We start from the raw sequence: 56,585 nt of genomic DNA, 5'->3' as shown, positions 1-56,585 counted from the left end.
ACGAGCCGCGGGTGCGCCAGCAGGACCACCGGGCGCCCGACATTCGCCAAGCCTTCGATGATGCCGGCCAGGTGCGCCGGGTCGTCGGTGTTGTCGGGGCGGTGGATCGTCGCGACCAGGTACTCGCCCTGCTTGAAGGGCAGATCGAGCGGCTTGTCCTGGACGGCGTCGCGGACCCGGAAGCAGACGTCGGTCATGACGTCGCCGACGAGCCGCGACTTGTCCTTCAGGCCCTCGTTCGCCAGGTGGTCCATCGCCACCTGGGTCGGGGCCAGCAGGATGTCGGACGCGTGGTCGGTCAGCACGCGGTTGTGCTCCTCCGGCATCCGCCGGTTGAACGACCGCAGGCCGGCCTCCAGGTGCGCGACCGGGAGGTGCATCTTGACGGCCGACAGTGCGCCGGCCAGCGTCGAGTTCGTGTCGCCGTAGACGAGCACCCAGTCGGGCCGGTGCTCGTCCAGTACGGCGTCCATCGCGGACAGCATGGCGCCGGTCTGCACCCCGTGGCTCCCGGAGCCGATGCCCAGGTGGACATCCGGCGCCGGGATCTTCAGGTCGGCGAAGAACACGTCGGACATGTTCTTGTCGTAGTGCTGACCGGTGTGCACGATGATGTGCTCGTGGTCGGTCGCGGCGAAAGCCTCCGCGATCGGCGCGAGCTTCACGAACTGGGGGCGGGCCCCCACGACGCTCAGAACCTTCACGGCGTGGCGACCCTGATGGTGCGGTCCTCGGCGGCCGACTGGATCACTGCCTCGGCCACCGCGACGGTGGTCAGGCCCTGCTGCAGCGTGACGATATCGGCGTCCTTGCCCAGTACGGCGTCGCGGAACGCTTCGTGCTCGGTGCGCAGCGGCTCGGGCTTGCTGATCGCGTAGCGGATCATGTCGCCCTCGCTGACACCGCGGAAGTGCGCGACGTCGTCCCACGCGGTGGCGACCGTGCCGTTGGCGTGGAAGGTCAGGTCCGCGGTCAGGGTGTCGGCGATGAAGGCGCCCTTCTCACCGGTGACGACGGTGAGCCGCTCCTTCATCGGGGACAGCCAGTTGACCAGGTGGCTGGTGACGGTGCCGTCGGCCAGCTTGCCGGTGACGGCGATCAGGTCCTCGTAGTCACGGCCGGACTTGTGCGCGCTCTGCGCGGCCACCGTGACGAACGGGGACTGGGTCACCCACGCGGTCAGGTCGATGTCGTGCGTGGCCAGGTCCAGCACCACGCCGACGTCGGCGATCCGGGCCGGGAACGGGCCCTGCCGACGGGTGGTGATCTGGTAGATGTCGCCCAGGTCGCCGGCCTCGAGGCGGAACCGCAGCGCCTGCAGCGCCGGGTTGTACCGCTCGATGTGACCGACCGCGCCGACCAGGCCGGCGGTCTCGAAGGCCTTGGCGATCTCGGTCGCCTCGGCCGACGAACCGGCCAGCGGCTTCTCGATCATCGCGTGCACGCCGGCCTCGGCCAGCGCCTTCGCGATCTCGGCGTGGTACTGGGTCGGCACCGCGACCATGCAGTAGTCGATGCCTTCGGCAATCAACTGCTCGATGGTGGAGTGCACCGGACGACCGCCGGCGACACCGAACTTGTCACCGCCCGGGTCCGCGACGGCGACCAGGTCGACGCCGTCCAGGGAGGCCAGCACGCGGGCGTGGTGACGACCCATCATGCCGAGGCCGATCAGGCCCGCCTTCAGGTTCGCCATCTCACGCACCAGCCTTCGCCACGGTGTTCACCGCGGCCACGATCCGGTTCAGGTCGTCCTCGGACAGCGAGGGGTGGACCGGCAGCGAGAGCACCTCGGCCGCGGCCTTCTCGGTCTCCGGCAGCTCCAGCTCGCGCCGGAACGACGGGAGCCGGTGGTTCGGGATCGGGTAGTACACGCCGCAGCCGACGCCGTACTCGGTGCGCAGCGCGTTCGCGAAACCGTCGCGGTCCTCGGTGACGCGGATCGTGTACTGGTGGTAGACGTGGCTGGCCTCGTCGGCCACGGCCGGGACGCCGACACCGGCCAGGTTCGCGTCCAGGAAGGCCGCGTTCTCCTGCCGCTGCTTGGTCCAGCCGCCGACCTTGGTCAGCTGCACGCGACCGATGGCGGCGTGCAGGTCGGTCATCCGGTTGTTCAGGCCGACGACCTCGTTCTCGTACTGCTTGAGCATGCCCTGGTTGCGGTAGAGCCGCATCTGGCGCTCGAGCTGCTCGTTCGCGACCGAGTTCATGCCGCCCTCACCGGACGTCATGTTCTTGGTCGGGTAGAGGCTGAACATGGCGAAGTCGCCGAAGGTGCCGACCGGGGCGCCGTTCCAGGTCGCGCCGTGGGCCTGGGCCGCGTCCTCGTAGATCGCGATGCCGTGCTTGTCGGCGATCGCCTGCAGCGCGGTCATGTTGGCCGGGTGGCCGAACAGGTGCACCGGCATGACGGCCTTGGTCTTCTCGGTGATCGCGGCCTCGACCGCGGCCGGGTCGAGGCAGAAGTACGTCGGCTCGATGTCGACGAAGACCGGGGTCGCACCGGTCAGCGCGACGCTGTTCGCGGTCGCGGCGAAGGTGAAGGACGGGACGATGACCTCGTCACCCGGTCCCACGCCCGCGGCCAGCAGGCCGAGGTGGAGACCCGACGTACCCGAGTTCGTCGCGACGCACGCCCGGCCGGAGACCAGCGCTGCGCCGAACTCCTGCTCGAACGCCGCCACCTCAGGACCCTGGGCGAGCATGCCGGACTGCATGACACGGTCGACAGCCTCGCGCTCCTCCTTCCCGATGATCGGCTTCGCGGCCGGAATCGGCTGCACCATCAGTTCTCCTCCTGTGCTTCATCGGCCGGCCGCAGCCGTCCGTCGGTTTCGATGTAGATCTCGCCCGTGTTCGGGCATTTCCACTCGCCGTCCCCGACAGCGAGCAGCGGTACGCCAGCCTTGCCGACCCACTTGAGGTGGCGCGCCGGGACCCCGGCGACCAGCGAGAAGTCCGGCACGTCCTTGACCACCACGGCACCGGCGGCGACAGTCGCCCAGCGGCCCACGGTGACCGGCGCCACACAGGTGCTGCGCGCACCCAGCGAGCAGCCTTCCTTCAGCGTCACGCCGACCGGCTCCCAGTCGTGCCCGGACTTCGGCGTACCGTCCGGGTTCACCGCGCGCGGGAAGTAGTCGTTGGTCAGCACCACGGCCGGGCCGATGAACACGCCGTCCTCGAGGGAGGCGGGCTCGTAGACCAGGGCGTAGTTCTGGATCTTGCAGTTGTCGCCCATCCGGACCCCGGTCCCGACATAGGCGCCGCGGCCGACGATGCAGTTCTTCCCCAGTACCGCGTTCTCGCGGACCTGGGCCAGGTGCCAGACCGACGATCCGTCGCCGATCTGGGCGCGCTCGTCGACGTCGGCCGACGGGGCGATGCGGGTGGTCACAGGGTCTCCTTAACAGTCAGCCACTGGCTGAGGACTTCGGCTGCGCGACGACCGTCGTGCAGCTCCGCCACGAACCCGGGCCCGGCCGCCGCCTGTGCGGCCGCGGACTCCCGGTCGGCGACGAGATCGCCGACGACGTCACCCAGCGTGTCGTCGTCCGCCTCCACGATCGGTACCTCTCGCCCAGCCAGACTACGCACCCGCGAGCGCAGCTCCGAACCGACGTACGAGACGACGATCCGGCCCGCCGCGAGGGCCTCGGCCGCGGCGACGCCGTACAGGCCGATTCCGAGCTGGTCTACAACGATGTCAGCGGCACCGATCACGCTCGGCATCTCCGCATGCGCCACGTCGGTGATCCGCCGGTACTCGATCAGGCCGCGCTCGTGCAGACCGCCCAGCACCTCGTCGATCCGGGCCGTGCCCTTGAGCTTGGCGCTGGACGGGACGTGCACGACGACCGGGCGCTCACCGCTGAAGAGCGGGCGAGCAGCCGCGGCCCACGGCGCCGGGTCGATGACTACCGGTAGCCAAGTCGCCTGCGGTACGTCGATCAGCAGGTCGGGCGTGGAGACGAAGACGGGCAGGCCGAGGCTCTCGACCAGCTCGGCATGCCGCCGGGCCTGGACCTCGAGCTTGTCGGTGAGGTCATCACCTGGGGTGAACGGTGAGAACCGCTCGCGGGCCGCATGGCGGCTGGGCAGCCGGATGTCGGAGCCGTGGAACAGCAGGGCGACGTCGAGGCCGGCCTGCCGCAGCACGGCGATGTCCGCTGCCGCATCCGGGTGGCCGCCGTACCCGAGGAGTGGCCGCAGGGACTCCACCATGACGTGGGTGTAACTGCTCAGCACGTGCTCACGCTGGGCACGTGCCCAACGTGACTGGCTCCACCACGCCTGCGGTACGTCGTAGTCGTCGGCGAACCGGAACGCCGCCGACCGGCGCAGCGCGAACGAAACAGCCGCGACTCCGGGCAGCGTCTCGGCCGCACGGGCCCAGGCATAGCCCTGACCGGCGGAGTTGGTCGGTCCGACCAGCAGTCGCACCGGAGTGGTGGCAGCCGGTGGGAAGACCGGCAGCGTCGCGTACGAGTAGCGCAGACCACGCAGACGCGCCCGGACCGCCTTCGCGGTCCGGGCAACTGGCGCCGGGAGGCTGTCACGAATCGAACGCGACACCGTCATGGACATGACCTCAATGACCTGCCGGGACCTTGAGCTGGTCGAGCTCGCGGCGAGCGGCCGGCAGACCGAGCACGACCGGCCGATCCGGCCGCTCCTGCCCGAGGTTCCAACCGGCCCAGACCGCGTTCCCGTCCAGCGCGATGACCACGTCGGCCTGGGCGAGGAAGTCGCGCACGTCGGGACGGGCCTGGACCCGCTTCCAGTAGGCGTTGCTGATCTTCTTGCTCATCCGCGAGACCCGGACGATCCGCACCGGACCGATCTTCATCGCGACGCGCACAGCCGACTGTTGAACCCGCCGGACCCGCCAACCAGCGGCCTTCTTGACCCGGACAGCGGACGGCGGCGTCGGCTGCGGCTTCTGCTTCGGGCGCGGACCCGAGACCGCCTCCGGCGCGAGCACCGCGTCCGGCGCCTCGTCGAACTCCTCGCCGTCGTCGTGGTTCTCCACCCGGTCGGCGATGGTGGGCATCTGGCCCGGGCCGATCAGCGTGAACGTGTTGACCTTGTCGTCGACGAGGTCCTCCGGCGGCAGCCAGCCGATGACGTCGAGGACGAGGTCGTCCCCGCCACCGAGGTCAGCGCGGACAGTGTCGAAGTACTCCGGCGTCAACCGCTTGGTGCTCATCAGCACAACCTTCTGGTTCATGCGTGCACCTCGCTCTTCTTCTTGACGGCCTCGGCGAGCGCCTCGATCCGGGGGTCCATCACCAGGTCGCGCCGGTAGCCGGTGCCGAACTCACGCGCCTTCTTGCGGATTCCCTCGTCGGCCGTCCGGGCCGCGTGCGCGGCCTCGATCAGGGCCGCCGCGATGGCCTCCGGCGTCACCTCGGTGACCGGGAACCAGAGCGGGTGACCGCGCAGTACGTCGGAGGCCGCGTTCTCCGGGTCGTGCACCGAGACGACCGGCAGACCCGTCGCCAGATACTCGAAGACCTTGCCGCTCGTCACGTACTTGCCCTTGCCCAGCATCAGCAGCTGGACGTCGAACTCGTCGTACGCCTTGGCGATCTCGGCCTTGCCGACCGGGCCCTCGTAGCTCACGCCTTCATCGGCACCCGAGTTGATCACGGCCAGCATGTCCGGTCGCGGGACGGCGTAGTACCCGAGGTAGCCGTGGATCTTGGCCTTGGCACCGGCCAGCTCCTCGGACTGCTCGACGGCGAGCTTCCAGCCGTCGACGAAGTCCTGCAGCGGCACCTTCGGCGACACCGTGCCGACGTACCCGAAGGTCAGCGGGCGGTCGGTGACCGGACCGCGGTCGTTGGTGTCCGGGACCAGCTCCGGGTCGAAGCCGTTGGCCACGACGTGCATCTTGCTCGCCTGCGCCGGGTAGAGCTCGACGTGCCACGCCTTGATCGGTTCGTTGACGAACCAGACCTCCTGCGCGCCCTCGACCAGCTTCCTCTCCCACTTCGCGGCGCGGCTGTTCGGCTCGTGCAGCCGGTTGCCGCTGAAGACATCGAGCAGCCAGGCGTCGCGGTAGTCCATCACGTAAGGCACGTTGGCCTTCTCGTGCAGGTGGTACGCCGCCGTGAACGCGACATGCGGGTTCGCCGTGGCAACCGTCAGGTCGACCGGGTTCTCGGCATGGATGCGCTCCGCCGCCGCCTCGATCACCGAGCGCCAGGGGCCGTAGCCGTGCTCCGGGAACGGGATCAGGTCCTGCTTGTTCCGCCACTTGCTCCACAGCCGCGGATTCCGGGCCCGGGCCTTCGGCCAGCGGCGCAGATCGGTCTCCATGACCGGCCAGTCGAACGGCACCCGGACCACCTCGACGGAGGGGTCGACCCTGTCCTCAAGGGTCGCGTCGGCACCGGTGAAGCGGTAGAAGGTCTCGCGTTCGGCCGTCAGCACCGTCACCTTCCAGCCGAGTGCGGCGAACCGGTTCGCGGTTGCCAGCGCCCGGTACACACCGCCTCCTCGACAGGGGGGAAACCCCCAGGCGACGTACAACATGTGTGGGCGGTCCGTCATGCCCGTCCTTTCAGGAGTCATGCCTTCAGCAGGTTGACAATTGCGTCGGCCAGGTCGTCGTACGGCGTCGTGGCGGGCAGGTTGGCGGCCGCCCACCGCAGCGCGTGGTCACGCAGTTTTTCCAGCTCACCCGGATCAGCGGACCAGCGTCGCAACGTCTCCGACGCCTCGGCCACCGAATCCACCAGGACTCCGCCACCGGACTCCTCGATCACCCGGGTCTGCCGTGGCAGCCGGGTGGACAGCACTGGGAGACCGCTGGCCAGGTACTCGTAGATCTTCGACGGCATCGCTTCGACGAAGGCCGGGGTCGGCTGCAGCATGGCCAGACTGGCCCAGGCGCCCTGGGTCAACTGCCACGCGTCTGCCGGTGGCTGCCGGCCATGCAGGCGGACCCGTCCGGCCAGATCGGCCCGGTTGATCCGGACCTCCAGCTCGTCACGGTCGCTCGGGGCCACCGGGCCGACCAGGTCCAGCGACCACTCCGGTGCAGCGGCGACCGTCTCGACCATGTCGAACAGTCCGCGGCTGGCCCGCAGGTCGCCGACGTACACCGCGCGGGGCGCGCCCGTAGGCGGCGTCAGCGCGAGGAACGGGAGATACGGGAAGTTCTGGACGACGAGGCGTTGTTTCGCCTCGTGCGGGGCAAGATGGGAATCGGCGACAACCGTCAGGTCGGCGCCGGCGGCCAGCTTGGAGCTGGCCCGGACGATCATCCGGGCCGGCAGTCCGGCCGGGCCCTTCGCCCACGCGCGGTCCGCGAGCAGCCGGGTGTAGTCCTCGTGCACGTCGGCGACCATCTTGCGCCGCCGCAGCGTAGTGACGAGCCGGGTGACCGGGATCATGTCCGGGTCGACCGTCATCACCACCTTGGCCTTGGTGCGCCACGGCAGCACCGCCGTCCGGGCCAGGCGCTGGACCAGGTTGCCCCGGGGGCCTGCGTGCACGACAGCGCCCGCCGGTCCGCCCTCGGGCTCACCGAGGCCCCACAGCTCGACACTGAGGTCGCGGTGCTGCAGGGCCGCGGTGATCTTGTGCAGACGCGCATCGGCGACATCGTGGCCGGTCGTGATGATTCCCACGTCCGGCGCTGGCCCGCGAGACATCGTCAGAGGTCCTCGCGCGAAACAGCTTGTCCGGCGTCGACCTTGAGGAACCGGGTGTACTCGTCGATGACGTCCTCGGGCGTGCCGCGCATCATGAGCTTGCCCTTGTCGATCCAGATGCAGTCGTTGCAGAGCTCGCGCACACTGCTCATCCCGTGACTGACCAGGAACATCGTCCGGCTGTTGGTGGCCAGTTCCTTCATCTTGTCGGCGGCCTTGGTCTTGAACTTGGCGTCACCGGCCGACAGCGCCTCGTCGATCATCAGGATGTCGGGATCCATGTGCACGGCCACCGCGAAGGCGACCCGCGCGAACATGCCGGACGAGTACGTCCGCATCGGCATCTCCATGAACCCTTTTTCGAGCTCGGCGAAGTCCTCGATCTCCTCGTACCGCTCCTGGACCTGCTTGCGGGTCAGACCCGCGGCCAGACCACCGAGGACGACGTTCTCCTTGCCCGACAGCTGGGCGTTGAAGCCCACGCCCAGCGACAGCAGCGTGCTGACCCGGCCGTGCACCTCGATCCGGCCCGAGGTCGGCGGCAGGATGCCGGCGATCGCCCGCAGCAGCGTCGACTTGCCGGCGCCGTTGGCCCCGATGATGCCGATCGCGGTGCCGTGCGGAACGTCGAAGGAGACGTTCTGGACCGCCTTGACCTCGCGGACCGCACGCTCGCCGCGGCCGAACCGGACGATCGCGGTCTTGAAGGTCGGCACCCGCTCGAACGTGGTCCGATAGGTGATGGAGACGTCCTGGACCTTGACGGCCGGACTGGCATCGACGTTTGACATGGTCTTCTTCTCGGCTTCAGAGACGGACAGCGAACTCACGCTCCCTCGACATGAAGAACAACGAACCGACGGCGAACGACACCACGGCACAGACCACCGCCCCGATCCACAGCTCGTGGTCCGGCATCTTGGCGCGGACCAGCAGATCGGTCCAGCCGCCGAGGAGGGAGTAGAGGGGGTTGTACTGGATGAAGTCGCGGAACTTCGCCGGCGCCTTCTCGGCGAACCACAGCACCGGGGAGAGGTACAGCCAGATCCGCATCAGGTACGGCAGGAAGCTGGAGGTGTCGCGGAAGTACACCTGCGCGGCGGCGAAGATCATGCTGATCCCGGCCGCGAACATCGTCAGCAGGATCAGGAAGACCGGCGCCAGCAGCATCACCCAGTGCAACGGCTGCTTGGTGATCAGGTGGATCGCCGCGTAGACGACCATCGTCGGCAGGAAGCGGAAGAACGCCGTCCGCAGTGCCGACAACGGCAGCAGCATCCGCGGGAAGGCCATGTTCATCAGCAGCTTGCCGCCGCCGACCACACTGCCGGCCCCGGTCGTGACCGCGCCCTGGAAGTAGTAGAAGGCGAACAGGCCGCCACACATGTGCGCGAAGATCGCGCCCGAGTCCTTCCGGGCCGCACCGCCCGCGAGGATGTCGGTGAGCAGGTAGTAGACCCCCGCGAGCAGCAGCGGGTTGATGACCAACCAGATCTGCCCGAAGAAGGTGTTGGTGTTGGCCGCCCGGATTCCGCTCCGCGACATCTCGGCCGCGAACACGCGGCGCTCCCAGAGGGCTTTGAAGTACGGGCGCAAGGGCGGCAAACCGGCCTTGTGTGGTTCATACACATGCACCGACGGGTTGAATGCCTCGTCGACGCTAGTCGCGTTCATTCAGGCGACGCCTCTCTCTGCCATGAAGTCCTGTCCACGTTCAGCCGCTGGTGTGTTCTGTGACCGAACTCTCCGCCGTTCCCTGGTACGACGACGGGCCACGCAGACCGGGAAGAGAGTAGCGGATCGGCGCTGGGGCCGATGACACAGCAGTCCTCCAGTGTGAGCAACGACGTACGCACGGCTACCGACGTCGCGCCCGATCGAGGAGGGCCACCGGGGCTCCGGTCGTCTCCGATCGTTATCCGGAATATACATTTGACAGCTCCTAGGAGCCAAAACGCCTTGCCTGAGCATCAAATAGCGCAGTCAGAGCATCAAATCCGGGTCAATTCACCGGTACGACGTCCGGGGTGGCCACGAAGTTGGGCCGAGCACGTCACAGAGCCCGTCAGAGGGCCGTCGTACCGGCGGGTCCCAGGGGTGCCTTGTGGCCGGGGCGAGCCGCGCGGTGGACGTCTTGTCCCCGCTTCCCCATGGACAGCCTCACCATCCACGGAGCACCGCTCGGCACCTCCTGGGACCGCGCACTGGATCCGGTGGCCCGGCCGCACTGGGCGGAGTCGGGCCGGGCGAGCACCGGATCGGCAGGCACGATGACCAGGGCGGCGGTCATCGCGCCAGAGGCCGCGCAGGAAGGCGGTACCGTCGAACGACGGGCACCGGGGACGGTAGAACCGAGGTGAACGGCAGCGCGGGCTTGGCGGCGCGGTACCGGTCGCATCGGACTCTCCTTCTCATCGGCCTCACGATGGAGATGCACAGTTTGTACACCCTCCAGCACAGCCGGTGATGGCACGGGAGTGCGAGGGCACCGATACGCCGGGATCGAGACCCAACCGAAACGGGCTCCGCTGACGGAAGAGCGAACACACGCCAGAATTGGAACAGCAGCCCGGCGGCGCTCAGGTGGTCCGTCGCCGGGCTGCTGGACCTCAATTCTCGCTCACAACTGCGCGGAAATGGTGGCCGGATGGTGACACGGCACAAGAATGCTGACAGGACAACAATTATCGCTGCCTGCATTCAACAGGACACGGACAGTGCGGATCGCTCTGAGGTGTCCGATCTAGGCTGGAAAGGCGGTAGCGGACGGTGACGGCTTTCGGACGGGAGGGACGAGTCGTGAGCAGCTCGGCCACGGAGCGTGCCGACCACTTGCGGGTGCTCGGACTCAAGGACGACGAGATCAGGGTCTACCAGCACCTGCTGCGGAACGGGCCCTCGTCGGTGACCGAGCTGGACGACGGCGTACCGGACCGCTCGGCGCCAATCGACAGCATCCTCGGCGCACTGGTCCAGGCGGGCCTGGCGCGGCGGTCCGGGTCCGACCACTCACGCTTCCTGCCGGTGCCTCCGGACGCTGGCCTGGAGGCGATGACGCTGCGCCGGGAGTCCGAGCTGAAGCAGGCCCGGATCGAGGTCCTGAACGCGTACGACGAGTTCCGGCGGACCGTGCACAACGAGTCCACGACGCACCTGATCGAGGTCGTCACCGGCAGCGCGATCGTCGAGCGGATCCACCAGATCAAGGGCAGCGCCCAGCGCGAGATCCTGGCCATCGACTCCCCGCCGTACTACATCGGCGGCCCGAACCAGGAGGAGATCGACCAGCTCAGCCGCGGCGTCGCCTACCGGGTCGTGTACTCACCGGAGTCGGTCGAGGTGCCCGGCTACCTGACCGAGAACATCCTGCCGTGTGTGGAGGCCGGCGAGCAGGCCCGCGTGCTGCCCGACGTACCGGCCAAGCTGACCATCATCGACGGCTCGATGGCGTTCGTATCGATGTCGGTGCGCGACACCGATGTGAACAGGTCGCTGCTCATCATCCGGCCGAGCAGTCTGCTGACCGCACTGATCGGCATGTTCGAGCTGTGCTGGCGCAATGCCCTGCCGCTGCACGCGTCGGTGGGCGCCGAGGACGACAGACTGGAGCCGATCGAGCGCCGGCTGCTCGCCCTGCTCGCGACCGGTGCCGCCGACGACACCATCGCGCGCACCCTCGGGATCAGTCGCCGGACGTTCTTCCGCTACCTGGAGAGGCTGATGAACCGTACCGGCGCCAGCACCCGCTTCCAGCTCGCCCTGCACGCCGCGAGGGAGAACTGGCTCTGATCACCGCGCTCGGGCCGAGATGGCCCGAGCGAGCTCGAGCCGCGCGTGCTCGAAAGCGTTGCCCTGCTGGGGAAACGAGACGCGCGGTCCGGCATCGTCGAAGACCGCCGGGACGATCTGCTCGACCGTCCGATCGACGAGGTGGTCCAGGCCGAGCTCGCGGGCCATCGTCAGGTACAGGTGGTCCTGCAGACCGCGGCGGAAGTTGGCGAGCTGGATCGTGGAGATCGGTCCGGCGATGCCCCGGTCCTGGTCCGGGTAGATCAGGTCCTCACCCGGATACATCAGGACGCCGTCACCGTTGGCCCACCAGCCGCGCTTGTTGTAGAACGTGACCGGGTCGACCCAGACGTTCTGGTTGCGCTCGCGGCCCGGCAGGACCTGCTTGTTGTGCCGCCAATGGTCAGTGTGCCAATAGAAGTACGTCGAGACGTCGTGCTTGTACGCCGCCCACAGATTGGCGCGCGGATCCGTGGCCGGCGATTCGATCACCACCGAGCCGACGTTCGGTCGCTGGCCGTTGTAGAACCACATGTCCCGGCCCTGCTTGCGGAGCATCCGCGCGGCCGCGGAGTCGTACAGATCGGCAACCGTCGCCCAGATGTCGATCGCCTTGTCCGGTCCGTCGAGCACAGCGTCGTACGAATGGGTGGTGAAGATCGGCAGCGGCGCGCCGGACGCCCGCACGGCCGCGGACAGCGAGCGGATGTACTCGTACTCCTCGGTCCCGGGCTCGTCCGGCATGTAGAGGAATGTCTTCTTGCCTGGCAGGTTCCGCGACAGCCAGTCGGTCCACAGCGGAGCGTTGGCCTTCGCCTTCTCGGGGGTGTCGAAGTCGGGCTCGGGGCCGTAGAAAGTCCGTGGGACAAGGGTGTTTCCGACACCCTCTCCCGGACCTTCGTAGCCGTTCGCTCGGGTGAAATCCGTGCCGGTGAAGCGATTCCGGGCCGCGGTGGCCTTCGTGATGTCGTAGGCGTCCACGAACTCGACGCGGTGCCGGTGCGCGAAGCGGTGGAACACCGGGTCGAGGTTGCGGCCGTACCGCAGCTCTACCTGGGAGCTCTCGTAGTAGAACATCGCGGTGATGCTGTTCTGGTCGGGCAGCGTGAACGGAAACACCGTCAGCTCGACCGGCACGACCCTGTGCAGGTCATCGGCCCGGACCTCAACCTGTCCGCGGTAAACACCCGCCGGCGCCCGCCGCGGAATGTAGATGTCGAACCAGAAAGCCTGGTTGGTGGCGGCCGGCACGGTGAGCGGGAAACCACCCTGTACGGCGTTCTCCGGCACGAGCTGGACCGGCTTGACCCCCAATGGATCCGGCGGCTCGGCCGGGGAGTCACGCAGGTAGATCCAGTCCGCGTTGGACTTCTCGGAGATGCGCATATAGCGCTCGGAGAAGACCTGGATCTGACGACCTACTGTGTACGTCGGATCCGCGGCGGGCGGCGCGTAGCGGATCACGCCAGGCCCACCCACCTGCCGTAGAACGGGCAGCCGAACCGACAGCGCGCCGATACCGGCCGCGCCGGCCTCCGCGACGAGCTGGAACGCGACCACCTCGTTGCGCGCGCCGAAGACCCGGGCGGTGTGACCGTCCCAGGCAGTGTTGTGCTGCTTGTTCGGATTCGCGAGGTCGTCGGCGTCGACCTTCTCGCCGTCGTTCACCGCCCACAGGGCAGCAAGCGGGCCGGCTGTCGCCTTCGCGCTGAGCGGCGCGGCCGCCAACAGCGTCCCTGCGAGCAGCGTTCGACGGGAGAACGTCACCTTGTCAGCCCTTCGTTGGGGTGAACTCCTTCGCGACGACCTCGGCGATCTGGGCCGTGTTCAACGCGGCGCCCTTGCGCAGGTTGTCACCGCAGACGAACAGCTCGAGCGCGTTCGGGTCGTCGAGCGACTTGCGCACCCGGCCGACCCAGGTCGGGTCGGTACCGACGACATCGGCCGGCGTCGGGAACTCGCCCTCGGCCGGGTTGTCGAACAGCAGCACGCCCGGAGCGTCCCGCAGCACCTCGCGAGCGCCTTCGGCGTCGACCTCGTGGGCGAACCGCGCGTGCACCGACAACGAGTGCGTGGTCACCACCGGCACCCGGACACAGGTCGCGGAGACCTTCAGGTCGGGCAGACCGAGGATCTTGCGGGACTCGTTGCGGACCTTGAGCTCCTCCGAGCTCCAGCCGCCTTCCTTGAGCGACCCCGCCCACGGCACCACGTTCAGCGCCAACGGCGCCGGGAATGGGCCGAGGCCGTTGCCGACAACCCGCCGTACGTCGCCTGGCGTCTTGCCCAGCTCACGATTGCCGGCCACCTTGGTCAGCTGGTCGTAGAGGGTGTCGATGCCCTCCTGACCGGCCCCGGAGGCCGCCTGGTACGACGCCACGACCAGCTGCTCGAGCTCGTAGCGGTGGTGCAGCGCGCCCATCGCCACGATCATCGACAGGGTCGTGCAGTTCGGGTTCGAGATGATGCCCTTGGGACGGTTGCGGGCCGCCTCGGCGTTCACCTCGGGGACCACCAGCGGGACGTCCGGATCCATCCGGAACGCACCGGAGTTGTCGACCACGACGGCACCCGCCGCGGCCGCGATCGGCGCCCAGTGCGCGGAGACCTCGTCCGGTACGTCGAACATGGCCACGTCGATGCCGTCGAACGCGGCCGCGCTGATCGCGACCACCTCGACCTCCTCGCCGCGGACCTTCAGCCGCTTGCCCGCGGAGCGCTCGGAGGCGATCAGCCGGATCTCACCCCAGACGTTCTCCCGGGTCGAGAGCAGGGTCAGCATCACCGAGCCGACAGCGCCGGTCGCACCGACCACCGCCAGCGAAGGCAGACCCGTCCGGTCCTCGATCGTGTTCTCCACAGCGCTCACAGGGGTCACCGTCCAGTTCCTCCGTACACGACCGCGCCGGTGTGCTGGTCGTCCAGGTCGAATGCAGTGTGCGCCGCGGTCACGGCCGCGTCCACCAGGTTCTCGTCCACGACCACCGAGATCCGGATCTCCGAGGTGGAGATCATCTCGATGTTCACGCCGGCGTCGGCCAGCGCGGAGAAGAACTTCGCGGAGACGCCCGGGTGCGAGCGCATCCCGACCCCGACCACCGAGACCTTTCCGATCTGGTCGTCGTACAGGAGCTGCTCGTAGCCGACCTCGTCCTTCATCCGGGCCAGCGCGGACATCGCGCGGGAGCCGTCGGCACGGGGCAGCGTGAACGAGATGTCGGTGCGGTTGGTGGCCACCGCGGACACGTTCTGCACGATCATGTCGATGTTGGTCTCGGCCCCCGCGACCGTCTCGAAGATCCGGGCGGCCTCGCCGGGCTTGTCCGGGACCCCGACCACGGTGATCTTGGCCTCCTTGGTGTCCTGGGCCACGCCGGTGATGATCGCCTGTTCCATCTGATCCAGTTCCTTCGCATCGACAACCCAGGTGCCTTCCTTCTGCGAGAAGGAGGAACGCACGTGAACGGGGACGTTGTAGCGCCGCGCGTACTCCACGCAGCGCAGGTGCAGCACCTTCGCGCCGCAGGCGGCCATCTCGAGCATCTCCTCGTAGGAGATCTTCGGGATCTGCCGGGCGGCGGGCACGATCCGCGGGTCCGCGGTGAAGATGCCGTCCACGTCGGTGTAGATCTCGCAGTAGTCGGCCTCGAGCGCGGCGGCCAGCGCGACCGCGGTCGTGTCGGAGGCGCCGCGGCCCATCGTGGTGATGTCCTTGGTGTCCTGCGCCACGCCCTGGAAGCCGGCCACGATCGCGACGTGGCCCTCCGCCAGCGCCTCCTCCAGACGGCCCGGCGTGATGTCGATGATCCGGGCGTTGCCGTGCGCGGACGTGGTGATCACGCCGGCCTGCGAGCCGGTGAAGCTGCGTGCCTCGTAGCCGAGGTTCGCGATCGCCATCGCCAGCAGGGCGGCCGAGATCCGCTCACCCGAGGTGAGCAGCATGTCCAGCTCGCGCGGTGGCGGCAGCGGAGAGACCTGCTTGGCCAGGTCCATCAGCTCGTCGGTGGTGTCCCCCATCGCCGAGACGACGACGACGACATCGTTCCCGGCCTTCTTGCTAGCGACGATTCGTTGGGCGACGCGCTTGATGCCATCGGCGTCTGCGACCGAAGAACCGCCGTACTTGTGCACGACGCGTCCCACAGCTGTGTCTCCTCAAAACCACTTGGTTGCCACTGGTTGCGGTACGCCGTGCGGCACTGCACCAGGCGTAGTCTCAGCGCTCATTCTAGCCGTGACCTCGCCGTTGCCTACCGGCTGACCAGGCCTCGGCCGTCACGTGCGGTAAATAGCTGGTCCGTCCGGAGGTTCGGCGGCACCGGGCCGCGCCCGCCGGAAACCGTCCGGTGGACTGGACCACTTGTTCATATAAGTCATCACTGAAACAATGCGGGCGTGCACGCCTTCGACATCCTCGGCGATCCGGTCCGGCGCCGGATCATCGAGTTGCTGGCCGACGGCGAGCTGCCGGCCGGCAGCATCGCGGCGACGATCCACGCGGAGTTCGGGATCAGCCAGCCGGCCGTCTCCCAGCATCTGCGGGTGCTGCGCGAGAACGGGTTCGCCACCGTCACCGTGGCCGGCACCCGCCGCCTGTACGCCGTCGCCCCGGAACCGCTGCGCGAGATCGACGGCTGGCTGGACCGGTACCGCAAGTTCTGGGACAACCGGCTGGACGCGCTCGAGACCGAGATCCGTCGCGGCCGCCGCTGAAATTTCGAAACCTTCCGCCCACTCCCTGCATCGAGCATGTAGACGACGATGGAGGGGGCGGCGCGGATGCGAGCGATCATTGCGAATCTGTGTATGTCGGAAGACGGGATCGTGGACCGGCCGGAGCGGTGGCTACCAGCGCCGGCACTGGGCGGTGTGATCGACGAACTGTCCGCGGGCACGGACACAGTGCTGCTGGGACGCCGCACCTATGAGCAGTACGCCGGATCGGTCGCGGGACTGCGTTCGGTCCGCAAGCTCGTGCTTGCGTCGACTCCGGTGGCCTACCAGCCGCACAGCGAGGTTCTGAAAGGCGATCCGCGCCGAGTGCTCGCGGCCTTGAAGCAGGTGCCAGGTCCCGACCTGCATGTGATCGGCAGCCTGGCTCTGATCCGGTCCCTGCTGCGGTGGCGGCTCCTGGACGACGTCACCCTGCAGATCCACCCGGTCCGCGCCGGTCAGGGCACTGCGCTGGACCGACGGTCCTTCAAGCTCATCTCTTTGTGTGCTGGTGCTGCCGGCACCCTGGAGGCGGGCTACAAGGTGCACTACGCCGCGACCGGAGCACTCTCGAGTGTGGAGTCGACCGGCCGATGGGGTGGCACCCGCAAGACCGCCACCGTGCCGAGTACGCCGAGGACCGCCATCAGCGCCCACGCGTAGCGGACTCCGAAGCTCTCCACGACCGCACCACCGACAGCCGACCCAGCCGCCGAGCCGATCATCCCGCCGCTCAAGACCCAACCGAACATCTCGGTCCGCGCCGCGGCCGGGGTGATCGCGCCGAGCCGCTCGTACAGTGCACCGACCGTCGGCGCGATCAGACAACCGGCCGCGAACAGGGCGATCGCCAGCGCGACCACTGAGGCGGTCGCGAACACGCAGCCGGCCGCGAGCACGGTGAAGACCAGCATCCGCCGCCAGACATAGGAAGCGCGGCCGCCTGGCAGCGCACCGCCGACCAGTCCACCGATCAGACTGCCCAGTGCGGCGACCGTCTCGAGGATTCCGGCGATCAGTCGATTGCCGTGCTCGTCCGCGAACGCGACGATGCCGAGCGACATGGACGCGAACCCCATCACCATGAAGCCGAAGGCGATCACCAGCGGCAGCCGATGACGATGCCAGAGCAGCTCGCGCGCGGTGATTCGCTTGGCCTCGATCGTCTCCCGGATCGCTGTGGACTGCTGCTTCAGCCCGAACCACCAGATCGCTGCGGCTGCCAGAACCGCGCAGACCAGCAGACCGGCGCGCGGACTGGCGATGCTGACGATGACTGCGCCGAGCATGGGGCCGATGACGAACAGCAGCTCGGTGGCTGACGCGTCGAGGGCGTAGAGCACGCGTAGCCGTCCGCCCTGCACCAGGCGCGGCCAGGCGGCGCGTGACGTCGAGGCGACCGGAGCTACGCAGAGACCTGCCAGGGCAGCGGCCACCGGCAGCACTCGGTACCAGCCGTAGGGCAGGAGAGCGGTCACGGCCATCATCAGGGCCCATGCCGTGCCGGTCACGATGACGACCCGGCGAGCACCCCTACGGTCGGCGAAACGGGCCCAGACGACGCTGGCGACCGCCGTACCGATGGAGTAGGCACCGGCGACCACTCCGGCCCAGCCGAAGTTGCCGGAGGCGTCCTTGGCCAGGAACGCGAGCGGGACCATCGTCGCCATCACCGGCATCCGCGCGGTCAGCGCCGCGGCGAGCAGCGTCATCACACCAGGGGTCCGCCACAGGTCGCGATACGCGGTCAGGTCCATGGGGATGATTCTGTCCTGACAAACTCGCGCGGCGCCTCGGGATTTCTCCCTATCTTGTTCTCCTGAGAGTATGCGAACATGTGTTCGTGACGGCCCTCGGATCGGCGACTGCGGCGACTGCGGCGACGATCCTGCATGCCGACCTGGACGCGTTCTACGCGTCGGTCGAGCAGCGGGACGATCCGCGGCTGCGCGGCCGCCCGGTGATCGTCGGGGCCGGCGTCGTGCTCGCCTGCAGCTACGAGGCCAAGGCCATGGGTGTGCGCACCGCGATGAACGGCGGCCAGGCGCTCCAGCGCTGCCCCGGCGCGATCATCGTCGAGCCGCGGATGTCGGCGTACTCGGAGGCCAGCAAGGCAGTCTTCAAGGTCTTCGAGGACACCACGCCACTGGTCGAGGGGCTATCGATCGACGAGGCGTTCCTGGACGTCGGCGGGCTCGGGAAGATCTCCGGTACGCCGGTGGCGATCGCTCGGCAGTTGCGGGCCGATGTACTGGCACGGGTCGGGTTGCCGATCACCGTCGGGGTGGCGCGGACGAAGTTCCTCGCGAAGGTGGCGAGTGGGATCGCCAAACCGGACGGCCTGCTCGAGGTGCCACCGGCGTACGAGCTGGAGTTCCTGCATCCACTGGACGTCTCGCGGTTGTGGGGAGTCGGCGAGGTGACCGCCGAGAAGCTGCGGACCCGCGGGCTGACGAAGGTCGGGGACGTCGCGCAGTTACCCGAGGCCGCGTTGGTCGCGATGCTCGGCCGGGCTTCGGGGCGGCATCTGCATGCCCTGGCGCACAACCGCGATCCACGACCGATCGAGGTCGGGCGTCGACGGCGGTCGATCGGTTCGCAGCGGGCACTCGGGCGGTCGCGGAAGTCACCGGCGACGCTGGACGCCGTACTGGCGGGGCTGGTCGATCGGGTCACCCGCCGGATGCGATCCGCTGGCCGGTCCGGGCGGACGGTGACGTTGCGGCTGCGCTTCGACGACTTCACTCGCGCGACGCGGTCCCATACGTTGCCTCAGGCAACTGATCAGACGCGGGCCGTGCTGATCACCGCCCGGGCGCTGTTCGCTGCCGCGCAACCGTTGATCAGCTCCCAGGGCCTCACGATGATCGGCATCTCCGTCGGCAACCTGGAGAACGAGGCCGCTGTGCAGCTGGCCCTCCCCTTCGACAAGGCCGCCAACAACGAACTCGACGCAGCCCTCGACGACGTCAAGGACAAGTTCGGCGCCAACGCGATCACCCGCGGCGTCCTCCTCGGCCACGACCAAGGCCTGGTGATGCCGATGCTGCCCGATTAGGCAGCATCTAAAGGCGTCGTCAACGCCCACTAGCACCCCGCGCGGACCGGCCCCCACTCACCAACCCCGGCGGCATCTACTCGCGACGCTCAGCCGACCCCGGTCACACCCACTTGGTGAGCGGCGCAGCTCCGCCCTCTGACAGAGTTGACCTCGTGATCTCGAAGGCGCAGTTGACGGTTCGGTCAGTGATGTGGGCGATCGTGCTGCCGGTGGCGATGTTCGCGGCCACCACGGTGACGCTGTGGTCGTTGTGGATCGGCGTGGTCTGCAACCTGGCGGTTCTTGCGGTGACGGCGACTCTCATTGGATACAAGTGGGGCCGCGCCGGCGCAGCGACGCTGGCCGCGGTACTGATCGGCGCACTGATGCTGTTCGCGGGGCCGGCCGTCTACGACCTCTATCTGAAGAGCGTGGGCAAACCGGTCGCCGTGGAGGTGACCAAGGTGGTCGACGAGGACAACCGGCGCGGTAATGACTTGGTCTGCACCGTCAAGGAGCTCGGCGGTCAGCAGCGGGAACACGTGCTGACGCAGCGCGAGAACTGTTGGGAGCAGTTCCGGGCCGGCGACCGGACCGAGATCCTGGTGGATCCGCTGGGAATCCTAAAGCCCCGCTTGGCGGACGCCCCCGGAAAGGACCCCGACCCCACCCTCGCTATCACCGCCGGCCTCACCGGCCTGACCGCACTCACCATCTTCTACGGCAGCAGACGCCGCCGCACCCGACCTGCGCACTGACTACGAGCGTGGGTAGCCGATTTCGGCGATGCCTTCGGCGAGGTCGGCAAGGCGGCGTTCGGGGTTGAGCGAGGTGACCACGTACTCGGTCAGGGGCATCAGGGCGTAGACGTGCCGGATCGGTTCGATGTCGAGCTTCACGTCGAAGTAGTCCTCGGCGAAGGTCAGGTACGCCTCCGGCCGGCCGTCGGCGAGTAGCTTGAACAGGTACTCCGCACCGTCCAGCGCACCATCGACCGGGCCGGTCCGCCACGCGTCGTCGGCTGTGGTCCGCCAGAAGCAGACTGTCGCGCGCGGAACACCTTGATCCGCGAACGCCGGCTCGTCGCGGGCCGCATGGAAGACCTCGGGGACACCATCGAGCAGGCCGGGCCAGAGCTTGTTGTTGTGCAGCCACGGCGAGATCGGCGAATCGTGGTCGAAGCCGTAGGCGAAGGCGCCTTCGGGGGAGAACACGATCGAATACTCGTTACCCGAGCCGTCGCGCATCAGCGCGGCTTCCTCGGTCTCCGACCAGCGGGAGTCGAACGCGAAGAAGGGCAGCATGTCGTCGCCGCCGTCCAGCACGAGATCGAGAACGGCGAGCGCGCGGCTGACCCGGCGGACCGCGCCGATATCGGGCAGTCGCCGGATCACTTCATGAACGGACATCTGGACATTGTTCCCGATGTCATGCGGGTTATCGCCGCTGAACGGCTTCCTCGGCCACCTCAACCAGTTCACGGTCGGTGGCTTCGGTCTCCGGGTCGTGGGCCGGCTCCAGCCGATCGTGCGCGATCAGCGACTGGATCGCCCGCAGTACGGCGCTCGCGGCCGCGCCCCAGGTGGACACGTACGAGAACTGCCACCACCACAGCGCCTCGACGATCCGGCCCTCTTCGTAGTGGGCCAGACCGTGCACGAGGTCGGTCGCGATCGCGGTCAGGTCGTCGGAGAGCCGGTTGACGGTGATCTCCGGGGGTGCGGCGTACGGGTCGAAGACCTCGGCGTACTCGTCGAGGCCCTCGAAGAGCACGGCCAGCCGGTCGCGCATCGCGTCCAGATCCGGGTCGGGGCCCGCGTCGGACTCGAAGCGCTCCTCCGGCACGAAGTCCTCGAACGCGCCCAGACGGCCGCCGGCCAGCAGCAGCTGGCTGACCTCGAGGAGCAGGTACGGCAACGAGGCGAGTCCCTCGTCGATCCCCTCCTCGTCCGGCTGCGCGGCGATGTCGCGCACCGAGATCAGGAAGCTCTGCACCTGGTCGGCGATCTGCTCCGCGAACTCGGCGAGGTCGCCGGAGTCGGCGCTCAGCGCGCGCTCTGCAATATCGGTTGATTCAGTCATCGATCGATCGTCGCCCTTCAAACGCCCGTCCGAGTGTGACCTCGTCGGCGTACTCGAGGTCACCGCCTACTGGAAGTCCACTAGCCAATCGAGTCACGCGCAAGCCCATGGGCCGCAGCAAGCGGCTCAGGTACGTCGCCGTCGCCTCGCCCTCGAGGTTCGGATCGGTGGCGAGGATGATCTCCATCACCTCTCCACCGGCCAGCCGCTGGAGCAGCTCCTTGATCCGCAGCTCGTCCGGCCCGATCCCCTCGATCGGCGAGATCGCCCCGCCGAGCACGTGGTACCGGCCACGGAACTCGCGGGTGCGCTCGATCGCGACCACGTCCTTGGCCTCTTCGACCACGCAGATCAGGCTCAGGTCCCGGCGCGGGTCACGGCAGATCCGGCACTGCGGCTCCTCCGCGACATTGCCGCAGATCTCGCAGAACTTGACCTTCTCCTTGACCTGGATCAGCACATGCGCCAGCCGCCGTACGTCGGTCTCGTCGGACGCCAGCAGGTGGAACGCGATCCGCTGGGCGGACTTCGGACCGACTCCCGGCAACCGGCCGAGCTCGTCGATCAGGTCCTGGACGGCGCCTTCGTACACGTCAGACCGGGTTCTGGCCGGGCGGACCGGACGGCTTGGTGAAACCGATCCCGCCACCCGGCAGCTCCGGGCTCGCCGGGGCGTCACCGAACGGCGACTCGCCGCCGAACCCGGGGATGCCACCGGCCAGCGGGCCCATCGCCTGCGCGGCGGCGGCCTTCGCGTTCTCCGAGGCGTCCCGGACCGCGGCGACGACCAGATCGGCCAGCGTCTCGGTGTCCTCCGGGTCGACCGCATCCTTCTTGATGTCCAGGCTGAGCAGCTCGCCCGTGCCGGACACCACCGCGGTCACCAGCCCGCCACCTGCCGAGCCCGAGACCTCCTGGGTCTCCAGATCGGCCTGCGCCTTCATCAGCTGGTCCTGCATGGCCTGGGCCTGCGCAAGCAGGTTGGACATGTCGAAACCGCCGGAACCGCCACCGTCGAACACGCGATCTCCTCGTCGAGCCGCCACCGAATTCTTCGACCAACCCTAGCCGGTCGCCTCGACATCCCTTCGATCCCCCGGAAACCGACCAGTCTCCCCAAGTTTTCCACAGGCCTGTGAACATCTCCGTGCACAGGCCTGTGGAACTTGTGGGAACCCGCTCCACTTGTCCACAGCTCCCGTGCACAACCGGTGGAAATCAGCCGATCATCGCTGCAGCGCCAGGCGGGCCCCCAGGCCGATGAACAGCCCGCCCGTCGTCGCGTCGATCCCGCGCCGGACCCGCTCCCGGCTCCGCAGCCAGCCGCCGATCCGGCCTGCCGTCACCCCGACCGCGCCGTCCACCAGGAACTCGAGCACAACCAGCACCGCCCCGAGTACGGCGAACTGGACCCACAGCGGTCCCCGCGCCGGATCGACGAACTGCGGCAGGAACGCCAGCGTGAACGTCACCATCTTGGGGTTCACCAGGTTGGTCAGCAGCCCCATCGAGTACGCGCGCCGGCCCGACACCGCACCGGTTTCCGCGCCGTCGAAACCCTGACCCCGCTTGCGAATCAGCTGGATCCCCATGAACACCAGATAGGCGCCGCCGACAATCCGCGTCACCGCGAAGGCAGCCGGCACCGCCGCGAACAACGCCACCAACCCGGCCGCCGCCAGGGCCACGTGAATCACCTCGCTGGTAGCAACACCCGCCGTTGCCAGAATCCCGGCCCGGGCACCGCCCCGAATCCCACAGCCCAGCACGAACAACATGTCCGGACCCGGAACCACCATGGCCAGCAACGTGGTCAGTACGAATGCGACAAAGACCTGCTCATCGATAGGCACCCCACGATGCTCACACGACCAGGACTTGCCTGACGCGGTATTTCACGGCTCGGTACTACTTGGCTCCGTTGGTCTCTTCCAGGATGATCTCGGCGCCGAGGGTGTCCCGCAGGAGGTCCGTGTGCGACCGGGAATCTTCCTCGAGCACGACGTCGTCCTCGCCAATGGAGTCGGCCTCCTCCTCCGGCGTCAGGGGTGCCGCTTCCACCGCCGGCGCCGCCGCGCTCCGCCGCGCCTGCTCAGCCGCGACTGCTGCCTCAGCCGCTCGCCGCTTGCTGGCGGCCTGCTGCTTCCGGTCCACCTCGGTCGCTGCCGGTGCTTGGGCTGGGGCCGGAGTGCTTTGCTCCCACGCCTCCGGCTCCGGCGGTACGTCGTACGGATCAGGCGGCTCCTGCAAGGCCACCGCGGTGTCTGCCTCGGCACCCCAGGCGCCAGTCTTTGCTGCTTCGCCCACCGGCGCGGCCTGCGCCACCGGAGGCGGCGGAGCCTGGACCGGTACGTCGGCCCTCGCACTTGGTTGAGCCGCCGACGGCTGGCTCGCCGGGCCGCTGGGAGCGTTGCTCGGCGCTGCCGGAGCGCCACCACTGGGAGCGTTGCTCGGCGCTGCCGGAGCGCCACCACTGGGAGCGTTGCTCGGCGCTGCCGGAGCGCCACCACCGCCGGGACCACCCGCAGGCCCGGGCGAACCCGACCCAGCCGACGGTCCGCCGGCCCGAGGCCCGCCAGCACCAGCAGGCGCACCACCCGCACCCGGATCGGCCGACGGGTCAATCACGGCCTCGATCCGCCGGTTCAGCCCGATCGTGTCGATCATGGCCTGCCGCAGGATGTCCTCACTCCCGGACCGCGCAAAACTCTCTCGCGCGCCGGCATTCAGCAAACCCAACGTCAATGTCTGATCGTCGACCGCGATGACCTGCGAGTTCTGGCTCAGCATGATCCAGGCGAACCGCCGCTTGGCCTTCACGGCCTCCAACACCTGCGGCCACAACCGCCGCACATCCGCCAGCCCCACAGCCCCCACCGAAGGCGATCCCACCGGCGCACTAGGCGCAGCCGGCGCACTCACCGCCGGCACGCCACCACCCACCGGCTGCCCACTCCCAGCCGCGGGCTCATCCCCCCAAGCCCCCTGCCGCCCACCACCAGACGCAGAGCCAGCAGCACGCGTCGAAGCAGCAGCTCCAGTAGCCGGAGGCGCAGAGCTGACAGCACCAGTCGCGCTCCCGGAACCGGCATCTGCAATCGGTGCGTCCGTGCCAGCGGGAACCTCGGCCGGCGAGCCCGCTCCACCACCGGGCCCAGCCTGCTCAGCAGCACCTCTCGAGTTGTTCTCGGCGGCAGCGACGGGAGGCGGCACCGCATCATCCGCAGGACCAGTCGGCGCACCGACGGTCGGCCTACCAACGGGTGCTTCACCAGCAACCGGTGTACCGGGCGGTGGACCACCTGCGGCGGCTCGGGCTGCGGCTCGGCTGGAGGCTGCGTCGGGTGCGGGGTCGGCTGCGACTGTGTTGCCGCCGGGGTCGGCGGGGCCGGGGACGCCCATCGACAAGCGGCGCTCCATCCGGTCGAGGCGCGCTTGAATACCGTTCGTCGAATCGTCGGCGCCTGGGAGCAGCACCTTCGCGCAGATCAGCTCGAGCTGCAGCCGTGGCGCCGTGGCACCACGCATCTCCAACAGCCCGGCAGCAACGATGTCCGCGGCGCGTGTCAGCTCAGCCGGACCGATCCCGGCGGCCTGGGTCTGCAGCCGCTCGCCCTGATCCTCGGCAGCCTCGATCAGCCCGGAAGCAACCGCATTCGGCACGGCGGAGAGCACCACGAGATCCCGCAGCCGTCGCAGGAGATCCTCGGCGAACCGCTTCGGGTCCTGCCCGGTCTCGATCACCTTCTCGACCGTCTCGAACACGGTCTTGCTGTCATGCGCCGCGAACCCGTCCACACACGCATCCAGCAACGAATCCGGCGTGAACCCGAGCAGCGCGACCGCCAGCTCGTACGTCACCCCAGCCGGCCCCGCACCACCGATCAACTGATCGAGCACACTCAGCGAGTCACGCACCGACCCCGCGCCCGCGCGAACGACCAGCGGCAACGCGGCCGTCTCGATCGCGACACCCTCGGCCTCACACAGCGTCGCCATGTAGTCGCCGAGAACCTTCGGCGGCACCAGCCGGAACGGGTAGTGATGCGTCCGGGACCGGATCGTCCCGATCACCTTGTCGGGCTCGGTTGTGGCGAAGATGAACTTCAGATGCGGCGGCGGCTCCTCGACCAGCTTCAGCAGGGCATTGAAGCCCTGCGTGGTCACCATGTGCGCCTCGTCGATGATGTAGATCTTGTAGCGACTCTCGACCGGCGCGAAGAACGCCCGCTCGCGCAGGTCGCGCGCGTCGTCGACACCACCGTGCGACGCGGCGTCGATCTCGATCACGTCGATACTTCCCGGCCCGCCCCGCGCCAGGTCGGTGCAGGACTTACAGACCCCGCACGGCTCGGCGATCGGGCCCTTCTCGCAGTTGATCGCGCGAGCCAGGATCCGGGCGCTGGTGGTCTTGCCACACCCGCGCGGCCCGGAGAACAGATAGGCGTGGTTGACCCGGTTGTTGCTCAGCGCGTTCCGCAGCGGCGCGGTGACGTGCTCCTGGCCGATGACCTCGGCGAACGTCTCCGGGCGATACCGGCGATACAGCGCAAGGGGTGCTTCCACGCCGCAACCCTAGCGCCGCCCGCCGACAAAACCACCGTCGCCCGGATCAGCCCCGCGCGCCGGTCCCGGCCCCGCCTACGCTGAGGGGATGGGGTCCGGTGACGAGCGGTACGACGTGATGATCCAGCGCGCCCGTGAGCTGTTCCCGGCCGACGACCGGGTACTGGCCTGCTACCTGATCGGCAGCTACGCGACCGGAGCCGAGGACCGCTTCAGCGACCTCGACCTGCACCTCGTGGTCACGGACGCGAGCATCGGCTGGTTCGAGCAGCACTGGGACGACGTACTGCGGGAGCTCTCCGGACCGACGGTCTTCACCGAGCGCCTCGGCACCCTCGCCGGCGGACTCGGCATCACCCCGGACTGGCTGCACGTGGACCTGATCGCGCACCCGCTCGCCTCGTTCGACCGCTTCCAGTACGACGGCGTCCGGGTCCTGTTCGATCGCGACGGCACCTTGTTCCCGGACGGCGACCAACCTGCTCAGCACGGTCGCCCCGGCACGCCGTACTGGCCGGAGTCAGTCGTGCAGATGTGCTTCTACTTCCTCGGCAACCTGGTCACCGTCCTCGGCCGCGACGAGCGCATCGCCGCCAGCCAGGGCGTCGGCGTAGTGCGGGACCAACTGATCCGCCTGATGCTCGCCGAGCGCGGAGTACGGCGTACCGGCGGCGCCAAACGGCTCAACGCCCTGCTGTCCGCGGAGCAACGCACTGTCCTGGAAGCCATCCCGCCGACCGGCACCGACCCGACCGACATCATCGCCGCCAACCAATACCTCTGCCGAGAAGTCCTCCGCCGCGGCAAAGCCCTAGCCGAACAAACCGGCGAACCGTGGCCCGCAGATTTCGTCAACGCCACCCTGGCCCACCTCCACCAACACTTCGGCGTCCCCTTCAACTGAACCACTACCCGCGACCGTCCGCTCTCACTATCCGGTGGATTTTCGTCGCCGAGTCCCCAAGATCCACCGGATAGCGGAGTACCTCAGCCATCTGCTCTGCTCGCCCTGCGCTGCAGTCGGCAGGCCCGCCAGGAAAGGGCGCCGGCTGACTGTTGTTAGGCGGTTATTCTTCGTCGCCTGCACCCGAAAAGGTTCCGATCACCGCTCAACAGAACATCACGTACGGACCACTGCCCGGAACTCGACAACCGGCGGTGTTCGGCTGCTGCCTTTGCAATCAACGTCCGAATGATCCGTACACCTGGCCCGCGGTTCTTTCGGACGTTGCGGAGTGGTTCGAGGTGCGCGCGATTGGTCGGCCAGCCGCGAAGGTTCAGCTGGCCGAGCGGCCTCGGATGACGAGGTTCACGGATGATTGCTGCCGGTATTTGGCAGTAGGTCTCCGTGAACCTGTGGCTGGGCGGGGCTTGTGCGTGTTTGCGGGGATCTGCTGCCGCTGGGAGGCAGTAGATCCCCGCAAAGAGAGCTGTGCCCCCGATTCGCGCCGCACCGGACAGGCCGGACACGTCGACGGTGGCTGGTCGCCGCGGCGGCCGATTTACTGAAGCGCTAGGCGGGCGTCGCCTGGGGCTGAGGGGGATGGCGAGGCCGGTGACCACGGTTGCGGTTGCTTGAGCTTCCGGGCTATGGCTGAGGTAGGTGAGGTGACGGTAGTCGGTAGGTTCAGGTCGCTTTTTTGGAACAAAGTGCCCTCCGCGAGTGAAGCCACCGTGCAATCAGCACTCGAGTGTGAGGACCGTGTCGCCGGATATCGATTTCCGGCGACATTCTCCTCACACTCGACGGTCCAGCCCTCACACTCGCACGGTGGCTTCACTCGCGGGGAGGCCCCGCCCTCGCCGATTGCCTGGCTAACCAGTCGCACTGGGAGTTATGCACCAGAATCAGAGTGCACAACCCCCAAGCTCGGTACCTAGCCAGCGAAATCGGGCAGAACAAAGCCATCAACCACCGCGACGGGTCAGCTGCCAAGCCTCCTGATCGTCGGCGGCAACCACAACCCGTCAGCCACAGGCAACGGGAACCGCGGTCACCGACCGCACCATCCCCCTCAGCCGAAGACCGCCCCAGCCACACTGCTTCAGTAAATCCGGCCGGAGCGGCGACCAGCCACCGCGTACGCCGTCGGCCGAATCCGAGCGGCCGGACGGCACGAGCACATCCGGGAAGGAGGGGTTCCTGTCCAGGCAAAGCCCTCAGCCACCGCGACCGACCACCTGTCGCGATATCGCAACAGGCACACAGAGGCAGTGAACTACCGCAAACCGGGTTACTCGAGGTGGTAGTTGGCGAAGCGGGTGCGGAGGTCTTTCTTGGAGAACTTGCCTACTGAGGTCTTCGGGACCTCGTCGATGAACTCGACCGCGTCGGGAAGCCACCACTTGGCGATCTGGGGGCGTAGGTAGTCGAGGATCTCTTCGGCGGTCACGGAGGAACCCTCCTGGCGGACGATGCAGGCCAGCGGGCGCTCGTCCCACTTCGGGTGCGGGACGCCGATGACGGCGGCTTCCTTGACGTCGGGGTGTGCCATCAACAGGTTCTCCAGCTCGACCGAGCTGATCCACTCGCCGCCGGACTTCACCAGGTCCTTCGTCCGGTCGACGAGGCGGACCGAGCCGAACTGGTCGATCGCCGCGACGTCGCCGGTCTTCATCCAGCCGTCCTCGGTGTTCAGCTGGACGCCGGCGTCGGGGCGGTAGTACTCGGCGGCGATCCAGGGGCCGCGGACCTGCAGCTCGCCGGTGGCCTCGTCGTCCCAGGGCAGGGTGGTGATCGAGCCGGGCTCGACGATCCGCACCTCGACGCCAGGCAGCGGTGTGCCGGCGCGGGCGCGGACGTGCGCCTGCTCCTCTTCGGGGAGGTGCGCGTATCTCGACGGGACGTGGGCGGCGGTCGCGACGGGGCTGGTCTCGGTCATGCCCCAGGCCTGCAGGATCGGCTTGCCCAGCTTGGCCCGGAACGCCTCGGACAGAGCCAGCGGCACCGCGGAACCACCACACGGGATGCGGCGGAGCTTGGGCAGCTCGACCCCATCGAGCAGCGGCAGTAGTCCTTGCCAAATGGTCGGTACGCCGGCTGTCAGCGTGACGTCCTGCTCTTTCAGCAGCTTGAGGATCCCCTGCGGGCTCATGTCCGGCCCCGGGAACACCAGGCTCGCTCCGGCCATCGGGGCCGCGTGGGCCAGGCCCCAGGCATTCGCGTGGAACATCGGCACGACCGGCATCACGGTGTCCGTCTCGGCCAGGCCGATCGCCGAGTTCGTCAGGACGCCGATCGAGTGCAGCCAGGTGGACCGGTGCGAGTAGACGACACCCTTCGGATTCCCCGTCGTACCGCTGGTGTAGCACATCGCGGCTGCCTGGTTCTCGTCCTCGACGTGGAACTCCACCGGCTGCGCGGCGGCCAGCAGCTCCTCGTAGTCGTGGAAGCGCGGGTCGTCCGGGACCTCGACGCCCGGTGCGCCCGGCGGGAGGTCGTCCATCACCACGACGTGTTTGAGCAGTGGCAGGCGGTCGAGCAGCGGCAGGAACAGCCCCAGCAGCGAGCGGTCGACGAAGACGACCTCGTCCTCGGCGTGATTGGCGATGTAGACGATCTGGTCCGGGAAGAGTCTGATGTTGAGTGTGTGCAGCACCCGGCCGGTGCACGGGGCGGCGAAGTACAACTCGAGGTGGCGCCCGGAATTCCAGGCGAAGGTGCCGACCCGGCCGTCGGCGGTGACGTCGAGCGTGTCCAGCACGCCGCCCAGGCGTCTGGTCCGCGCGGCCCACTCGCCGTACGTCATCGTCGTCGGCGCCGGACCGCCGGTGTGCACGGTCCGGTCCGGGAAGAACTGCTCGGCCCGGAGGAAAATCGCGTCCAGGGACAACTGGTAGTCCTGCATCAGACCCTTCATGCAGACACTGTGCCAGTCCCGATGTCGCATTGAAATGACCTCAGCAGGACTTTTTCCGGCACTCTTCCGGAACTCTCCAGGCATTCAGATAGATGACATGACATACGTGTCGTGTAATGTATCGGCCATGAAGGTACTGGAGGAGCTGCGTTATCTCGTGCTGGCGATCCAGCGCGAGGGCAACCGGCTGCTCGCCGCAGAGCTGCGCCCGTTGGGGATCACGCCTTCCCAGGCCGAGGTCCTGCGGGTGCTGCGCGACCACGGTCCGCTCACGCTGAACGCGCTGGGCGGCCTCCTGGTTTGTGAGACAGGTAACAGTCCGAGCCGCCTCGTGGACAGGCTCGTTGCCCAGGGCCTGGTGCAGCGCAGCGTCGACAAGGTCGACCGGCGCTACCTCGCGCTGACCCTCACCGCACCAGGCCGCGCCCTGCACCGCCGCGTCGTCACCGCGGAGAACCGGCTGCACCGGACCATCGACGGCCTGGTCGCGGACCGTGAGCTCGACGAGACGATCGCGACCCTCCGTGCCGTCGCCGACGGCTTCCCCGCCGGCGCCGCCCTGGCCCGCCGACGAGACCCCGGCCATGCCTTCGCCCAAGACAGATAGTCGTCCAGGAGAGATAGCTATGGAGCAAGCCACCGACACCATCCCGGCCGGTCCGACCGCGATCCGGCACGTGCTGCTGGATGCCCTCGACCTCCCGGAGTGGAACGAGGCCTTCCTCGCGATCGAAGGTCCCACCGCGCCCGAGCAGGGCTCCCGGTATGCGCTGCGGGTGCGCCCGGGTCTGTCCGGGGAGCTCGTCTACACGGCCGTCGAGGCGGAGCGGATCGAGATCACCTGGCAGGTCCCCGGCTTCCGCGAGGTCGGCACGTGGACCATCGGCCCGGACAGCCAGGTCACCCACACGTTCGAGCAGAGCGGCCCACTGGCGGCCGTCCTGCGCCCGGCGTACCGGAATATCGCCACCATTCGCCTGGCCCGCCTCTCCAACCGCCTCCGGGAACTAACCCATAGCTGACAGCGCGCCTGGCGCTTAAACTCCGCGCATGCTGATCGAGGTTCGCGGGACCAGGCTGTACGTCGACCAACGCGGTTCCGAGAGCGCACCGGCTCTGCTGTTTCTCCACGGCGGTCCAGGATCCGGCTCCTACGACTTCCTCTCCTTCCAGGGCGATCGCCTCGCTGAGCACTTCCACGTGATCGGCGTCGACCAACGCGGAGTCCAGCAGTCCGATCCCCTCACCGGACCGGTCAACGAGCTCGACCTGATCGCGGATTTCGAGGCCCTCCGCGAAACGCTGGGCCGGGAGCGCTGGTCCATCCTCGGCCACTCGTTCGGCGGTCGCCTGGCCCTCCGGTACGCCGTTGCCCACCCTGACGCCGTCACGAAGGTCGTCTTCGAGAACCCGGCCTGGGACGTGCTGCTCAACTCGGAGACCCTGGTCCGGGCGGCCCAGCGAATCGCTCCCGACATCCAGCTCCCACCCCACGACGGCCCGGCGACCAAGCAGATGTGGGACGAGCGGATCGCCCTGCTGCATCAGCTCGGCGAGCGCCGGATGGAGGTCTACCTCGGCCCGGACAGTCAGGACCTGGTTCTTCCGGCGGACACCGAGATCGCCGATGAGCTGCACGCGCGCTCCGGCAAGTTCTCCGAGGAGATCATGAAGACACCGGAGTTCCTGGAGTCGCTACAGCCGCTGCTGGCGCAGCTCACCCAACCAGCGTTGCTGATCAAGGGTGAGTACGACCCGGCCACCAGCCCGGAGGAGATCGCCCGGTTCCAGTCCGACGTACCGGATGGGACCTACTACTTCGCGAAAGGCAGTGGGCATTTCGTCCACGCCGAGGCGGCCGACGCCTACACCGAGCTCGTGACAGCCTTTCTCAACTGAAGGCGAGCGGTACGACGCGCTTGTGCGCCGTCCGGCGGTGGGTCGCGATGATCCTGCTCGCGGCCTTCTCGTCGACCTCACGGCCCTCGAGGAAGTCGTCGATCTCGTCGTAGGTGACGCCGAGGACCGCTTCGTCGGGGACGCCGGGGTTGTTGGTCTCGAGGTCCGCCGTGGGCACCTTGCCGGTGATCTCCGGGGACGCACCGAGGCGGGCGCCGACCTCACGGACCCGGCGCTTGGTCAGGCCGGAGAGCGGGGTCAGGTCGCACGCGCCGTCGCCGTACTTGGTGAAGAAGCCCATCACGGCCTCGGCCGCGTGATCCGTGCCGACCACCTGGCCGCCGCGCGCACCGGCGACGGTGTACTGCGCGATCATCCGCTGGCGTGCCTTGACGTTGCCGACGTGGAAGTCCTCGCGCTCCCCGAAGCCCGCGTGCCGAACCGAGTCGACCATGGCGTCGGTGGCCGGCTTCACATCGACCACGAGCGTCTCGTCGGGCCGGATGAACTCCAGCGACCGCTGCGCGTCCGCCTCGTCGGCCTGGACGCCGTACGGGAGGCGCATCGCGACGAACGTCGCCTGACCGCCCTCACCGCGGACCCGCTCGACCGCGAGCTGGCACAGCCGGCCGGCGGTCGCGGAATCGACGCCGCCACTGATTCCGAGCACGTACGTCGTCGCGCCCGTACGGCGGAGTTGGTCCGCGAGGAACTCGACCCGGCGCTCGATCTCGGTGTCCGGATCGAATGACGCCGGCACGCCCAGCTCGGCGATGATCAGTTCCTGCAGGTAGCGGATCTCGTCGCTCACTGATGCCTCCCCGACCGGGCCCGGACATAAGGATTCCCCGCGCACCCGGAAGAGCTCACTTACCCTTGCTGCCTTCCGGCCCTGGGGGAGTTGGGCGAGATACCGCCACGCGGGGAACCAAGGAAGAGTGTACGGGACTTCGGACACCGACCGGGAATCGGCCTCCTCCCGGCACGCTGTCAGCGAACACTCTGGCTCCCGGACCCCGCAGCGCCGCAAGCTGGGTATGTGACAGATCATCAATTTGGCAGGTTCGGGATCACGACCGGCCTGGACAGCAGCCCGGAATCGCTCGCGGCCGCGCAGGCCGCCGAAGAACTCGGCTACCCGGCGATCTGGCTGTCCGGCGGCCCACTCCCCGGACTGCAGACCATCACGGACCTGGTCGGCGCCACGGAGTCGATCAAGTTCACCACCGGAGTACTGGCAGTTGTCACCTACTCGGCCACTGACGTCGCAGCGACGTACACCGCGCTGGAATCGAGCGCGCCCGGTCGGTTCACGGTCGGTCTGGGCGGTGCGCACGGTCCACGGCCGGTCGAACGACTCACGGCGTACCTGAACGAGCTTAAGGTCCCCGTCGAGCGCCGGGTGCTCGCAGCGCTCGGTCCGCGGATGCTGGAGCTCGCCCGCGACCACTCCGCCGGCGCGTACCCGTTCCTCATCACCCCGGCGTACACAGCCGAGGCACGCCGGGTGCTCGGGCCGGACAAGCTGCTTGCGGTCAGCCACCTCGTCGTACGGGAGTCAGACGAGGACAGGGCGCGGGCGATCGCCCGGGACACCATCAGCTTCTTCACGACGATCCCCGCGTACGTCGCCTCGCTCGAACGGCAGGGATTCACTGCGGCGGACCAGGCCGCGCTGCCAGACCACATGATCGACGCGCTCGCCGCGTGGGGCTCCCCAGCCGACATCAAAGCCAAGCTGACCGAGCACCTGGCGGCCGGCGCGGACCACGTCGCCATCAACGTGATCACCGGCGTCACAGGCCCACAGCCCGTCGACCAGTGGCGAGCCCTGGCACCAGTCCTGCTTACGTAGCCTCCAGGTCCTCGATCCGGCCGGCCATGATCGCGCGGACGTTCGCACTGACCTTCTCGACCGGCCAGTCCCACCAGGCGATGCGCAGCAGCCGCTCCACGTCCTCGTCCGGGAACCGCCGGCGGATCAGCTTCGCCGGGTTCCCACCGACGATCCCGTACGGCGGTACATCGTCGACCACGACCGCACCGGACGCGACGATCGCCCCGTCCCCGATCGTCACCCCAGGCATCACCAGACTGCGGTAGCCGAACCACACGTCGTTCCCAACCACCGTGTCCCCACGCCCCGGCAGCCCGGTGATCAGATCGAAGTGCTCCGCCCAAGCCCCACCCATGATCGGGAACGGGAACGTCGACGGCCCGTCCATCCGATGGTTGGCGCCGTTCATGATGAACGTCGTGCCCTCACCCAGCGCGCAGTACTTCCCGATCCGAAGCCGCTCCGGCCCGTAGTGGTACAGCACATTGGTGCTCTCGAACGCCGCCGGCTCGTCCGGATCGTCGTAGTACGAGTAGTCGCCCACCTCGATCAGCGGCGACGTCACCACACCCTTCAGCAACACCACCCGCTCAACCGCAGGCATCGGGTACACAACATCCGGATCCGGAGCATCCACACCCAGACCCTAGACGCGAAGCCCGCTCGCCAGCCCCCGATTTCCACAACCAACACCGACTCGCGTATTCTCTCCGCTTGGAGGATTCGCCTAGTGGCCTAGGGCGCACGCTTGGAAAGCGTGTTGGGGGCAACCCCTCACGAGTTCGAATCTCGTATCCTCCGCCACTCTGAGAGCGGCCGATTGACCGGTGTTTCCGCTGGTCAGAGCGCAGTACGGCACTCGCAGGGGCTGAACAAAGGAAGGGCCGGTCGCATCACGCGACCGGCCCTTCTTCAGTGCAGGGTCTCAATGGGACTCTCAGGCGGACAGCAGCGCTTCTCCTGCGATGCCCTCGTCGGCAGGTCGGTCGGAGGCCAGGATGTCGGCGACGGCTTGGACCAGGCCGATGACGTCGGCCTCGGTCTGGTGGGCCGTGATGGCGATGCGGATGCCTGAGCGCTTGACCGGCACCGCGGGATAGCTCGCGGTGTTCACGAAGAACCCCGCCTCCTGGAGGCGACGGCCGACGAGGCATACCCCCTCGACAGTGTTGCCGGTGGTGACATAGCGGATCGGCGTCTCGGCTTGATTGACCACAGGTAACCGATGCGCCGCCGCTTCGGCGTTGAACAGCCGGATCAGGCTCAGGACGCGTGCCTGCACGGCGGAGTGTTCGGCTGACAGGTGCAGTCTGGCGGAGGCGAGGATTCCGGCCAGCATCGGCGGTGGCACCGGGCCGGAGAAGATCATCGGCCAGCCGACACTGAAGACCCGGTGCCGCATCGCGTCGTCCGGGAACGTCATCGCACCACCGGCGATGCCGAAAGACTTGTTCAGCGAGGCGATCATGACGGTCTTCTGCAAGGCGGTGGGGCTGAGCTGTTCCAGAGCATGACCTCGGCCGTGTCTGCCGGTCCACGAGATGGAGTGGGCGTCATCGACGTACAGCCAGAGCTTCGGATACCGCTCGGCCAGGATGCTCAGCTCTTTCGCGGGCAGGAAATCACCGAACATGCTGTAGAGGCCGTCCGCCATGTACCAGACCCGGTCGTACTGCTCGCTCAGCTGACGGATCCGGCGCTCCAGTACGTCGACGTCGCTGTGCGGGATCGCATGCACCGGGGCGTCGGCAAGTTTGACGGCCATCCGCACACTCCGGTGGACCTGCGAGTCGAGCAGTACGACATCTCCGGCGCCCACGAGGGTGGGGATGGCCGACATGTTGCCCATGCTGGTACTGGCGGAGATCGCCGTGGGTCGGCCGAACATCTCGGTCAGGGCCGCCTCGGCCGCAGGGTACTGCGGAGACGAAAGAAACGTCCTTGTGCTGGAGAACTGGGTGCCGTAGCGATGCACCGCCTCCGCAACCGCGGCCTTGAGCGCAGGATGCATCTCCAGCCCGGTATAGCCGCAGGAACTGAAGTTCACCGTCCTCCGGCCGTCGACTGTGACGATCCGGCCGTCGAGTTGCTCGTCCTCGGCGCTCGCATGGATCACCCCGAGCGCCTCGCCGATCGAGAAGATATCCATGACAACCTGAGAGGGGTCGTCGACTGCCGTCATCGTGGCCCTTTCTGAAAGACACCGAAATCTAGCCAGCGCAAGGCCCGACAGGTAAGCACATGCCTTTTCGGGCGTGCCCGTCGTCCCTATCGGCCCTTCAAGGTGGATACGCACTGGTGGGTTCTGCTGAGAGCGCTCTCGGGGCTAGGGTCCCGAGGCGTGGGGCGTGATGGAGAGGCGGGGTGTGATGGGTCGCTTGAGGCCGACGATTGAGGATGTTGCTCGGGCTGCGGGGGTTTCGCGGGCTACGGCGTCGCGGGTGATCAATGATGCGCCGGGGGCTTCGGGGGTGTTGCGGTCGCGGGTTCGGGCGGCGGTGGACGAGTTGGGGTATCGGCCTAACGAGACTGCTCGGGCGCTGGCGTCCGGGCGGCAGCGGACGGTTGATGTGATCGCGGTGACGTACGGGACGGGTAGTGGCTGGCTGGGGACTCATCCGTACTTCAGTCGGGTGCTGGCCGGCATGATGCCTGTGGTTGAGGGTGTCGGCGCGCAGTTGCAGTTGCACGCAGTGGGTCCGCTGGAGGCGGCCGGGGTCTTCGAGCGGATCGCTGCGAACACCAGTCTCGGGGCCGTTCTCGCGGACGTGACTCCGGAGTTGGCCACCCAGTTTCACCGCCACTGCCGCCGGACGGTGTCGATTGTGCCGACGGCGTCGTCAGTTCCGGGTATGGAGGCGGACAACGCGGGAGGCGCGTACGCGGCGGTCAGGCAGCTGCACGAGTTGGGCTGTCGCCGGATCGCCGCTATTCACGGTCCCGCGCTCAATCCGTGTGGCATCGACCGGCGGAGCGGATACCTGCGGGCAGTGCGGGAACTGGGCCTGACCGATATCAGCCTGTACGGCGACTTCCTCCGCGAAGGTGGTTATCGCGCGGCCCGGGAACTGCTCGAGCGCGACCCGGGCATCGACGGGATGTTCGTTGCCTGCGACCTGATGGCTGCTGGGGCCGTCCAGGCGATCACGGCCAGCGGCAGGCGTGTTCCCGAGGACGTGAGCATCATCGGCTTCGACGACAGCATTGCCGCGGTGTGCACCAATCCGCCGCTGACCACGATGCGGTTGCCGGTCGAGGAGATGGCCGCGGCCGCCACCCAGCTGCTACTGCAGGGGAATCCGGCACCTGGTTATCGCCGGCAGTTCCCGGTCGAGCTCGTCGTACGACAGAGCACCCGCTAGTGCCGCCGACGGCAGTTGCGCGTACGTCGGCGCTGCGGTTGACGCTCGCTTCCCCGTTGTACCGCGGCGCGACCGTTGCGCTGTTCCTGTCCGGCCTCGGGTTCTCGGCGGCCGCACCCCAGATCGCGTCGTTCCTGGTCAACAACCTCGGCGCCTCGCTGACCCAAGCGGGACTGTTCTATCTGACCAATCTGACCGCGCCGGTGGCCGGCTACCTGGTCGGTGCTCGGTCGGACCGCACGGGCGCACGTCTTGGCCTGTTGCGTGCCTGCGCCGTGGCAGGGTTCGCTGGCTGGGTGGGGATCGCGTTCTCGATCCACCTGTGGATGCCGTACGTGATCAGCGCGGTGGTGCTCGGCTTCGCCGGCGCCGCCACCTCCCAGCTCTTCGCGCTCCTCCACGACGAGCTGAAGGCTCACCCGGACCCGGGCAACGACGGCGTGGTCGCCATCGTGCGGATGGCCCTGACCGGCGGCTGGGTGGTCGGTCCGGTCGCCGGATCCTTCCTCGCAGCCCAGACCTCGCTACGGGCGATGCTGGTCGCGACGGCGGTCTGCACGCTGGTCCAGCTCGTTCCGCTCGCCGGGTTCAGAACGCCACCCGCCGCGATCACGAAGGAATCCGTTGCCCAAGGCCCCGGCCTGCGCGCGATGCTCCCGCTGCTGGCCTTCACTGCGCTCTACGTCCTGGTGTACGCCGGAGAGCCCGTCAAGTACGCGTATCTGCCGCTCTACATGAACGGGGAACGCGGATTCCCGTCCGGGCTCAGCGGAGCGATCATCGGCATTCAGCCACTGGTCGAGCTCGCCATCATGCCCGTGGTCGTCGTCGTGGCGCGCCGGGTCGCGATGATGAAGCTGATGGTGGTCGGCGCGGCATTCGGGGTCGCCGCCAACATCTGCTTCGCCACGACCGGCACTGCCGCCGGGTTGTTCGCCGGACAGATCCTGATGGGCGGCGTGTGGGGAATCTTCGCCGCCCTGGGAATCATCGTCGCGCAGCGCCTTCTCCCGACAGCCGTCGCCACCGCGTCCGCCATTTTCCTGAGCTCCACCGCGCTGGCCTCGGCTCTCGGCGGAGCGGCCGCCGGTATCGCAGCTGACAGCATCGGCCTGCCGCTGGTGTTCGTCGTACCGGCAGCTTTCGGCTTGCTCGCCGTCATCGGCCTCTCCGTCATGGCCCGCTCCCCCGCACACCGCGGGTCCATCAGTTGATGGTGATCACCCGGGCCCAGGAGGGTGGGTTGCCGGGAGTGTAGTCGGGGTCGTCCTCATCCTCGTCGGTTGCTGGGCGGGGGAAGAGGCCGACGACGGTGCGGCAAGCGGGTTGGGCGGAGGGCCAGGGGGTTTGGCCGTCGGTCAGGGCGACGATGACGTCGGGGCGGGTTCGGAGTGCTTCGGCGAACCCGGCGCGTAGGTCTGTTCCGCCGCCGCCGATCAGTTCCAGGTGCTCGGCCTGACAGAGCGGGACGGCCACGCCGGCTGTAGCGTCGCAGGAGATCACCGAGACCAGGTCGCGGCGGCCGCCGACTGCTCGCGAGATCGCTGCCACCTCCAGCAGTGCGCTGCCCAGCTCGGCGTCGCTGACGGACCCTGAGGTGTCGATCACGATGCAGACCCGGGGCGGCATCCGTCGCAGGCTTGGGAGCAGTACGCCGGGCAGCGCAGCCGAGCGTCGGGACGGGCGCCGGTAGCTGTGGTTGTCGCCCGCTCCCGACGCACTCACGGCGGAGCGGATCGCTGCTCCCAGTAGCTGCCGCCACGGCTGCGGTGGATGGAACGCCTCGTCTGCCCACCGGCGCCAGGCTTGCGGGGTGTCGCCCGGCCGGCCTTTGATTCCCTCGGCGACCCGGAAGCGGACTGCGTCGCGCTCCTGGCGGCTCAACCCGTGTGCGCCGTCCGGTCCGAGTTCCCATGGCCGGCCGTAGCCATCTGCTCCACTGCCGCAGTCCAGCCAGGCCGCCTCGACGGTCAGCCCGTACAGCGACGTACCGCGGAGGTATTCCTCCATCAGCAGGCCGACCGGGAGACCGAGCGGTGACGGGAGTAGCGCTCCGCTGGGTACGAGCAGGCCGTCGCCGTAGATGTCGTCGTTGATCTCCAGGTCGGCGGCGATGTTCCGCCGCAGCCGCTCGCCCGGCCCGTACTCCTCGTGCTCCCGTGCATACCGGTCGCCTCGGCCATGGTGATCTCGGAGCAGGTGGGAGACCTCATGCACCCAGACACCGGCCAGCTCCTCCACAGGAGTGCGCGCCACGAAGCCGGGAGAGACGTAGCAACGCCAGTGCGCATCCACGCCCATGGTCGGCACCGACCGGTCCTCCACTATCTGCAGCGCGAAGAGTGCGCCCGCCAGGTAGGGACGGACCTTCACCGCATGCAGCCGGGCGGTCAGCAGCTTCTCCATGTCCAGTGGCAGAGGTGCCACGGCCCCTGTCATCGGCCCACACCCGCTGTGACGCGCTCGACCGACTGGTCCGCCCGCCGGGCGATGTCGACCACCCCAGTGAGCCGTTCCACCTCCTCCGGCACCTCCCAGTCGTCGCGGCGCAGTGCGGCGAGTGCCATGGCCGGTGCGACCAGCAGATCCGGTACGCCGGTCTCCAGCGCCCGGATGAGCACCGCCCAACCCGCGTCCCAGCGCTCCCGCTGCGGCCGCGCTCCAATGGCGGCTACCACTGCCTCTAGCGCGGCCTGTCGCAGATCACCTCGCATGGGCAAATCGGCAGCGGACGGGTCGGCCAGCAGAGACTCCGGGTCTGGCAGCTCCATCCGGTCGAGATGAGCGAGCAGCTCGAGTCCCGGCCCGTCCCCCACCGCGCCCCGCACCAGTAGCGCCAATACCTCTCGGGAGACGGAGGCCGCCGTACCGAAGGCCAGCAGTGTCAACGCGGCCTCCCAGCTCCGCGGCGAGGGCCACGCACTGCCGCGTTTCGTCTCGGTGCTCGGCAGCCGGTGGATCAGCGTCGGCCTGGCTTCCAGAAAACTGCAGACTGCCCGCCGGGCGTACGCCACTGCCGCCGGCAGCTGCTCCGGAACCAGCATGGGCAGCTCGGCCCGCGGCCAGACACCGCCCAGCCCGCGCACTACCACCTCGCGGTCGTGCACCCAGTACAGATGCACGAACCGGTTCGCCAGCGGCGGGCTGAGCTCCCACCCGTCTGCGGCCGACGCGCGCGGGTTGGCAGCGGCCACGATCCGCACGCCTGGCGGTAGCTGCAGCGCCCCCACTCGCCGCTCCAGAACGACCCGGAGCAGTGCGGCCTGGACGGCCGGAGTAGCAGTGGAGAGTTCGTCCAGGAACAGCAGCCCGCGTCCGGCCCGAACGAGTTCCACCGCCCACTGCGGCGGAGCCATCGGCACGCCCTGCACGGTCGGGTCGTCGCCGACGATGGGCAGGCCGGAGAAGTCGGTCGGCTCGTGGACGCTGGCGATCACGGTCTTCAGCGGTAGGTCGAGAGAGGCGGCGAGCTGAGTCAGGGCAGCGGTCTTGCCGATGCCTGGTTCACCCCAGAGCAGTACGGGCAGGTCAGCCGCGACAGCCAGGGTGAGGGCTTCGAGCTGCTCGTCAGGACGCGGCTCAGTAGTAGTCGTGCGCAGCAAGGCCAGAAGGTCCTCGGCAACGTCGAGTCGGGGAAAAGTGGGCAGAGTCATATGCATCACCTGGAGTGTGATCAGGGACGGGCAGGGCCCATCCAGAGAGTTAGGCCAAGCCGATACGGCGCCCGCGCTTGAGGCGCTGGGCGACAGGTACCCGGCGGTTCGGCCGGGGCCTACGCGGTAGTGGTCCCGCCCCGGCAACACCGGTCGCCGAGACCAGCCCCGAGCGGAAGACGCCATGGTCGACGCGGCGATCCGCAGCCAACCTCAGCTCCTCCCGGAGCGGACCGTCGCGCAGCACCGCACCAGGCCCGAGCAGCCCCTCGAGAACGTCGAACGCCCCGGTGGTGTCGCCATGGTCGAGGCGCTCGCGCACCGCGGGCAGTGCCTCCGGATCACGCAGTACGGCGTCTATTGCACGCAGACACGGCAGTGGCGGCCCGCCGAGCGCAACCAGTAGCTCTTCCCGACGTAGCTGCTCCGGGTCGTGATCAACCGCAGCCAGTACGCCGTCGCGCAGCTCGATCCGGTGCATCTCGCCTCGGCACTCCACCCGGTGCGGGTCGCCAGGCCGCCGGTCGGAGTCAGCGACCGGCCCGGCCACCGCCAACGCCTTGGAAATAAGGGGATGCAGCCGGTCGGGCGCAACAAGACCAGCCCGCAACAGCTCCAGATCCGGAAGGACCCGCGCCGCCGCCTCCGGCAGTACCGGCAGGGCCGCGATCTCCTGCGGCGGCAACCCGTCCCGAAGCGGGCGGACCGTCGGCACGTGATGGTTGTCAGGAGCAACAAGCTCCAGTACGACGCGCTCCCGCGCACCCAGCCGCACGGTGAACAGTCCGCGAGCACGCTCTTCAGAGCCGAACAGCAGCTCAGCCTCCGCAGCCCACCGGTCCGACGCCCAAGAGCCGCCAGCCACGTCAGTCGTCGAAAAACCGCACCGCGACGCCAATTCGCCGTACCGACTGGAGTCCCAGAGATGCCGATGCAGATCGAGCCGGAAACGCCGACTGGGATGCTGCGCGGCCCCGGACGCCTCCCAGAGCGCCAGCGACATCCGCTGCCCGGCACCCGCCCAGGTCGGCGGGGTCCGCATCACCAACTGCACGCCACCACTCAGATAGCGGCTCAGGGCGACCGTCAGCCCAGGCCGGAGCCGTCCGTCCGGAGCGATCCGTGGCATGTGCCAGCGGAGCAGATCCGGCGCCAACCGCCGCAGATCCGCACGAAGGCGAGTGACGAGTTCAGTGCCATGCCGGTCGCGCACAGCACGCAGATCGAGATCAACGTCGACCCGAGCGGCGGCACAAGCCCCCGCCCAGTCGCCGGCCACACGTCGTGCGGTGGCGGTCTCGATCATCGACAGCGGTACGGCGTACTCGCGCACGCGCTGCCACATCAACAGGCGGGCCGGAATCGTGGTCGCGGTAGGTGCCATCAGCACTCACCTTGCGCGAACGATTCCCCCGATCCGTACGAGGAGTTGTTGTTCATCCCGGAAAGCATAAGCGCCGCGAGGGCGATCTGTCAGTCCACTTCGGTCACGGACGGCTGGACAGCAGGCGGAGAGCGCGGGCGCGCTGGACGGCCGTGGTGCGGTCGGTGGCGCCGGGCTTGGCGTAGATGCTGCGGATGTGCGTGCTGACCGTGTTGAGGGAGATCAGCAGTTCGCCGGCGATCTCGGGGCGGGTGAGGTTGGTGGGCAGGTAGCGGAGGACTCGCAGTTCACCAGGGCTGAGCGGATCGGCCCGCGGGACCTCGCCGTGCACCGCGTCCAGGATGTCGGCGATAAGCGCGGCGTGCGCGGTCTCCCAAGCCGGGAGGGCCTTGAGGAGTTTCCAGGCGCCCGTGATCAGGAAGGGCAGGATCAGGCGGTCCTGCTCAGCCAGGTCGAGGGCCTGCTCGAGCGCGGTCGTGGCTGCGCGCTGATCGCCGAGATCGCAATGGTTCAGAGCGGCCAGCAGATTCACTTCGATCCGAGTCAGGATGTCCGTCGACTCGAGAGCGCGGAGCGCTGCGGCGTGGTCGAGGAGCCCTGCGCGGACCTGGGTGACGATTGTCCCGGCGGCCAGGCGTTGGGTCAGTGCATGCGCACCCGCCTGGACTTTGCCCGCGGCGGCAAACTCAGCCAAAGCCTCCTGGTGCCGGTCCTGGGCTGCCGCAATGAGCGCAGAGACCAGATGGACGAGCAGCCGAATCCGCAGTCAAGGCCTACCTCGACACAGCCTCCGCGCAAGCCGCCGCACCAGTCGTCAAGAAGTACACCGGGCTACTAGGCGCCGCCGACGTCTTCATCACCAGCACCGTCTTCGTCATCCTCGAGTCAATGCGCCTCGACCAGGGCGCCGGACTCTACATCCACCCCTGACCAATGCCCATCCGGGCAGATGCCGTCAGCAGCCGGGCCTAGTCCTGGACTGTGATGATGTGGGCTTGGATTTTTGCGTCGAGGGGGCCTGGGCCGTAGCGGTGGGTGAGGGCTGCGGCGCAGGCGGCGGTTGCAGTTAGTAGGTCGGGGGTGGCGAGGGCTTCGATTTCGGCGCGAAGTGGGGTGCCTTGGCAGTAGGCGATGGCTACTGTTTCTGCTGAGGCGGCGTGGCTGCGGGCGGTGATCGTTTCGTGGTGGGGCGCGCTGGTGAAGCCGGCGGCGGCGAGGTCGCGCGCGATGGTGTCCAGGTCGAAGTACCCGTGGGGTGTGCGCGCCATGAACTGTGGTGGGTCGGACGGGTAGAGGTCGGCGAGGGTGCTGTTGACGGTCGCCGCGAACTCGTTGTCCTCAAGGCGATCCCAGACGTTGAACAGCACCGAGCCGCCGGGGCGCAGGACGCGGCGCATCTCGGCGAAGGCCTGCGGCTTGTCCGGGAAGAACATTGCTCCGAACTGACAGAAGACCACGTCGAAGGACGCGGACTCGAACGGCAGCTCCATCGCGTCGGCCTGCTGCCAGCGCACCGGTCGCTCCGTGCCGATCGCCTCAGCTCGGTCCAGCATCGCTTGGTTGAGGTCAGTCGCCGTCAGCTCCACCGACTCGGGCAGCAGCCGCGCGGCGACCCGCGTGACCACGCCTGTCCCCGCCGCGATCTCCAGCACCCGAGCCGGCGCGAGTTCCACCACTCGGCGGGCGAGATCCTCGGCGTACACCGCGAAGATCATCGGCACCATGTACTCGTCGTAGAACTCAGGAATCGACCCTACGAACACCGCATCAGAACCATGTCCGTCCATCACGCTCCTCCCCGGTTCCGATGGTACGACGTTCGCGCGCTCGCGCTACGCCTCACGGCAGTCGGTATAGGTTCACGGCCATGAACGCACGAGTGACGGCTCAGGAGTTTCATGCGGCTGAGGGGATTGGGGACTGGCGGTCGGTCTACCACCTTGTGTCGGCACACTTTCGGACTGAGTCGCTGGATGAGGGAGCGGCGCTCGCGGCTGCGGTCGGGCGGGTGGCCGGGGAGGGCGCGGAGTACGTCGCGATCGATGTACGGCGTACTGGGGTGACGGTGTCGTTGGGGCGGCGGGATGTTGAGCTGGCTCGGCGGATCTCGAGGGCGGCGGCGGAGTTGAGGCTCCGGGCCGATCCGAGTGTGGTGCAGGTCGTCAACATCACCGTGGATGCGCTGGTGGGAGCTGACGTGCTGCCGTTCTGGCGGGCGGTACTGGGCTACGGGCAGATCGGGGACGACTACCTGTACGACCCGTTGCGGCGCGGGCCGGCGGTCGGGTTGCAGCAGCTGGATGTTGCCCGGGCGGGGCGCAATCGGATTCACCTCGACATCGCCGTACCGCATGATCAGGCCGAGGCCAGGGTCGCGGCCGCGTTGGCTGCGGGCGGGCGGCTGGTCTCCGACGAGCACGCGCCGAAGTGGTGGGTGCTGGCTGACGCCGAGGGCAACGAGGCCTGCGTTGCCACCTGGATGGGGCGCGATTAGGCCAGATGGATGCGGACGGTATGGCGGACCAAGGTCGGCACGTCCAGGTCCTCCAGAAGGTCCAGCGTGTGGGTGGCTCGGAGGGTGGTTAGGCCGTGCAGGTTCGTCCAGAGGGCGACGGCTCGGAGCGGGGCGTCGGTCGGGTGGGCTTGGGCGATCAGGTCGGTGAAAGTTTTGAGCAGCGGGAGGGACTGAGCGCGCAGGTTGCCGCCGGCTCCCTCGAGAAGGTCGTGCCGGAAGATCAGGTCGAACATGCCGGGGCGCTCGGCGGCGAAGTCCAGATAGCGGGTGGCGGCTGTGACCAAGAGGTCTTCAGGAGAACCCGTCGACGGCAGAGCGAGCCGGGCGGCCAGGTCGGTGAGGCCGGTCGCGGCGATCGCGGCCAGGAGCGCGTTGTGGGTCGGGAAGTGGCGGCGCGGAGCACCGTGGGAGACCCCGGTACGGCGGGTGATCGCGCGCAGCGACAGGTTTGCCAGCCCCTCGGACTCGAGGAGTTCGACGCCGGCCTGCACCAGGCGGTCGCGCAGCGGGATCTCGGTCACCTGGCCATTGTCGGGCACCCGGACCCGCACGCCATCACATCTGCCGCTCGCCGGAGCGCCCAGGCGGGGGAGGCCGAAGAAAACCCCATTGTGATGGCCCTGCGGTCCGTCTAAAGTGTCCGACGTGACTACCGGGTCGGCTCTACGCCATGCACAGTTTGGGTTCCCGGTCGCTCTCTGAGCGCCGAAGGGGCCGCCCGCGGGCCGCCCGCATCTCTCTCTCACCCGCACCAGCGCAGTACCCCCAACCGAGAGAAGAGAATGCCGAACCCTTTTACCGATGCACTGATCACTGAGTTCCGCGCCAACGACGGCCGCCTGAGCGGGCCGTTCGCCGACGGAAGAATGTTGCTCTTGACAACGACCGGCCGCCGTTCGGGCCGGTCGCACACGGCGATCATCGGGTACTACCCCGACAACGATCGCGTCCTCGTCGTCGGCTCGGCCGGCGGCTCCGACAAGCACCCGGACTGGTACCTCAACCTGCTCGCGAACCCCGAGGGCACCGTCGAGACCGGACTGTTCACCTACCAGGCCGACGCCGTACCGCTCGAAGGGACCGAACGCGACGACGTGTTCGCCCGGCTCGTCGAGGCGGACAAGGGCTGGGGCAACTACCAGGCCGGTACGGCGCGCACGCTGCCCGTGATCGCCCTTACCCAGAAGCAGATCGGGCCCCCGCGTGGCGGCGGTTCGTTCGGCGATCTGCTGGTCCGGATCCACACCGCGTTCCGCCAGGAGCTCGCGTTGATCCGGGCCGAGGTCGCCACCTCCGGTACGGCGGGGATCGGCGCGCAACTGCGCGTCAACTGCCTGACGTTGTGCCGGGGACTGCACCATCACCACACCGGCGAGTCCGGCGGCATCTTCCCCGGACTGCTCCAGCAGCACCCCGAACTGTCCGACGAGATCACGACGCTCCAAGCCGAGCACGACCAACTCGCCGTACATCTGGAGGAGTTGGAGAAGCTGCTCACGACACCTCAGCCCGACCTACTACCGGAGGTCGACCGCATCGTCGCTCTCCTGACGGCCCACCTCGACCGCGAGGAAGCCGCATTGCTGGCCTACTTGTGAGCCAGTAGGGCATAGGCGTTCGGCAGGCGACCGGACCACGCGGCAGCCGTGGTCCCGTCGTCGGGTCGCCAGAACGGCTCGGCGTACTCCTCCAGTACGTCGAGCCGCAGTCCGGCGCGCCTGATCGCGGTGACGAGCTGGCCGAGCGTCCACTGCCATTCGCGAGCGCCGTCGCCGGGGAACGTGTCGTTGATGTGCGATTCGGCGAAGTAGCTGCGATCCGGGCGGATCCGCGGCTCGTCTTCGTCCCAGGTCCACAGCGGCACGGCCGGATGCGCCTCATAGACGAAGAGACTCCCGCCTGGCCGCAACACCCGCGCCACATCCCGCGCCCAGGCGTCGAGGTCGCGCATCCAGATCAGCGCACCCTTGCCCGTATAAACAAGATCGGCACACCCATCACGCACCGGTACGCCGGGAACCTCGGCCGCCACGTATCGACACGGAACGCCAAGCTCCACAGCTCGCCGCTGTGCCGCCCCCGCCGCGACCACGCTGTAGTCGATCCCGATCACCGCTCGCGCCCCCGCACGGACCAACGCGGGGTCGTCCACCCCGTGCCCACTCTGGAAGTGCACGACAGTCGGCCCTCCCGCGAGCACCGGCGCCAGCAACTCCAGCTCCCGTGGAAACAGCTCCTTGCGACCGCGCGCGTCCTCCAGCAGCTCGTCGTACTCGCGAACATGCTTCGTCGAAGCCTGCTCCCACACGGCCCGATTACGGCGTACCAGCTCGTCCATCCCCTGATCGTGCCAGCGCGTCGAACAGGTCGCGAACGAAATACGTATCCGCCAACGCGTCATGAATCGCATAAGCCGACTGGTCGATCCCGACCATCGCCGCCATCTCCCCCACCGCAGCAGTCGGCGGCAGCGCAGTCCGCCCCAGCAGCTGGCTGATCACGCACACCAGTCGGAAGTCCCACGGGACGTCGGTCGCCTCCAACGGAATCAGCCCATGGACATGCATGAGATGTAGTACGTCGCTCGCGTCCGTCCAGGGAGCCGCCCCCACCCACACCGGCTGATCAGCGGTGAGCTCGACCATCAGCTCGGCGATCTCGCGGCCGGTGGCGACATCGACCTCGGAGCCGTGCGACTCCGGGTGCCGCTCGAAGCGGCTGATGGTCAGCGCCTGCTCGGTCGCGCGCTCGAGATCGAGCTCGCGCAGCGGAACGAAGCGGTTGTACGTCGTCTCGCGGCCATCGTCCTCGCGCCGGATCACGGCGAGCTGCCAGATCTGCCGGCCGCCCGGAAGCCATGGTTCACGGAGGCTGGTGGTCTCGAGGTCCACGAAAACGATCGGCATCCGACCAGTCTGCACACCCGCGCCGACAGTTTTGACTACTCCGCGTCAGCGTGACGCTGCGTGACGTGACGATTTCTGGAAGATTGCCTGCCGCGGGAGAAATCGTGCGGAGAAAAGGCGAAAAAACCGTACGAAGCTGTAACGGTCGACGCTCCGTGACGATAAACGGGTGAGCGTGCCGGTGGGGGGCCAGCGGAACGCTCCGGTGCTTCTTCGGGATCGCCGGAAGGTTGGGGGGACTCGCAGGTGCTCACCCGGGGCGGGGTGAGCACCTGTTTGAGTTTCTGAACCCCTCAGCCCTTGATGCCGACGTTGGCCATGCCCTCGACGAAGCGCTTCTGCGCGAAGACGAAGAGGATGATCATCGGCAACGTGGCGAGCGCCGTACCGGCCATCAGGTAGGGCCACTGGATCTCGGCCGGGTTCTGGGAGAAGATCGCGAGCCCCAGCTGCAGCGGTCGCAGCTCGTCCGACGTGGTGATCATCAGTGGCCAGAGGAACCCGTTCCAGGCGGCTTCGATCTGGAAGACCGCGATGGTGATCAGGGCCGGCTTGATCAAAGGCGTCATGATCCGCCAGAAGATGCCGAACTCACCGAGGCCGTCGACGCGGGCCGCCTGGGCGAGCTCGTCCGGCAGCGAGACGAAGAACTGCCGGGCCAGGAAGGTGAAGAACGGCGCGGCGCCGAGCGGGATGATGAGTCCCCACCAGGAGTTCAGCCAGCCGATGCCGCCCTGGCCGAGGATGTTGTTGCCGCCGAACAGCGGGATCGACTTCACGATCATGAACAGCGGCACCAGGATGATCTGGAACGGCACCAGCAGCAGCACGATGAAGTAGCCGAGCATGAACTTCCCGCCCCGCAACGGCATCTTCGCCAGCGCGTAGCCGGCCGTCGTACAGACGAGCAGCGTGAACGCGGTCTCGCCCAGGGCGATCAGCGCGCTGTTGCGGAAGTAGCGCAGGAACGGCGCGGTCTGCATCGCCTCGGTGAAGTTGCTCCACCGCAGCTCACCAGGCAACCACGAGAACTTGAGGATCTCGAGCTCACTCTTGAACGCCGTCAGCACCATCCACAGGAACGGCGTGATCATCAGCAGCGCGCCGATCACCAGGACGACGTACAGCAGGATCCGGCCGGGCCGGACCGCCGACGGCTTGGTCGACGCGCTCGCGACCGCCGGCAACGTGGCGCTAGTCATTGGTGTCCGCCTTCTGGAGCGCGCGTCCGGCGCCGATGAAGAGCGCGATCACGATCATCATGATCACGGTCTCGGCGGACGCATAGCCGAGTTTGAGGTCCTGGAACGCGTTCTGGTAGATGTCCAGCACCAGCACGCGCGTCTCGCTGCCGGGTCCGCCGCGCGTCATCACGTAGACCAGGTCGAAGACCTGGAAGGTGCCGACGATCGACGTGATCAGCACGAAGAACTGCACCGGGCCGAGGGCCGGCAACGTCACGTTGCGGAACTTCTGCCAGCGCGAGGCGCCGTCGATGTCCGCGGACTCGAGCAGGTCGCGGGACACGCCCTGCAGCGCGGCCAGGTAGATGATGATCTTGGTGCCGAGCCCCTGCCAGATACCGACGACCATCAGCGAGCCCAGCGCCGTACCGGGGTCGGCCAGCCAGCGGTTCGGCGCGAAGCCGAACAGGCTGAGGAATCCGTTCGCCAGACCCGAGCCCGGGTTGTAGATCCACAGCCAGATCGTCGCGACCGCGACCGTCGCGGTGACGGTCGGGACGTAGAACGCGGTCCGGAAGAAGCCGATCCCGCGGATCTTCTGGTTCAGGCCGATCGCGACGGCGAGCGAGATCGCCATCGAGATCGGGATCACGATCAGCGCGTACAGCACCGTGTGCCACAACGCCGCCAGGAAGTCGACGTCGCGGAACAGCTCGGAGTAGTTGCCGAAACCGACCCAGGACCAGGTGTCACCGAAGCTGTAGTCGGTCAGGCTCAGCACCAGGACCGAGATGACCGGGATGACGATGAAGATGCCCGAGTGCAGCAGTGCGGGTGACAGCAGGGCCCAACCGGTCCGGACCTGACTGCGGGTCAGCGTGCCCTTGTCCTTGGCCACCGCCGGCTTGCCCGTGGTGGCGAGCGCCGGGCGCTCGAGTGTTGTGCTCATCGGCTTTGTCCTGCCAGGTTGTGCAGCACCTTCGCGGGATCCTTCTGTCCGAGGACCGCCTGGGTGAGCTGGATGTCGAAGTTGCCCCGCATCTCGAGCCAGTTCGGCGGGACCTCGTTCTCGTTCGCGGCGCGGTCCAGACCCTCGGCGACGAACTTGCTCAGCGGGTTCGACTTCGCCTGCGGCGAGTTGACCGCGTCCTTGTACGCCGGAAGCTTCTTGTTCAGCTTGGCCATCGCGTCCAGGGTGCTCGGCTGGGTCATCGACTGGATGAACGCCCAGGCCGCTTCCTTGTGCCGGCTGCGGGAACCGATCGAAGCCAGGTCACCACCCATGTACTCGATCTCCTTGCCGCTGTTGAAGCGGAAGAACTTCAGGTCGTCACAGGTCTTCTGGCCGATGCCCTTACCGCCGGTGCTGCAGTCGACGGCGCCGCCGACGATCCCCATCGCGGCCTCGCCGGAGTAGACCAGCGGCTGCTGGGCGGCGTTCACCTGCCCGTACGGCTGGACGTTGTTGATCATCGACTTGATCCAGAGCAGGGTGTCGAGCCCCTCCTGGTTGTCGAAGTTCGGCTCGCCGCCGACGTAGAGCGGCTTGCCGGTGGAGGCCAGGAACGTCGTGAACGACTGCCGGAAGCCGGTGGCCGACGCGAGGTCGAAACCGCTCCGGGTGATGTTGCCGTTCTTGTCGCGCTTGGTCAGCTTCTCGGCCGCGATCTTGATGTCGGCCAGCGACGTCGGCGGCTTCTCGGGATCCAGGCCGGCCTCGATGAACGCGCTCTTGCGCAGCGCGACCGCACGGGTGTCGGCGAGCAGCGGGTAGCCGTACATCTTGCCGTCGTAGGTGACCGCGGGGATCAGCGCCGCGAGGCTCTTCTCCCGGATCACGTCCGGGGTCAGCCCGAACTCGCCGAGGTCGGCGAAGATCCGCTTGGACGCGAACGGCTGGATCCAGCCGACGCCGGTCACCATCACGTCGTACGGGATGCCGGCCGCGATCGAGGTCGACATCTTCTCGTTCAGGTTGTTGTACGTCGCGAAGTCCGGCTCGACCTTCATCTTCGGATAGGCCTTGTGGAAGTCGTCGACGACCTTCTGGAACTGTTGCCGCCCCTCGTTGCTGGGCGGGAACGACGGGAGCAGCACCCGCAACGTCCCGGTGGCCTCGGCCGGCGCCACGCCGTCCGTGCTCTTGTCGATCACCCCGCTACCACAACTGCTGACCACAACGGCAAGGGCCGCGGCCAGCAACGTCAGTCCCACGGAACGTCTCACAGGGGAACTCCTTCGCATCAAGTGCAGCGAAAGTATGGGAAAGGGCTTTCCTCGTCAAGACCTCGACGCTCGAATGATCACTTTCGATCAGTTCCGGAACCAGAACGATCATTGTTCCGTGCAGCGGACTGTTTCAACGGCTCAGGGACGCGGCCTGCGCGCCGCAGGACGCTCGGAGATTGAGCGTGGGAAGTAATGACAAATGCTGGACCGGGCCTGGCTTGGACTGGAGTTTGCGGAGCAGCACGTCACAGGCGGTCTCGCCCAGCGCGAACTTGGGCGGACAGACGGCGGTGAGCGGGACGACCGCCAGCGCCGCGGTGACATCGTTGTAAACAACGACAGCCAGATCCTCGGGCACGCGCAGGCCGCGTTCCATCGCACGTTCGACCAGGCGGGCGGCCTGCTCGTCGGAGTGGATCAGCGCCGCGCGGGAGCCGAAGGCTTCGCATTCGGTGAGGAAGGCGTCGAGCTGGGCCAGCGACGCCGGGTCGTCGCCGGTCTGCGGGAGCTCGAGCGGCGACACGTAGATGTCCACGCCGAGGGTCGTGGCCGCTTCCTCGATACCGCGGCGGAGCCAGTACGCCGTCACGGTCGGCTGCAGGCTGACCGCGATCCGGTGGTGGCCCAGCTGGGTGAAATGGCGCAGCGCGAGCATGGCGCCGTACGCGTGATCCGTGCGGACGTGGTCGTATTCACGCCCAATATCGGGGAATCCGAACGCGCGCTCCATCAGCACCAGTGGTACGTCGATCTCCTCGAGCCGGCTGCCGATCCGGTGCGCGTCGCCATCGCCGTACGCGGTGCTGAGCAGTAGACCGGCCACTCCGATCCCGAGGACCTTCTCGATCCGCTCCAGCTCGGTGTCCCCGTCGTACCCGGAGACGCCGAGGACCAGGCGCGCGCCGTACCGGGCCGCGGTCGCTTCGGCGCCGCGGATGACGTCGGTGTAGTACGTCGACGCGCTCGGAACCACGATGCCGATCGTCAGCCGGTTGCCCGGGGCACTCTGGTCGGTCGGGCTGGTGCCGATCGCGCCGCCGTGCACCCGGCGGAGCAGCCCGGCGCCGTCGAGCTCGGCCAGATCCCGGCGTACTGTGATCGCGGAAACGCCCAGCTCGGCGACCAGTTCGGCGACCCGGAGCCGGCCGTGGCGGCGCAGGCTCCGCAGGATCAGCTCGTGGCGCTCCGGTGCAAGCATGCGCGGTTCCCGATTCTCTGGCCTGGTGGTCTCTGGTGATTGTTTGTGATCATACGATCAACCTAGGCACATCCGGAATGCGCGTGACAACGAGGAGGCGAACCAGTGGAACAGACCGGCGGCCGGACCAACGCGGTGCTGGCGAAACTGACAGTGGTCGGCGATCTGCTCCTGCTCCAACTGACCTTCCTGGTGCTGAGCGCCGGAATCGTCACCCTGTTCCCGGCGGCGATCGCGCTGCAGCGGATGGTGCCGGAGGCGATCAGCCAGGAGCGCACCGGTCTGATGCGGATGTACTTCCGCGAGTTCGGCTGGGCGTTCAAGCGGTTCTGGCTGTCCGGACTCGGCCTGTACGTCGGCGGCGTGATGCTCGCGTTCGGACTGGTCTTCTGGGCGAACGCCACCGGACCTGCGCGGATTTTCGCGCTGGTGATCCTCATCCCACTGACCGGGATGATCGTCGGGCTCTATCTGAGCGGTCTGGCGGTACTGCGTGATGCGGGCGACGACGCGACCCTGAAGACCGTGTTCCGGCAGGCGAACCTGTTCCTGCTGCGGCGGTCGCTGGCTGTGGCGGGTGGAGTGGTCATGCTGCTCACCTGGTTCGCGCTGGCGTCGCAGGTGCCGACGCTGCTGGTGATCGGGTCCGGACTGGTCCCTGCGCTCATCGCCTACTGGCTGGGTGGCGGGCGGCGCCAAACTGAGACAACACCGCCTGAGTCTGAGGAAAAAGATTCGGGGGATGTGTCAATCTGAGGCGCTCCGGTTCGACGTAAGGGTGTAAAGGCCCTCACGAAGGAGACCCAGATGTACGCGACGACCGACACCCTGGCGACCACGCCGGCCACGCAGGGCGGCCGCGCGCGCTGGCTGGCTTTGTACACACTGTGCGCAGGCATGTTGATGATCGTGCTCGACGTCACCGTGGTGAACGTGGCACTGCCTGCGATCCAGGACGACCTCGGCTTCACCAGCTCCTCGCTGGCGTGGGTGGTGAACGCCTACCTGATCGCCTTCGGCGGTCTGCTGTTGCTGGCCGGGCGACTCGGCGACCTGCTCGGGCGCCGCAACATCTTCATCGCCGGACTGGTCGTTTTCACCATCGCCTCGGTGCTGTGCGGGCTGGCGTCCTCGCAGGAGGTGCTGGTGATCGCGCGGTTCATCCAGGGCGTCGGTGGGGCGCTCACCTCAGCGGTGATCCTGGGCATGATCGTCACGCTGTTCCCCGAGCCGCGGGAGCAGGCCAAGGCGATCGGCATGTACGCGTTCGTCGCTTCGGCCGGTGGATCGATCGGTCTGCTCGCAGGCGGCGTTCTGACTCAGGCGATCAGCTGGCACTGGATCTTCTTCGTGAACCTGCCGATCGGCATTCTGGCCGTCGTACTGGCTGTGAAGCTGATCGAAAAGGACAAGGGCCTCGGCATGGGCCGCGGTACCGACGTACCGGGCGCTGTCCTGATCACTGCGGCTCTGATGCTCGGTGTGTTCACCATCGTCAAGCCTGCGGCTGAGCTGGGTTGGACTGCCGGCCGGACCGTCGCACTGGCGCTGCTGACGATCACTCTGCTGCTCTGCTTCATCGTCCGCGAGGCCACTGCGGCCAACCCGCTGGTGCCGCTGCGCATCTTCCGCTCCCGCAACCTGTCCGGCGCGAACGTCGTACAGGCGCTCTCCAGCTCGGGCATGTTCGGCATCTTCTTCCTCGGCTCGCTCTACCTGCAGCGAGTGCTCGGGTACGACGCTCTGGAGATCGGACTGGCGTTCCTGCCGACGACCGTGGTCATGGGACTGCTGTCGGTGAAGTACTCGGAGAAGCTGGTCACCCGCTACGGCCCCCGTCGCCCCCTGATCGCCGGACTGACGCTGGTGACCGCCGGACTGGTCCTCTTCACGCAGGCCCCGGTCGGTGGCAGCTACGTCGTACACGTCCTGCCGGTCCTGACCCTGCTGGGTCTCGGCGGTGGCATCGCCTTCCCTGCCCTGATGGGTCTGTCGATGGCCGACGTACAGCCCGAGGACGCCGGTCTAGCCTCCGGCCTCATCGGCACCATGGGCGAGGTAGGCGCCGCCCTCGGCCTAGCCATCCTGGCCACCCTCTCCGCCACCCACAGCACCGGCAGCAACCCGCTCCAGGCCCTCACCAACGGCTACCACTTCTCCTTCGCCGTAGCGGCCGCCATCGTCGGCGCCTCAGTCCTCATCGCCTACTTCGTCATGCGCCCCACCAAGAAGAACTAGCCGGTACGGCGGTGCTCGGCCGGCGCGTCGGAGTACCACTTCCACCCGGCGAGACCCCGGCGGCGCGCACCGATCGTGAGCATCACCATGGCAGCCACAACCAGTGCGGACCCGCCGACGATCAGACCGATCGACACTCGGCGGGTTTCACTGTCGTCCACCCACAGGTGCGCGTCGACTGCTGCCAGAGCAACCGATGGATCGGACGGGAGGTAGACGATCTGCAGCGGCATGGCGTAGCGCGTCCCAGCGGCTGGTGACTGCACTCCGTCGTGCATCCCTTGCGCATCGTCCTCCTGGTCGCTCAGCACGGTCCGGATCTGCTGCCCAGCAGCGACGAACTCGACCCGCACCTCTCCGATGCCTGGGTCACCTTTGCCGGGGTAGATGTCGAGCTGCACGGAGGTCGCCATGGTCGCGGTCCCGGCGTCGAGCAGCTCGCGACCCAGGTCCCGTCGATCGAGCGCGCCGATCAGGATCCCGGTGCCGATCAAAGCCAGCACTAAGGCGGGCACGCCGAGCCAGGTGGGGCCACGGCCGGGCCAGTCCACGCGGCCGCTCATGTTGTACGCCGGCGGCGGCCGAGCAGGCTTGCGGTGACGGCGATCAGGGCTAGGGCCAGCGCGATGACGGCGCTCAGAGGGCGGTCGAGGAAGAAGCGCAGGAGGAGGAACGTGGCGCAGCTCATGATGAGGGCGCCGAAGGTGCCGCCCAAGACGGGGTGTCTGCGCTCCAGGCCGGCGAGCCAGGCGCGGTATCTCCCTGGTGCGACGACGTCCGGGCCGAGCAGGATCACGAACCACGCCGCGCTCAGGACGTTCTCGAGGGTCGGGTGTACGACGGCCCGGGCGGTGAGGGCGATGGAGAGGACGAGGCTGCTGATCCGCAGGACCACGTTGGGTGGGCGGAGGGTGCGCTGGACGAACCTGTCGAACTGACGCATGCCCGATGGTCCCACGGGGTTTGTCCACAGGGTGAGGGATCGGGTTTCTGGGTGGGGGGTGGGATGGGGAAGTATGGGGGCGAGCGGTTTGTGGGTCGTTGGACAGTTGTCGGTGAAGGGGAAACAACGTGGTGGTGCAGTCGGTCGAGCAGCGGATCGCCTTGGAGCTGGAGGTCGGCGAGAACCAGGTGCGGGCAGCGGTCACGCTGCTGGACGAGGGGTCGACGGTTCCGTTCATCGCGCGGTACCGCAAGGAGGTCACCGGGGAGCTCGACGATGCGCAGCTGCGCACCCTCGAGGAGCGGTTGCGGTATCTGCGTGAGCTCGATGAGCGCCGGAACGCCGTACTGGAGTCGATCGACAGCCAGGGCAAGCTGGACGACGCGCTGAAGGCGTCGATCCTGGCGGCCGACACGAAGGCGCGGCTCGAGGACATCTACCTGCCGTTCAAGCCGAAGCGGCGGACGAAGGCGATGATCGCCCGGGAGAACGGCCTGGAGCCGCTCGCCGACGGGCTGATGGCCGACCCGAACGTCGAGCCGCTGGCGGCCGCGGCGGTGTTCGTGAATGCCGAGGTGGCGGATGCTCAGGCCGCGCTGGACGGCGCGCGGGCGATCCTGGTCGAGCGGTTCGCCGAGGACGCCGACCTGATCGGCGCGCTCCGCGAGCGGCTGTGGACGCAAGGCCGGCTGGCCTCGGTCGTGCGCGAGGGCAAGGAGACCGACGGCGCGAAGTTCTCGGACTACTTCGAGTTCGACGAGCCGTTCACGAAGATGCCGTCGCACCGGATCCTCGCCATGTTCCGTGGTGAGAAGGAGGACGTGCTGACGCTGAGCATCGAGCCGCTGCCGGCCGGTGTCGAGGCGGACGGCCCGACCGAGTACGAGACCACCATCGCCCGCAAGGTCGGCGTGGAGAACTCGGGCCGCGCGGCCGACAAGTGGCTGGTCGAGACGGTCCGCTGGGCCTGGCGGACGAAGATCCTCGTGCACCTCGGCATCGACCTGCGGATGCGCCTGCGCCAGGTCGCCGAGGAAGAGGCGATCCGGGTCTTCGCGTCGAATCTGCGCGACCTGCTGCTGGCCGCCCCGGCCGGCACCCGCGCCACGATGGGCCTCGACCCGGGCTTCCGGACCGGCGTGAAGGTCGCCGTCGTGGACGCGACCGGCAAGGTCGTCAACACCGGCGTCATCTACCCGCACGTCCCGCAGAACCAGTGGGACAAGTCGATCGCCACCCTGGCCGCGCTGGCCGCCGCGCACAACGTCGAGCTGATTGCCATCGGCAACGGTACGGCGTCGCGCGAGACGGACAAGCTGGCCGCGGAGCTGATCGCCAAGCACCCGGAGCTCAAGCTCACCAAGGCCGTCGTCTCCGAGGCCGGCGCGTCGGTGTATTCGGCGTCCGCTTTCGCGTCGGCGGAGCTGCCCGGCATGGACGTGTCGATCCGCGGTGCCGTCTCGATCGCCCGGCGACTGCAGGACCCGCTGGCTGAGCTGGTGAAGATCGACCCCAAGTCGATC

Annotated in this window: 56 protein-coding genes, 1 tRNA gene and 1 other RNA gene (2 of these 58 only partly in view); 18 read left to right on the top strand and 40 right to left on the bottom strand. The window is 68.0% G+C overall.

Annotation, left to right across the window (positions count from 1 at the left end; translation table 11 throughout):
• From wecB to OG474_RS18780, 11 genes are all read right to left on the bottom strand, one after another.
• Positions 1–704 carry the 5' portion of a non-hydrolyzing UDP-N-acetylglucosamine 2-epimerase gene (wecB, locus tag OG474_RS18830; protein ID WP_405063632.1) on the bottom strand. It extends 349 nt beyond the left edge of the window, so 704 of the gene's 1,053 nt are visible here — the first part of the coding sequence; the start codon lies at positions 702–704; its stop codon lies off the left edge, out of view.
• On the bottom strand, positions 701–1,696 hold the full coding sequence (locus OG474_RS18825) for a Gfo/Idh/MocA family protein (protein ID WP_405063631.1): 996 nt from the start codon (positions 1,694–1,696) through the stop codon (positions 701–703). Before OG474_RS18825 ends, wecB begins: the two co-directional genes overlap by 4 nt.
• 1 nt (position 1,697) lies before the next feature.
• Positions 1,698–2,789 (bottom strand): DegT/DnrJ/EryC1/StrS family aminotransferase, encoded by a 1,092-nt coding sequence (locus OG474_RS18820; RefSeq protein ID WP_405064590.1) that lies wholly within the window; start codon positions 2,787–2,789, stop codon positions 1,698–1,700.
• Positions 2,786–3,397 (bottom strand): DapH/DapD/GlmU-related protein, encoded by a 612-nt coding sequence (locus OG474_RS18815; RefSeq protein ID WP_405063630.1) that lies wholly within the window; start codon positions 3,395–3,397, stop codon positions 2,786–2,788. Before OG474_RS18815 ends, OG474_RS18820 begins: the two co-directional genes overlap by 4 nt.
• The gene (locus OG474_RS18810) at positions 3,394–4,581 is read right to left on the bottom strand and encodes a hypothetical protein (protein ID WP_405063629.1); all 1,188 of its coding nucleotides are present in this window, start codon (positions 4,579–4,581) and stop codon (positions 3,394–3,396) included. Before OG474_RS18810 ends, OG474_RS18815 begins: the two co-directional genes overlap by 4 nt.
• 10 nt (positions 4,582–4,591) lie before the next feature.
• The gene (locus OG474_RS18805) at positions 4,592–5,230 is read right to left on the bottom strand and encodes a hypothetical protein (protein ID WP_405063628.1); all 639 of its coding nucleotides are present in this window, start codon (positions 5,228–5,230) and stop codon (positions 4,592–4,594) included.
• Positions 5,227–6,495, bottom strand: coding sequence for a glycosyltransferase (locus OG474_RS18800; protein WP_405063627.1), 1,269 nt, complete (start codon positions 6,493–6,495; stop codon positions 5,227–5,229). The genes OG474_RS18805 and OG474_RS18800 overlap by 4 nt, the downstream gene beginning before the upstream one ends.
• 80 nt (positions 6,496–6,575) lie before the next feature.
• Positions 6,576–7,664: a glycosyltransferase family 4 protein gene (locus OG474_RS18795; protein ID WP_405063626.1), complete on the bottom strand. Its 1,089-nt coding sequence runs from the start codon at positions 7,662–7,664 to the stop codon at positions 6,576–6,578.
• Positions 7,665–7,666: 2 nt separating this feature from the next.
• Positions 7,667–8,455 (bottom strand): ABC transporter ATP-binding protein, encoded by a 789-nt coding sequence (locus OG474_RS18790; protein ID WP_405063625.1) that lies wholly within the window; start codon positions 8,453–8,455, stop codon positions 7,667–7,669.
• A gap of 16 nt (positions 8,456–8,471) precedes the next feature.
• Positions 8,472–9,338, bottom strand: a complete 867-nt coding sequence (locus tag OG474_RS18785; RefSeq protein WP_405063624.1) for an ABC transporter permease — start codon at positions 9,336–9,338, stop codon at positions 8,472–8,474.
• Between the two features lie 391 nt (positions 9,339–9,729).
• The gene (locus tag OG474_RS18780; RefSeq protein WP_405063623.1) at positions 9,730–10,062 is read right to left on the bottom strand and encodes a hypothetical protein; all 333 of its coding nucleotides are present in this window, start codon (positions 10,060–10,062) and stop codon (positions 9,730–9,732) included.
• A 401-nt stretch (positions 10,063–10,463) separates the two neighbouring features.
• Here OG474_RS18780 and OG474_RS18775 point away from each other — a divergent pair, with 401 nt between their 5' ends.
• Positions 10,464–11,453, top strand: coding sequence for a helix-turn-helix domain-containing protein (locus tag OG474_RS18775; RefSeq protein WP_405063622.1), 990 nt, complete (start codon positions 10,464–10,466; stop codon positions 11,451–11,453).
• Here the strand turns inward: OG474_RS18775 and OG474_RS18770 are convergent, their stop codons facing one another.
• The 3 genes from OG474_RS18770 to OG474_RS18760 are packed head-to-tail and all read right to left on the bottom strand — an operon-like array spanning position 11,454 to position 15,596.
• Positions 11,454–13,220 (bottom strand): glycoside hydrolase domain-containing protein, encoded by a 1,767-nt coding sequence (locus OG474_RS18770; protein WP_405063621.1) that lies wholly within the window; start codon positions 13,218–13,220, stop codon positions 11,454–11,456.
• Positions 13,221–13,224: 4 nt separating this feature from the next.
• Positions 13,225–14,331 (bottom strand): aspartate-semialdehyde dehydrogenase, encoded by a 1,107-nt coding sequence (locus OG474_RS18765; RefSeq protein WP_405063620.1) that lies wholly within the window; start codon positions 14,329–14,331, stop codon positions 13,225–13,227.
• Positions 14,328–15,596, bottom strand: coding sequence for an aspartate kinase (locus OG474_RS18760; RefSeq protein ID WP_405063619.1), 1,269 nt, complete (start codon positions 15,594–15,596; stop codon positions 14,328–14,330). Before OG474_RS18760 ends, OG474_RS18765 begins: the two co-directional genes overlap by 4 nt.
• A 252-nt stretch (positions 15,597–15,848) precedes the next feature.
• Here OG474_RS18760 and OG474_RS18755 point away from each other — a divergent pair, with 252 nt between their 5' ends.
• Both OG474_RS18755 and OG474_RS18750 read left to right on the top strand, forming a co-directional pair.
• Entirely contained in the window at positions 15,849–16,166 is a 318-nt protein-coding gene (locus tag OG474_RS18755; RefSeq protein ID WP_405063618.1) for an ArsR/SmtB family transcription factor, read from the top strand.
• 66 nt (positions 16,167–16,232) lie between these two features.
• The gene (locus OG474_RS18750) at positions 16,233–16,829 is read left to right on the top strand and encodes a dihydrofolate reductase family protein (RefSeq protein ID WP_405063617.1); all 597 of its coding nucleotides are present in this window, start codon (positions 16,233–16,235) and stop codon (positions 16,827–16,829) included.
• Here OG474_RS18750 and OG474_RS18745 read toward each other — a convergent pair.
• Positions 16,715–17,923, bottom strand: coding sequence for an MFS transporter (locus OG474_RS18745; protein ID WP_405063616.1), 1,209 nt, complete (start codon positions 17,921–17,923; stop codon positions 16,715–16,717). The two genes, OG474_RS18750 and OG474_RS18745, sit on opposite strands and share 115 nt — an antisense overlap.
• A gap of 86 nt (positions 17,924–18,009) precedes the next feature.
• On the opposite strand from OG474_RS18745, the gene dinB reads away from it, so the two are divergent.
• Together dinB and OG474_RS18735 are read left to right on the top strand one after the other, a co-directional pair.
• Positions 18,010–19,224 (top strand): DNA polymerase IV, encoded by a 1,215-nt coding sequence (dinB, locus tag OG474_RS18740; RefSeq protein WP_405063615.1) that lies wholly within the window; start codon positions 18,010–18,012, stop codon positions 19,222–19,224.
• A gap of 155 nt (positions 19,225–19,379) precedes the next feature.
• A complete protein-coding gene (locus OG474_RS18735; RefSeq protein ID WP_405063614.1) occupies positions 19,380–19,964 on the top strand; it encodes a hypothetical protein in 585 nt (194 codons plus the stop codon).
• Here OG474_RS18735 and OG474_RS18730 read toward each other — a convergent pair whose 3' ends face one another.
• From OG474_RS18730 to OG474_RS18705, 6 genes are all read right to left on the bottom strand, one after another.
• On the bottom strand, positions 19,965–20,615 hold the full coding sequence (locus OG474_RS18730; protein WP_405063613.1) for a hypothetical protein: 651 nt from the start codon (positions 20,613–20,615) through the stop codon (positions 19,965–19,967). It abuts the gene before it with no gap.
• A 28-nt stretch (positions 20,616–20,643) separates the two neighbouring features.
• The gene (locus OG474_RS18725; RefSeq protein WP_405063612.1) at positions 20,644–21,288 is read right to left on the bottom strand and encodes a DUF5063 domain-containing protein; all 645 of its coding nucleotides are present in this window, start codon (positions 21,286–21,288) and stop codon (positions 20,644–20,646) included.
• Entirely contained in the window at positions 21,281–21,880 is a 600-nt protein-coding gene (gene recR / locus OG474_RS18720) for a recombination mediator RecR (RefSeq protein ID WP_391547481.1), read from the bottom strand. Before recR ends, OG474_RS18725 begins: the two co-directional genes overlap by 8 nt.
• A gap of 1 nt (position 21,881) precedes the next feature.
• Entirely contained in the window at positions 21,882–22,310 is a 429-nt protein-coding gene (locus OG474_RS18715; protein ID WP_405063611.1) for a YbaB/EbfC family nucleoid-associated protein, read from the bottom strand.
• Positions 22,311–22,514: 204 nt separating this feature from the next.
• The gene (locus tag OG474_RS18710; RefSeq protein WP_405063610.1) at positions 22,515–23,141 is read right to left on the bottom strand and encodes a LysE family translocator; all 627 of its coding nucleotides are present in this window, start codon (positions 23,139–23,141) and stop codon (positions 22,515–22,517) included.
• 55 nt (positions 23,142–23,196) lie between these two features.
• The gene (locus OG474_RS18705) at positions 23,197–25,854 is read right to left on the bottom strand and encodes a DNA polymerase III subunit gamma and tau (protein WP_405063609.1); all 2,658 of its coding nucleotides are present in this window, start codon (positions 25,852–25,854) and stop codon (positions 23,197–23,199) included.
• Between the two features lie 88 nt (positions 25,855–25,942).
• Between OG474_RS18705 and OG474_RS18700 the strand changes: the two genes are divergently transcribed.
• A complete protein-coding gene (locus tag OG474_RS18700; protein ID WP_405063608.1) occupies positions 25,943–26,758 on the top strand; it encodes a hypothetical protein in 816 nt (271 codons plus the stop codon).
• A 1,330-nt stretch (positions 26,759–28,088) separates the two neighbouring features.
• Here the strand turns inward: OG474_RS18700 and OG474_RS18695 are convergent.
• Entirely contained in the window at positions 28,089–29,714 is a 1,626-nt protein-coding gene (locus OG474_RS18695; protein ID WP_405063607.1) for a long-chain fatty acid--CoA ligase, read from the bottom strand.
• Between the two features lie 127 nt (positions 29,715–29,841).
• Here OG474_RS18695 and OG474_RS18690 point away from each other — a divergent pair, with 127 nt between their 5' ends.
• From OG474_RS18690 to OG474_RS18680, 3 genes are read left to right on the top strand one after another with little or no spacing between them, the layout of a single operon-like run.
• Positions 29,842–30,321, top strand: coding sequence for a MarR family winged helix-turn-helix transcriptional regulator (locus OG474_RS18690; RefSeq protein WP_405063606.1), 480 nt, complete (start codon positions 29,842–29,844; stop codon positions 30,319–30,321).
• Positions 30,322–30,340: 19 nt separating this feature from the next.
• On the top strand, positions 30,341–30,736 hold the full coding sequence (locus OG474_RS18685; protein WP_405063605.1) for an SRPBCC family protein: 396 nt from the start codon (positions 30,341–30,343) through the stop codon (positions 30,734–30,736).
• A gap of 28 nt (positions 30,737–30,764) precedes the next feature.
• The gene (locus OG474_RS18680) at positions 30,765–31,613 is read left to right on the top strand and encodes an alpha/beta fold hydrolase (protein ID WP_405063604.1); all 849 of its coding nucleotides are present in this window, start codon (positions 30,765–30,767) and stop codon (positions 31,611–31,613) included.
• Here the strand turns inward: OG474_RS18680 and nadE are convergent.
• Together nadE and ffs are read right to left on the bottom strand one after the other, a co-directional pair.
• Positions 31,606–32,424, bottom strand: a complete 819-nt coding sequence (gene nadE / locus OG474_RS18675; protein ID WP_405063603.1) for an ammonia-dependent NAD(+) synthetase — start codon at positions 32,422–32,424, stop codon at positions 31,606–31,608. The two genes, OG474_RS18680 and nadE, sit on opposite strands and share 8 nt — an antisense overlap.
• Positions 32,425–32,449: 25 nt before the next feature.
• Positions 32,450–32,546: signal recognition particle sRNA small type (ffs, locus tag OG474_RS18670), an RNA gene on the bottom strand.
• Positions 32,547–32,652: 106 nt separating this feature from the next.
• Between ffs and OG474_RS18665 the strand changes: the two genes are divergently transcribed.
• Positions 32,653–33,468 (top strand): TIGR03620 family F420-dependent LLM class oxidoreductase, encoded by an 816-nt coding sequence (locus OG474_RS18665; protein ID WP_405063602.1) that lies wholly within the window; start codon positions 32,653–32,655, stop codon positions 33,466–33,468.
• Here the strand turns inward: OG474_RS18665 and OG474_RS18660 are convergent.
• Positions 33,461–34,087, bottom strand: a complete 627-nt coding sequence (locus OG474_RS18660; protein WP_405063601.1) for a CatB-related O-acetyltransferase — start codon at positions 34,085–34,087, stop codon at positions 33,461–33,463. The genes OG474_RS18665 and OG474_RS18660 overlap by 8 nt on opposite strands.
• 79 nt (positions 34,088–34,166) lie before the next feature.
• Here OG474_RS18660 and OG474_RS18655 point away from each other — a divergent pair.
• Positions 34,167–34,254: transfer RNA gene (locus OG474_RS18655), tRNA-Ser, on the top strand.
• Positions 34,255–34,387: 133 nt separating this feature from the next.
• On the opposite strand, the gene OG474_RS18650 is transcribed toward OG474_RS18655, so the two are convergent.
• Positions 34,388–35,632, bottom strand: a complete 1,245-nt coding sequence (locus tag OG474_RS18650) for an aminotransferase class I/II-fold pyridoxal phosphate-dependent enzyme (RefSeq protein WP_405063600.1) — start codon at positions 35,630–35,632, stop codon at positions 34,388–34,390.
• Between the two features lie 169 nt (positions 35,633–35,801).
• Between OG474_RS18650 and OG474_RS18645 the strand changes: the two genes are divergently transcribed.
• Together OG474_RS18645 and OG474_RS18640 are read left to right on the top strand one after the other, a co-directional pair.
• Entirely contained in the window at positions 35,802–36,812 is a 1,011-nt protein-coding gene (locus tag OG474_RS18645) for a LacI family DNA-binding transcriptional regulator (RefSeq protein WP_405063599.1), read from the top strand.
• Positions 36,812–38,026, top strand: coding sequence for an MFS transporter (locus OG474_RS18640; protein WP_405063598.1), 1,215 nt, complete (start codon positions 36,812–36,814; stop codon positions 38,024–38,026). The genes OG474_RS18645 and OG474_RS18640 overlap by 1 nt, the downstream gene beginning before the upstream one ends.
• Here the strand turns inward: OG474_RS18640 and OG474_RS18635 are convergent.
• From OG474_RS18635 to OG474_RS18615, 5 genes are all read right to left on the bottom strand, one after another.
• Positions 38,019–39,251 carry a DUF2201 family putative metallopeptidase gene (locus OG474_RS18635; protein ID WP_405063597.1) on the bottom strand — a complete coding sequence of 411 codons (1,233 nt, stop codon included), beginning with the start codon at positions 39,249–39,251 and terminating at the stop codon, positions 38,019–38,021. The two genes, OG474_RS18640 and OG474_RS18635, sit on opposite strands and share 8 nt — an antisense overlap.
• A complete protein-coding gene (locus OG474_RS18630) occupies positions 39,248–40,465 on the bottom strand; it encodes an AAA family ATPase (protein ID WP_405063596.1) in 1,218 nt (405 codons plus the stop codon). Before OG474_RS18630 ends, OG474_RS18635 begins: the two co-directional genes overlap by 4 nt.
• A 49-nt stretch (positions 40,466–40,514) precedes the next feature.
• On the bottom strand, positions 40,515–41,849 hold the full coding sequence (locus OG474_RS18625) for a hypothetical protein (protein WP_405063595.1): 1,335 nt from the start codon (positions 41,847–41,849) through the stop codon (positions 40,515–40,517).
• A gap of 103 nt (positions 41,850–41,952) precedes the next feature.
• Positions 41,953–42,543, bottom strand: a complete 591-nt coding sequence (locus OG474_RS18620; protein ID WP_405063594.1) for a LuxR C-terminal-related transcriptional regulator — start codon at positions 42,541–42,543, stop codon at positions 41,953–41,955.
• 274 nt (positions 42,544–42,817) lie between these two features.
• A complete protein-coding gene (locus OG474_RS18615; RefSeq protein ID WP_405063593.1) occupies positions 42,818–43,612 on the bottom strand; it encodes a methyltransferase domain-containing protein in 795 nt (264 codons plus the stop codon).
• Between the two features lie 104 nt (positions 43,613–43,716).
• Here OG474_RS18615 and OG474_RS18610 point away from each other — a divergent pair, with 104 nt between their 5' ends.
• The gene (locus OG474_RS18610) at positions 43,717–44,343 is read left to right on the top strand and encodes a VOC family protein (RefSeq protein WP_405063592.1); all 627 of its coding nucleotides are present in this window, start codon (positions 43,717–43,719) and stop codon (positions 44,341–44,343) included.
• On the opposite strand, the gene OG474_RS18605 is transcribed toward OG474_RS18610, so the two are convergent.
• The gene (locus OG474_RS18605) at positions 44,340–44,885 is read right to left on the bottom strand and encodes a TetR/AcrR family transcriptional regulator (RefSeq protein ID WP_405063591.1); all 546 of its coding nucleotides are present in this window, start codon (positions 44,883–44,885) and stop codon (positions 44,340–44,342) included. The genes OG474_RS18610 and OG474_RS18605 overlap by 4 nt on opposite strands.
• A gap of 261 nt (positions 44,886–45,146) precedes the next feature.
• Between OG474_RS18605 and OG474_RS18600 the strand changes: the two genes are divergently transcribed.
• Positions 45,147–45,962, top strand: a complete 816-nt coding sequence (locus OG474_RS18600; protein WP_405063590.1) for a nitroreductase/quinone reductase family protein — start codon at positions 45,147–45,149, stop codon at positions 45,960–45,962.
• Here the strand turns inward: OG474_RS18600 and OG474_RS18595 are convergent.
• The 6 genes from OG474_RS18595 to OG474_RS18570 form a co-directional block, all read right to left on the bottom strand.
• Positions 45,953–46,702 carry a class I SAM-dependent methyltransferase gene (locus tag OG474_RS18595; RefSeq protein ID WP_405063589.1) on the bottom strand — a complete coding sequence of 250 codons (750 nt, stop codon included), beginning with the start codon at positions 46,700–46,702 and terminating at the stop codon, positions 45,953–45,955. The two genes, OG474_RS18600 and OG474_RS18595, sit on opposite strands and share 10 nt — an antisense overlap.
• Positions 46,680–47,270: a hypothetical protein gene (locus OG474_RS18590; RefSeq protein ID WP_405063588.1), complete on the bottom strand. Its 591-nt coding sequence runs from the start codon at positions 47,268–47,270 to the stop codon at positions 46,680–46,682. The genes OG474_RS18595 and OG474_RS18590 overlap by 23 nt, the downstream gene beginning before the upstream one ends.
• Before the next feature lie 293 nt (positions 47,271–47,563).
• Positions 47,564–48,472 carry a carbohydrate ABC transporter permease gene (locus tag OG474_RS18585; protein WP_405063587.1) on the bottom strand — a complete coding sequence of 303 codons (909 nt, stop codon included), beginning with the start codon at positions 48,470–48,472 and terminating at the stop codon, positions 47,564–47,566.
• A complete protein-coding gene (locus tag OG474_RS18580; protein ID WP_405063586.1) occupies positions 48,465–49,403 on the bottom strand; it encodes a carbohydrate ABC transporter permease in 939 nt (312 codons plus the stop codon). Before OG474_RS18580 ends, OG474_RS18585 begins: the two co-directional genes overlap by 8 nt.
• On the bottom strand, positions 49,400–50,680 hold the full coding sequence (locus OG474_RS18575; protein ID WP_405063585.1) for an extracellular solute-binding protein: 1,281 nt from the start codon (positions 50,678–50,680) through the stop codon (positions 49,400–49,402). The genes OG474_RS18580 and OG474_RS18575 overlap by 4 nt, the downstream gene beginning before the upstream one ends.
• A gap of 133 nt (positions 50,681–50,813) precedes the next feature.
• The gene (locus tag OG474_RS18570; RefSeq protein WP_405063584.1) at positions 50,814–51,881 is read right to left on the bottom strand and encodes a substrate-binding domain-containing protein; all 1,068 of its coding nucleotides are present in this window, start codon (positions 51,879–51,881) and stop codon (positions 50,814–50,816) included.
• Positions 51,882–51,986: 105 nt separating this feature from the next.
• On the opposite strand from OG474_RS18570, the gene OG474_RS18565 reads away from it, so the two are divergent.
• Entirely contained in the window at positions 51,987–52,637 is a 651-nt protein-coding gene (locus OG474_RS18565) for a DUF624 domain-containing protein (protein WP_405063583.1), read from the top strand.
• A 51-nt stretch (positions 52,638–52,688) separates the two neighbouring features.
• Positions 52,689–54,119 (top strand): MFS transporter, encoded by a 1,431-nt coding sequence (locus OG474_RS18560; protein WP_405063582.1) that lies wholly within the window; start codon positions 52,689–52,691, stop codon positions 54,117–54,119.
• On the opposite strand, the gene OG474_RS18555 is transcribed toward OG474_RS18560, so the two are convergent.
• Together OG474_RS18555 and OG474_RS18550 are read right to left on the bottom strand one after the other, a co-directional pair.
• The gene (locus OG474_RS18555; RefSeq protein WP_405063581.1) at positions 54,116–54,682 is read right to left on the bottom strand and encodes a hypothetical protein; all 567 of its coding nucleotides are present in this window, start codon (positions 54,680–54,682) and stop codon (positions 54,116–54,118) included. The genes OG474_RS18560 and OG474_RS18555 overlap by 4 nt on opposite strands.
• The gene (locus OG474_RS18550) at positions 54,679–55,062 is read right to left on the bottom strand and encodes a hypothetical protein (RefSeq protein ID WP_405063580.1); all 384 of its coding nucleotides are present in this window, start codon (positions 55,060–55,062) and stop codon (positions 54,679–54,681) included. Before OG474_RS18550 ends, OG474_RS18555 begins: the two co-directional genes overlap by 4 nt.
• Before the next feature lie 128 nt (positions 55,063–55,190).
• Here OG474_RS18550 and OG474_RS18545 point away from each other — a divergent pair, with 128 nt between their 5' ends.
• Positions 55,191–56,585, top strand: partial view of a Tex family protein gene (locus OG474_RS18545; protein ID WP_405063578.1) — the 5' portion only. 1,062 nt of this gene lie beyond the right edge of the window; the window shows 1,395 of its 2,457 coding nt (coding positions 1–1,395); its start codon is at positions 55,191–55,193; the stop codon falls past the right edge of the window.

Origin of the sequence: Kribbella sp. NBC_01505, assembly GCF_045040285.1 — a bacterium.
Classification (GTDB): domain Bacteria; phylum Actinomycetota; class Actinomycetes; order Propionibacteriales; family Kribbellaceae; genus Kribbella.
Note: the sequence above shows the minus strand (reverse complement) of the source record. Positions and strands in the feature narration are given on the sequence as shown.

Bases quoted from the DNA above. Each gene is read 5' to 3' on its own strand.
- OG474_RS18570 (WP_405063584.1), bottom strand. From the start codon at position 51,881: ATGCTTGCACCGGAGCGCCACGAGCTGATCCTGCGGAGCCTGCGCCGC.
- OG474_RS18650 (WP_405063600.1), bottom strand. From the start codon at position 35,632: ATGACGGCAGTCGACGACCCCTCTCAGGTTGTCATGGATATCTTCTCG.
- OG474_RS18580 (WP_405063586.1), bottom strand. From the start codon at position 49,403: ATGAGCACAACACTCGAGCGCCCGGCGCTCGCCACCACGGGCAAGCCG.
- OG474_RS18645 (WP_405063599.1), top strand. From the start codon at position 35,802: ATGGAGAGGCGGGGTGTGATGGGTCGCTTGAGGCCGACGATTGAGGAT.
- OG474_RS18550 (WP_405063580.1), bottom strand. From the start codon at position 55,062: ATGCGTCAGTTCGACAGGTTCGTCCAGCGCACCCTCCGCCCACCCAAC.
- OG474_RS18595 (WP_405063589.1), bottom strand. From the start codon at position 46,702: ATGGACGAGCTGGTACGCCGTAATCGGGCCGTGTGGGAGCAGGCTTCG.
- OG474_RS18625 (WP_405063595.1), bottom strand. From the start codon at position 41,849: ATGGCACCTACCGCGACCACGATTCCGGCCCGCCTGTTGATGTGGCAG.
- OG474_RS18810 (WP_405063629.1), bottom strand. From the start codon at position 4,581: ATGACGGTGTCGCGTTCGATTCGTGACAGCCTCCCGGCGCCAGTTGCC.
- OG474_RS18590 (WP_405063588.1), bottom strand. From the start codon at position 47,270: ATGCCGATCGTTTTCGTGGACCTCGAGACCACCAGCCTCCGTGAACCA.
- OG474_RS18790 (WP_405063625.1), bottom strand. From the start codon at position 8,455: ATGTCAAACGTCGATGCCAGTCCGGCCGTCAAGGTCCAGGACGTCTCC.
- OG474_RS18805 (WP_405063628.1), bottom strand. From the start codon at position 5,230: ATGAACCAGAAGGTTGTGCTGATGAGCACCAAGCGGTTGACGCCGGAG.
- OG474_RS18600 (WP_405063590.1), top strand. From the start codon at position 45,147: ATGCCGAACCCTTTTACCGATGCACTGATCACTGAGTTCCGCGCCAAC.
- OG474_RS18700 (WP_405063608.1), top strand. From the start codon at position 25,943: ATGGGGTCCGGTGACGAGCGGTACGACGTGATGATCCAGCGCGCCCGT.
- OG474_RS18635 (WP_405063597.1), bottom strand. From the start codon at position 39,251: ATGACAGGGGCCGTGGCACCTCTGCCACTGGACATGGAGAAGCTGCTG.
- OG474_RS18825 (WP_405063631.1), bottom strand. From the start codon at position 1,696: ATGGCGAACCTGAAGGCGGGCCTGATCGGCCTCGGCATGATGGGTCGT.
- OG474_RS18785 (WP_405063624.1), bottom strand. From the start codon at position 9,338: ATGAACGCGACTAGCGTCGACGAGGCATTCAACCCGTCGGTGCATGTG.
- OG474_RS18680 (WP_405063604.1), top strand. From the start codon at position 30,765: ATGCTGATCGAGGTTCGCGGGACCAGGCTGTACGTCGACCAACGCGGT.
- OG474_RS18560 (WP_405063582.1), top strand. From the start codon at position 52,689: ATGTACGCGACGACCGACACCCTGGCGACCACGCCGGCCACGCAGGGC.
- OG474_RS18610 (WP_405063592.1), top strand. From the start codon at position 43,717: ATGAACGCACGAGTGACGGCTCAGGAGTTTCATGCGGCTGAGGGGATT.
- OG474_RS18685 (WP_405063605.1), top strand. From the start codon at position 30,341: ATGGAGCAAGCCACCGACACCATCCCGGCCGGTCCGACCGCGATCCGG.
- OG474_RS18690 (WP_405063606.1), top strand. From the start codon at position 29,842: ATGAAGGTACTGGAGGAGCTGCGTTATCTCGTGCTGGCGATCCAGCGC.
- OG474_RS18725 (WP_405063612.1), bottom strand. From the start codon at position 21,288: ATGACTGAATCAACCGATATTGCAGAGCGCGCGCTGAGCGCCGACTCC.
- OG474_RS18750 (WP_405063617.1), top strand. From the start codon at position 16,233: ATGCGAGCGATCATTGCGAATCTGTGTATGTCGGAAGACGGGATCGTG.
- OG474_RS18695 (WP_405063607.1), bottom strand. From the start codon at position 29,714: ATGAAGGGTCTGATGCAGGACTACCAGTTGTCCCTGGACGCGATTTTC.
- OG474_RS18780 (WP_405063623.1), bottom strand. From the start codon at position 10,062: ATGCGACCGGTACCGCGCCGCCAAGCCCGCGCTGCCGTTCACCTCGGT.
- OG474_RS18555 (WP_405063581.1), bottom strand. From the start codon at position 54,682: ATGAGCGGCCGCGTGGACTGGCCCGGCCGTGGCCCCACCTGGCTCGGC.
- OG474_RS18585 (WP_405063587.1), bottom strand. From the start codon at position 48,472: ATGACTAGCGCCACGTTGCCGGCGGTCGCGAGCGCGTCGACCAAGCCG.
- OG474_RS18795 (WP_405063626.1), bottom strand. From the start codon at position 7,664: ATGTCTCGCGGGCCAGCGCCGGACGTGGGAATCATCACGACCGGCCAC.
- OG474_RS18745 (WP_405063616.1), bottom strand. From the start codon at position 17,923: ATGGACCTGACCGCGTATCGCGACCTGTGGCGGACCCCTGGTGTGATG.
- OG474_RS18630 (WP_405063596.1), bottom strand. From the start codon at position 40,465: ATGACTCTGCCCACTTTTCCCCGACTCGACGTTGCCGAGGACCTTCTG.
- OG474_RS18730 (WP_405063613.1), bottom strand. From the start codon at position 20,615: ATGTCCGTTCATGAAGTGATCCGGCGACTGCCCGATATCGGCGCGGTC.